This window comes from Deltaproteobacteria bacterium, assembly GCA_020845895.1.
Classification (GTDB): domain Bacteria; phylum Lernaellota; class Lernaellaia; order JACKCT01; family JACKCT01; genus JADLEX01.
In genome coordinates, this window is record JADLEX010000158.1 from 1 (window position 1) to 57,671 (window position 57,671).

Sequence of the window (57,671 nt, forward strand, 5' to 3'; positions counted from 1 at the left end):
CGCTCGACCGGCCACGGCGATGAAACGGATCGCCTCGGATCGTCGTCCGAGACGGTGACGACCAAGAAAATTGCGACTCCGGCGCATCGGGAGGATGCGTCCGAAATTTCAATCGCGGAATTTGGGCTGCGCGCCTTTCTGGACGACGGGCCTACGGCGGGCTAAGGTGCTGCCTCGCGTCGCCGGGCGTTTGCCAGGGCTCCGGCGACCCGTTCTCGGGGAGAAATGCCGATGCCTGCCGTTTTTCACGCACCACGCCGCCGGGTTCGATTCGCGATCGTTTTCGCGCTGGCGGTTTGCCTACTGTTCGCCGCGTCGCCGGACGCCGCGCGCGCCGCCGATCACAAGTTCGCGCTTGCGATGTTCCACTTCAACATCCAGTACGTCGCGGGCGGCCTGCGCGGGTTCCTGCCGCTCGGCCTCGACAACGTCATCCCGAGTTGGGAGATGACCGAGGCCGAGGTGGAGGACATGATCATCGTCGAGAGCTTCGAGCCCGTGCTCGATCTCTACCTCGACCACCCGGGTTGGGGCGTCGATCTCGAACTCCAGAGCTACTTCATCGAGGTGCTTGCCGAGCGCCACCCCGGCATCCTCGCCAAATTGATCGACTTGGTGGAGAGCGGGCAGGCGTCGGTGGTCAGCTTCCACTACTCCGACCAGCTCTTCATCGGCTATCCGCGCCGCGCGTGGGAGACGTCGGCCGAGCGCACCGCGCAGGTCTTCGCCGACGCGGGCGTCGCACTCTCGCCGACGGTGTTTTGCCAGGAAGGCCAGGCGGGCGTGGGCATGGCCGAGGCGATGTCGGATTTCGGCTACGACCTGATGGTGTGGCCGAAGAACCTGTGGATTTATCAGCACGGCGATTTCGCCTCCGAGCCCTATTACGATTTCGGCGGCCTCGACCTGATCGTGGGCGCCCAGGGCGTGAACTGGACGGACGGCGACGACACGCTGGAGATGACGTGGACGTTTCTCGGCGACGGCGAGCTGCTCGCCACCTGCGATTTCGACCCCTACTTCCCGCCGGTCTTCAAGGAAAACGCCGCGTGCATCGCGGAGTATGTCGATCAACTCACGGCGCTCGAGGCCGACGGCTGGGACATCGCGCGCGCGGACGAGTATGTCGCGCAGGCGAAGGATCTGGGCATCGCGCCCGCCGAAATGCCCGACCTGCTCGACGGCACCTGGCAGCCCGACTCCACCAACGGCCCTTTCCGCTGGCTGGGCGGCGGCGGCCTGTGGCGCATGGATGAGCGCGACAACCACGTGCGCACACTGTGCGAGATCGCCTTCCGCGAACTGCTGGCCGCGGAGGTCGCGGCGGATGAAGCCGGAATCGACGCGGAAGACGAGATCGGCGAGAGCTGGCGGCTGCTGAACCTCGGCATGGTGACCGACGCGACCGGCATCAACCCCTACAAGGGCGAGATCGGCTACGGCGTGGCGCACTGCGGCGAGGTCGCGCGGCGCGCGCGCACGGTCATCGAACGCGCGAAGATCGAGACCGGCATCACCACGGCGCGCATCGACACGGCGGCGGGCGAGATGGCGCAGGCCGATTTTCCGCCCGATTACGACGAGACGACCGCGCCGGCGGTCGAGGTGACGATCGACACCAAGCGCCGCGAGGCGGTGTCGCGCTGGTCGCTCGTTTCGAGCACGCCCGAGATCTACCAGCTCGAAATCGAGTTCGACGACGACGTGGGCCGCGAGGTGTCGGTGACGTTCGAGGGCACGGCGACGGATCTCGTTTTCACGCCCGCGCTCTCGACGGGCGGGCCGCTCACGTACGACCGCACGGCGTTCGTGTTCAACGAATGGCCGATGCCGCTCGCCGACGGATTCCTGAACCTCGGCGACGACTGGTACGTGGTGAAGGACATGGGGCTCACGCACGTCGCCGCGTTCATCAACACCGACAACGGTAACGCGCGCTTCGAGGACGACACGGCGACGCCGGGCTCGGCGTTCACGTGGCGGTTTTTCCTGATTCACGGAACGCAGGACGAGGCCGTCGCGTTCGCCACCGGGCTGAACGTTTCGCCCACGCTGTACCGATAAGGAGCCGGCCATGACGAAGAACATCTGGCGACGACTCGCGATGATGCTGCTTGCGCTCGTTCTGGTCGGCGGCTGCGGATGCGGCGACGACGATGACGATGACGACACCGCCGCTCCCACGGACGACGACACCGACGACGACGCCGATGACGACACCGATGACGACACCGCGGATGACGACACGGCGGATGATGACGACGATACGAATCCGCCATCGGTGACGACCGTGATGACGCTCGATCTCGAATACCGCAACAGCGCGCACTTCGTGATGACGCGGACGGGCGACAACCTGACGGCGACGCTGACGGCGGGCGCGGGCTTCGGCGACGAATGGTTGCCGGCGGGCGAGATGCAGATGGGCGCGGGGCGCGTGATGGCGTTTCCCGAATCGAAGTTCGAGATCCACACGGTGCACTTCGAGGGCGACCCGGTGGCGGGCTCGCCATGCGGCGACGCGCCCGTGACCTACGAACTGACGCTCACGGGTCAGACCGCAGCGCGCGAGCGCATCGGCGCGGTGGTGTGCTACTGCGGGCGCGACACGACCGCGCGCCCGGCGACGCTGCTGCGGATCAAGACGAAGTTTCCGGAGGACTGATCGGGCTCACGAACCCAACGAAGTTTCCGGATGAGAAGACTGATGGCTCACGAGCCCATCAGCATGACCATGATCGCCTTCTGCGAGTGCAGGCGGTTTTCCGCCTCGTCCCACACCTTGCTGGCGGCGGACTCGAAGACGTCGGGCGTAACCTCTTCGCCGCGATGCGCGGGCAGGCAGTGCAGGAAGATCGCGTCGGGCGCGGCCTTGGCCATCAGCGCCGTGTTGACCTGATACCCCGCGAATTTCTTGCGGCGTTCGTTCGTTTCTTTTTCCTGCCCCATGCTCGCCCACACGTCGGTGGTCACCACGTCGGCGCCGACGACCGCCTCGACCGGGTCGCGCGTGAGCAGGATGCGGTCCGCGTTCGAGCCCTTCACCCGCTGATAGATCTGCGAGTTGGGCTCGTATCCTTCCGGGCACGCGAGACGCAGCCGAAACCCGAATTTGTCCGCCGCGTTGAGCCACGAGTTGGCCATGTTGTTGCCGTCGCCGATCCACGCGACGGTGCGTTCGGCGATCGGGCCGACGTGTTCTTGCACGGTCATAATGTCGGCCATGATCTGGCACGGGTGCAGCAGATCGGACAGGCCGTTGATGACGGGCACGTCGCTGTACGCGGCGAATTCCTCGATGTTTTCCTGCGCGTAGGTGCGGATCATGACGCCGTGCACGTAACGCGAGATGACGCGCGCCGTGTCGCGGATCGGCTCGCCCCGGCCCATCTGGATGTGATCGGGCGACAGAAACAGCGCCTGCCCGCCGAGCTGAAAAATGCCGACCTCGAAACTCACGCGCGTGCGCGTGCTCGACTTCTCGAAAATCATCGCGAGGCTTTTGCCGTCGAGCAGTCGGTGCGGCGTGCCCGCGCGGTTCTTGGCCTTCAGGTCGGCGGCGAGGTGCAGGATCGATTCGAGCTCGGCGGCGGACCACTGGGCGAGCGACAGGAAATGGCGAACCGGTTTCACGAGATTTTCCCCTTCTTCGATGCCCCGCGCGCGCGGGATTTGGATCGTGCTGGCGATTTCGGCGCGTGCGCGGCGCGGGCCGCCTCGCGGTCCGTCGCGATGCGACGGTATCGCGAGCCCAGGTCCTCGCGCAGGATCGGCACGCCGCGCGTGGCGACCAGCGCGTCGTCGGGCACGTCCTTGGTGATCGTGGACGACGACGCCACGTGCGCGTGCCGGCCGATCTCCACCGGCGCGACGAGCACCGTGTTGGCCCCGATGTACGTGTCGCGACCGATCGTCGTGCGCACGGGCTCGGTGCGCCCCACCTTGCATGTCGTCACGCCCGCCCCGATGCGCACGTTGGCCTCGACCATCGCGTCGGCGAGGTGCGTGTGCGGCAGGATGCGCACGCCGATGCCGATCCGGCTGCGAAAGAGGCTGACGAAGGGGCCGATGGCCGAGCCCGAGCCGATGTGCGTATCGTCGCCGACGAAGCAGAACGGTTCGATACGGCACCCGGCGTCGAGGCGCGCCCGTTCGATCACGCAGTTCGCGCCGACGGCGACTTGATCGTCGATGCGCGCGCCGCGAATCTGCGAACCCCCGCCGATCACGCAGCCGCGGCCGATGCGCGTGCCGGGCGTGAGGTGCGTGTAAGGGTGCAGAACGGTGTCGGCGCCGATCTCGACGCCCAGGTCCACCGTGGTGCTCGCGGGGTCGAGCACGCTCACGCCGTTTTTCATCAGCCGTTCGAGCATCGAAAAACGCAGGGCGTCGGCGAGCTCCGCGAGTTGGGAGCGGTCGTTGACGCCCGTCACCTCGGTGGCGTCCTCGGCGAGAAACGCGCGGCAGCGTGCGCGCGAACGCACCGCGAGGCCGATGATGTCGGGCAGGTAATATTCCTTCTGCGCGTTGTCGGCGCGCACACGGGCGAGCAGCTTCCACAGCCGTGCCGCGCGTACGACGTAGATGCCCGCACTGACCTCGCGAAGGTCGCGCTGCGCGTCGCTTGCGTCTTTTTCCTCCACCACGCCCACCAGTTCGCCCGCGTCGTTTTTCAGCGCACGACCGTAGCCGGTGGGGTCGTCGGCGAGGAACGTGACGAGCGTGAGATCGGCCTTCGCCTTGCGGTGCGAAGCGATCACCGCGCCCATCGTTTCGGACGAGAGCAGCGGCACGTCGCCCGAGAGGATCAGCACGTCGCCGTCGAACTTCGCGAGCGCGCGGCGCGCGGCGAGCACGGCGTGGCCCGTGCCGAGCTGTTCGGTCTGCGTCGCGAAGGCGAGCGGCGCCTTGGGAAAGTCACCCTCCACGATGGCGCGCACGGCGTCGGCCTGATGCCCGACGACCACCGCGACGCGCTCGGGCCGCAGACGAAGCGCCTGCGCAATGACGTGGCTGATGAGCGAGCGACCGCACAGGGGATGGGCGACCTTGGCGAGGTCGCTTTTCATGCGCGTGCCCTTGCCCGCGGCAAGGATGATGACGGCGAGATTTTTCATCTTGGACCCCCGGCTCCCGCGCGGCGCGGGGCGGTCGTCATGTCGCCAGCGGCTTCTTGGTCATCTGGCGGAGCGTCGATTGGATCGCCTTGTGCTGCTTGATGATCTGCCGCATCGGGATCACCCGGCGCAGTTCTTCGAGCGTCGTGTATTCCTGCTCGACCTTGCGAATGCCGTCGAGCACGAGCGGCGTCATACCCTTGGCCATCGCCGACTGCTCGATGTCGTCGAGGTGCCGCTCCTCGTAGATCATGCGCTGCACCTCGTCGTCGATCATGAACAGCTCGAAGATGCCGATGCGGCCGCGGAATCCCGTGTGATTGCACTTGCGGCAGCCGCCGCCGTGATAGAACACGTCCGCGGTGAGCTGGTCGCGGAAAAGTTCGAGATCCTCGGCGTGCGGCTGCTGAACGGTCTTGCAGTCGGGGCAGATGCGCCGCACGAGCCGCTGCGAGAGCACGCCCAGCAGCGACGAGCCGATCAGGTTGTAGTCGAGGCCCAGCACGTGCAGGCGCGAGATCGCGCTCACCGAGTCGTTGGTGTGCAGCGTCGAGAGAATCAGATGGCCGGTCTGCGCGGCCTTGCACGCCACATCCGCCGTGTCCTCGTCGCGGATTTCGCCGATCAGCAGGATGTCCGGGTCGTGGCGCAAGAACGCCCGCGCCATGTCGGCGAAGTCGAATTTCGCGGAAATCTGTTTTTGGTTGACGCCCTCGAGGTTGTATTCGATCGGGTCCTCGGCGGAGAGGATCTTGTTGTGCGGCGTGTTGATTTCCTTGAGCGTGGCGTAAAGCGTCGTCGTCTTGCCCGAGCCCGTCGGCCCCGTCACCAGAATCATCCCCTGCGGGTTCGTGACCATCTGGCGATAGGCGCGAAGATCCTGATTCGTGAACCCCAGCAGTTCCAAACTCACCGGCGCCATCGACTTGTCGAGCACGCGCAGCACGATCTCCTCGCCGTAGGGGCCGGGGAGGATCGAGATGCGGAACGGCACGTCGTGATCCTGGCCGTTGAGCAGTGTGCGCAGCAGCACGCGCCCGTCCTGCGGACCGCGTTTTTCGGAGATGTCGAGGTCGGCCATGACCTTGAGGCGATTGATGACCTCCTCGATGTTGTCCTTGTGGATCGTCGTCTTCACCTTGTGCAGCAGGCCGTCCAGCTTGTAGCGGATCGTCACCTCGCGCCGCTCGTTTTCGATATGAACGTCGGTCGCGTTTTTGCGGATCGCGTCGAGCAGGAGGTTGTTGACGATCGGGATGATCGACGACTTGCTCTCCTCGACAAGCGACACCGGCTCCAGGTGGCGCATTCGTCCGGTGGGTTCGGGCGACTGCGCGATACGCACCCGCGTCGCCTCTCGCGCGGCGAGGTCCCCGGGCGTGGTGTCGAGTTCGAGCATCGTCTCGTCCTCGCCCTGCGGGCGGACGACATCCTGCGCGAGACTGGCCGGGTCCGGCGTGGCGAGCCCGTACGCCAGGTTGAGCGCGCGGGTCACGTCGTGCGGTTTGAGCGGAACCGAAACGATGCGCCGGTTGTTGAAGCGCCGCGAGATCGTGTCGATGGTGTCGAGGTTGCCGGGGTCGGCCATGCCCACGTGGATCGGCCCGCCGGAGCGCGTGTCCACGGTCCCCAGAATCACGCACGAACTGGAGATGCAGAAGATCTGGGGAAGGAGTTTGACGCTCTCCGGGTCGAGCTCGTGGTCGCCAAATTTTTCATAGGACATCATCGACATGTCAGATGGTTTCTCCCCGCAAAACGCGGCCCGGGTTGTCCGCCAGCCACGTCCGCACGGCGGCGGCGCCCCAGGCGCGCAGTTCCTTTATACCGCGCTCCCATGACGGGGCAACCCACTTCGGCCCATGCACGTCCCCCGCGACGCAGAAGATCGCCCCGTCATCGAGCAGTTCGCGCGCGGCGCGCTCGACCTTTCGCCCGTAAACGCCCGCCAAACTCCCGAGGTTGACCTGCAGCAAATAGCCCATGTCGGCCAGATCGCGGCCCCGGCGGGGCTTGTCGATCACGTCGCGGTAGCGTTCGACGTGCGCGAGCAGCGGCGAAAACCCCTTGACGCGAATGCGAAACGCCATGTCGGCCATGAAGGGCGGCAGGCCCATCATGGGGACCTCGACGAGCAGCGTCCGCCCGCCCGCGATGGCCTCGGGGCCCGTCGCCACGGCGCCCAGAAACACGTCGTCCGCGTAGTGCTCCGCCCCGTCGTGCAGGCGAATGGCAATTCCGGCCTCGTCCGCCGCCTGTTGCAGCGCTTCACGCCCCGCCCGCGCGGCGTCGGCCGGGAGCGTGTACACGCCCGCCATCTGGTGGCGCGAGAGCACAATGTCCGTGAATCCCTCGCCTTGGGCCGCACGCAGGCATTCGAGCGCGTCGGCCTCGGTCGCGACGCCGTCGTCCGCGCCGGGCAGCAAATGGCTGTGCAGGTCCACAAATCCGCTCATCAAATCCGCTCGTCAAGAATCGCATGACTTTAGCAGAATCCCGGTTGTCGGGCATCCTTCGGCGCGTGGAAACGATGTCAGGATTTGCGCTCGCCCAATTTCCCCGTGACGCCCGCGCCTGAATCCGGTAGCATTTCGCTGTCCGCGCGTCCTTCAAGCCGATATCTGTCGAACACTCGTCGCTCGGGGTCCGTCATGAAGGCGTCCGATTTCGACATCACCACGAAACTGCGTTTCAACACCGATACGGGCATCACCACGCTCGGCGATCAGCGCGTACTGATTCTCGATGCCGACGCGGTGGGTCTTCTGCGCCAGGACCTCATCGCCGAGATCGGCGTGGAGCGCGCGCGGCGCGTACTCCTGAAGTTCGGTTACCAGAACGGCTTCGCCGACTTCATGCAGATGAAGATCGCGCACCGCTACGAGAACGAAACGGAGCTGCTGGCGTCGGGGCCCGTGATCCACACGTGGGAGGGCATCGTGCACGCCGCGCCCACGGAACTGCGATTCGACCGCGAACGCGGCGAGTTTTTCTTCGCGGGGGTGTGGAGCAACTCGTTCGAGGCCGAACAGCACCTGCGCTACAATATCACCTCCCCTTCACCGGCATGCTGGACGTTGATGGGCTACGCCTCGGGCTGGTGCACGGCGTTTTTCGGCCGACCGCTGCTGGCCATCGAGCCGGTGTGCGTGGGGATGGGCCACAGCCATTGCGAGTGGAAGATCCAGCCGCCCACCGCCTGGGGCGACGAAGCGGCACCCTATCTCGACGCCCTTCGGGGGTTCTGGTCCGCGCGCACGGCGTGAGTTCGATGTCGCCGGGCGGGAAGCCGGATTCGTGGCGCGAAAAAGGCAAGTCCGCGAGGGGACTTGATTTTTTCCGTGGACGGGGTTAGATTTCGACGTTGATAGTTCCGTGAATAAGCTTTCCGCCGTCACAGGCGTGGGCGGAGTGCTGGATATCGCGGCCATAAGGAGGAATGCAGGATGACCCGTTTGAGCCTTTTTGCCCTAATCTTGGCGATGCTGTTCGCCATGCCGGTCGTTGCCCACGCGCAGGACGACGACACGGACGATGACACCGACGACGACACCGACGATGATGCCGATGACGACGCCGATGATGACGCCGATGATGATGCCGACGACGACGCGGATGACGACGCCGACGACGATGACGCCACGGGCGCCTTCGACGGAACGCTCGACTTCTCGTCGCCCGAAGCGCTGACCCCGGACTCGGAGATGAACTTTGAGTTCCGCGTCGAGAACACGACCCCGACCGAGGCCGATGGCGACCATTGGATCTACCTCGTCGAGATCTACATGCCGAGCCCGGATTACGCGGTAAACGGCGACCTGGCCGCTCCCGCCTGCATCCACGATGGCGAGTGGAGCGCCGAACTGCTGACCGAGACGGACAATCAGGGCATCCGCTGGATGCACTCGAACGTCGTGACCTCGGCCGCGTACGGCGACATCTACGAGGGCGAATACCTCGACTTCGCGTTCACCGCGACGGTCGATGCGGACGCCACCGACGGCTTCGACTTCCGTCTCGTCTCGCAGAATGACGACTTCGTCACCGGCACCGCCTACATCGGCGAGGAGCCCGGCGGCGACGACGACTCCGGCGACGACGACGCCTCGGGCGACGACGACGCCGGCGGCGACGACGACGATGACGACGACGACGGCTGCGGCTGCTAAGTCCGAATCGTAACTGACGCCAAATTGGACCCCCGGTCTTCGGACCGGGGGGTTTCGTCTGTTCGAGGTCCGAAAGAGTCGTGGGACCGAGATCGGACCGTCGCGCGCGCGTCACGAAGTCATATTGCGCCGATTCGCGATCTGGAATAGGAAGAGAGATGGTTTGATCGGTACGCCCGCAAAGGCGATATCGCGAAATTGGTCTTGGTCCCCGCGAGGATCGCGGGAACGGAATTCGCGGCTTCGTAAGGAGGATAAAGGATGACCCGGTTGCGCTTTGTTTCTTTGATGGTGGCGATGCTGCTGGCGATGCCGGTCGTGGCTCTTGCGCAGGACGACGACGCGCAGGATGACGACGCGGCGGACGATGACGCGGCGGACGACGACGCCGACGACGATGCGACGGACGACGATGCCACCGACGACGACGATTCGACCGGCGGCGGGTTCGACGGCACGCTCGATTTCTCCTCGCCCGACGCGCTCGCGCCGAACACGGAGTTCAATTTCGAGTTCCGCGTCGAGAACACCACGTCGGCCGAGGTCGAGGGCGATCACTGGATCTACCTCGTCGAGATCTACATGCCGAGCCCCGAATACGCCATCAACGGTGACCTCATGTCGCCGACGGCCATTCATGACGGCGAGTGGACCGCGGACCTGCTGGAAGACGTGACCGACAGCCCGGGCATCCGCTGGATGCACTCGAGCGTGGTGACGTCGGCCGCGTTCGGCGACATCCGCGAGGGCGAGTACCTCGACTTCGCGTTCAACGCGACCAGCGACGCCGAGGGCTCCGACGGCTTCGACTTCCGTCTCGTCACGCAGAACGACGATTTCGTCACCGGAACCGCCTACGTCGGCGAAGAGCCGGGCGAGGACGACGACACGACGGATGAGGGCGACGACGACGACGATGACGACGACGACGGCTGCGGCTGCTGACATCGTCGATTCCACTCCGCGACACACGAAACCCCGGTCTTCGGACCGGGGTTTTTTAACGCGTGGCCCGCGTTGACGGAGGATCGCGGCGGATCTAGGTTGCGCGCCGAGGGAATTCGATGATCGAACGCGTGGATTTTCTGGTGATCGGGTCGGGCATCGCGGGTCTGTCGTTCGCGCTCAAGGCGTCGAAATACGGCCGCGTGGCCGTTTTGTCGAAGCTGGGAGCCGACGAGACCGCGACGAAGTACGCGCAGGGCGGCATCGCGACGGTGTTCTCCGACGAGGACGACTTCGACCTGCACGTGCGCGACACGCTCGTCGCCGGCGCGGGGCTGTGTCGCGAGGACGTCGTGCGCCACGTCGTCGAGTCGGGACCAGCGCGCGTGCGCGAGTTGATCGACTGGGGCGTCGAGTTCACGCGCTCGTCGGGTCTCGCCGACGAGGAGTTCGACCTGCACCTCGAAGGCGGACACAGCCGCAAGCGCATCCTGCACGCCAAGGACATCACGGGGGCGGTGATCGAGCAGGCGCTGCTGGCACGCGTCGCCGAGCACCCCGACATCGCGTTTCACGAACACCACATGGCGATCGATCTCATCACGCGCAAGCGGCTCGGTCTCGCCGGCGACGGGGATCGGTGTTTCGGCGCGTACGTGCTCGACATCAAGTCGGGCGAGATCCGCGCGGTCGTCTCGCGCGCCACGCTGCTGGCCTCGGGCGGCTCGGGCAAGGTCTATCTCATCACCACGAATCCCGACATCGCCTCGGGCGACGGCGTGGCCATGGCCGCGCGCGCCGGCGCGGACATCGCGAATATGGAGTTCTTCCAGTTCCATCCCACGTGCCTGTTCCACCCGCACGCGGGAAATTTTCTCATCAGCGAGGCCGTGCGCGGCGCGGGGGCCGTGCTGGTGGATGCGAACGGCGTCGAGTTCATGCACAAGTACGACGAACGCCGATCGTTGGCCCCGCGCGACATCGTGGCCCGCGCCATCGATAACGAGATCAAGGTCAGCGGACGCGAGTGCGTGTACCTCGATTTCACGCGCGTCGGCGCGGACGAAATCCGATCGGGATTCCCGAACATCCACGAGCGTTGCGCGCGCTTCGGCATCGACATCACGCGCGACCTGATTCCCGTCGCGCCCGCGGCGCACTACCAGTGCGGCGGCGTGTGCACCGACCTGAACGGCGAGACGACCATCCCCGGCCTCTACGCCGTCGGCGAGGTCGCGAACACGGGGCTGCACGGCGCGAACCGGCTCGCGTCGAATTCGCTGCTCGAGGCCGTCGTGTTTTCGCACAACGCGGCCGTGCACGCGGCGGCCGGGTGCGCGGAAGCGCCCGCTGCCGACCGCATTCCCGATTGGGACCCGGGTCGGGCCATCGATTCCGACGAATCCATCGTCGTGACGCAGAACTGGGAAGAGATCCGGCGATTCATGCACAACTACGTCGGCATCGTGCGCACCAACCGCCGACTGCGCCGCGCGAAGTCGCGCATCGACTTTCTCAAGCGCGAGATCCACCAGTACTACTGGCACTTTTGCGTCACGAAGGACATTCTGGAGCTGCGCAACATCGCGGTCGTCGCCGATCTCATCATCATGTCCGCGGCGTCGCGGGCCGAATCGCGCGGCCTGCACTACAACACCGACCATCCGCACACGGACGACCGCCGTCCGCCGCAGGACACGATCATCCGCAACTATCCGTCTCTGGCCTGAGTCGCGATGAGGCGCGTCGTCGGCCTCGCGCTGTTCATGAGTGCGGCGTTCGTCGTCGCATGCGGCCCGCCGACGCCGCCCGTTCCGATTTCGTCGCCTCAGACGCCGACACCGGAGCCCGTGACGCCGACACCGGAGCCCGCGACGCCGAACGGCGCCATCGACGCGCCCGAGGGCATGTCAGCGATTCCCGCGGGTGCGTTCGTCATGGGCTGCGATCCCGACGACCCCGAGTGCGACGCCGACGAGAAACCGGCCCACCCGGTTCGATTGAGGGCGTTTTTCATCGATCGATACGAGGTCACCAACGCGCGGTACGACGCGTGCGTGGCCGCGGGCGTCTGCGCGCGTACGCCGATGCGCGACGATCCTCGATTCGCGGGGCCGGATCAGCCGGTGGTCGGCGTGCGTTGGAGCGACGCGAATGATTACTGCGCGTGGCGCGGCGCGCGTCTGCCGACCGAGGCCGAGTGGGAATACGCGGCGCGCGCCCAAACGCGCTGGTACCGCGAGGCGGGACTCGAGGCCGTCGCATGGTACAAGGAGATCACGGACCGGCCGCGCGATGTGGGCGGCAAACCCGCGAACCCGTGGGGGCTCTTCGACGTGCTCGGCAACGCGTGGGAGTGGACGTCGGATTCCTACGACGCCGCGTATTTCGCGGCATCTCCGACGGATGATCCGCGCGGGCCGTCGCCCGGCGAAACGCGCGTGTTGCGCGGCGGGAGCTGGTTCAACGGATCGACCAACACCCGCATCTCGACGCGCCACGGCGCGCCGCCGGGCGACGCGGCCAACATGCGCGGAGCGCGCTGCGCGCGCAACGGAGACTAGTCCCTGCGCGCGCAACGGAGACTAGTCGCCGCGCGGAGGCTGTGAATGGCAGGTGTTGAAAAGGTCGGGAGCGCTGTGAGATTGTCACCCTGAGCAAAGCGAACGGCCTGGTTGCGAATCGAATCCAGATCCTTCGCTTCGCTCAGGATGACATCGGGGACTCATGGAAGGATTCATCTGGATTCCGGAACTGCGTTTCGCGCTCGCGCTCGGGCTCGGCTTTCTGGTCGGCATGGAGCGCGAACGCAGCCGTCTGGGCAAGAAGCAGCACGCGCATCTCGGCGTGCGCACCTACTCGGTCATCAGCCTGTTCGGATTCGGTTGCGCGTGGCTGCACACCGTCGGCGCGTCGTGGGCGATTCCGGCGGGGCTTGTCGCGGTCGCCGCGCTGGTGATCTTCGAGTATTCGGTCAAGGCGCGCGAGGGCCTGACGGGGCTCACCAGCGAGACCGCGGGCCTACTGACCTTCGCCATCGGCGCGCTGACGGTGGTTGTCGATCCGTGGGTGCCCATCACTCTCGGCGTCGTGGCGACGATCCTGCTCTCCGAGAAGGCGGAGATCGAGCGCTTCATCGAACGGCTCGAACAGCGTGAACTGACCGCGATCCTGCGTTTCCTGCTCGTCTCGGCGATCATCTATCCCGCGCTGCCCAATCAGCCGTTCACGCGTTTCGCGGTGAATCCCGCGTCGGTGTGGAAGATCGTGATTCTCGTCTCGTCGGTGGGCTTCGCGGGCTATCTGCTGACGAAGCGCTACGGCGCGCGGATGGGCCTGTGGCTCTCGGGCGTGCTGGGCGGCGTGGTGTCGAGCACGGCGGTGGCCGTGGCCATGGGCCGCCTCGCGGCGCAGTCTCCGGCCAGGTCCCGAAACGCACTGGCCGCGTCGTTGCTCGCCGGCAGCGTGATGTATCCGCGCATCTTCGTTCTCGTCGTGGCGATCAACCCCGCCTTCGCCCGTCCGCTGGCGTGGCGCATGGCGTGGCTTTGCGCCGTCGGCATCGTTCTCGCGATCACGGTCCGTCCGCCGCGCGACGACGAGCGGAACCCCGATGTTTCTTCGCTGTCGAATCCCTTCGAAATCAAACCCGCGATGGCGTTCGCCGCGCTGTTCGTCGTGCTCACCGTCATCACGCGGGTGGTGAGCGAGCGATTCGGCGGCGCGGGCGTCGCGATCCTCGCGGCGGTGGTGGGCGTCGCAGATGTCGATCCCTTCCTGCTCTCCCTCGCCGGGCAAGCGTCGCCCGTCGGCGCCCCCGTCGTCACGGCCATGCTGATCGCGATGGCGAGCAACACGGTGGCCAAGGGCGCGTACTTCGCCTGGCTCGGGGCTCCAGCGCGTCGCGACGCGATCTGGCGTTACGCCGTCTGGGCGATGGCGCACGTGCCGGTCATCGCGTTTTCCGGTTGATCCCATGTCTCGATTTCGCCGCGGAATCCTCTTCGTCGTTCTGTGCGTGTCGTCCTTCACCGCCTGCGCAGGCGCTCCCGCGCCGTCGCCGCCCTATGACCGCGACGACCCCGACGGATTCGAGGAGTGGTGTTACGACGGGGACGGCGTGCGGGACATGGAGGACATCTGCCATTTCGGCGCGGAGCTGATGATCGGTCGGCCCTACGCGCGCTCGTGGGAGCGGCTCGTCACGGCGGTGTTTCCCGACGGCCTCTCCTACGCCGAGGACGACGGCTGGGACTCGCTGATCCGTGGGACGGACCTCGGTCTCAACGTCCGGGCGCGCGGCGAGACGTGGTGGTTTTTCGGGGACACGCACCCCGGCGTGCGTCTCGACGGGGAGCCGACCGGCGCGGCGTTCGGTCTGCCCGTCGGGATCGACGAAGACGGCGATCTGGCGCTCGACGCGGTGCTCGCGCGACCGGACGACCCCGAAGCATTTCTGTCCGTGACCGAGGAAGTCGCCGTGGACGGCAACGGTGACCCGACAGGGCTCTTCAATGACACGGAGTTCACCCGCTGGCAGCTCACCGGCGTCGAGTTTCCGTTTTTCGTGCCGGCCGGCGCGTTCGCCTCGCACGACGAATCCGCGATCTGGTACGTGTACGGCAAGTACGTCAACAATACCGAGTGCGACCAGTCGCATCTCGCGGTGCTCGATCTCGACACCGGCGGCTGGCGTTATATCGGCCCCATCGCCGAGCAGAAATTCATCCAGATCGCGGCGATGCCGATCCGGGCCTGGGACGGGTGGTGGGACGACGGACCGTGCGCGCCGCCCTTCGCGACGGACGACGAGCGCGGGTTCCTGCTCTTCGGCACCGGGCCCGCGATTCCGAACACCGTGAGCTTCGACGAAGCCGATCCGAAACACGGAGAATTCTGCGCGGCCGACGGCGAGGTCGGTTATCGCGAAAGCCGGCTCTATCTCGCGTACATCGACGAGGAGTCGCTCGACACGCCGGAGCCCGGTCGCGAGGCGTTCGCGTTCGTCGGCGCCCAGGACGACGGCGAGTGCTGGCGGCGCGGCGATCTGGACCGCGCGACGCCCGTGACGTCCGACCCCGGTCTCGGTGAGTTTTCGGTGCGACGGATCCCCGACACGGACTTTCTCGTGATGGCCGGCGGCGCGTCGGTCGACGCCGGAGCCGAGTGGGCGCGCACGCATCCCGCCTACTGGTCGCTGTATCGAGGGGCGATGTTCCTGCGCGTCGCGCACATTTCGCGCCCGTGGGTGTGGTCGCGGCCGCTGGGCGCGAACACGCTGGGATACGGGAACTACATCCCCGAGGACTCGATGGAGTTCTTCCCCGTGCGGCGCATCGACGGAACGGCGCGCGCGGCGAACGTGCTGCGTTTCGCGCGGGCGGTGTCGAGCTGGCCCGGCGTCGAGGCCGACCCCACCCTCGCGGAGTATGGTGTCAGCCTCGTATGGTCGGTCGTCGACCTGACGGACGTCCTGACGAGCGTGGATCCCGAATGATCGGCCGTCCCACGCGCCGGACTTGGGTTTACGTGGACCTTGTGTTATCCATGTCCGGTTCACCGCAGGAGTGGCCGTCATGAGCTCCGCCGACCGTCGCCAGAACCCGCGCATCCTCTATCACGTTCCGGTCGCCTTCGGCCCCGACGATCCCACGTCGGTCGGGTTCACGCGCAATCTGTCGCTCGGCGGCATGGAGATCGCGAGCCGTTTCGTCTTCGAGACGAATACCGCGCTGCGTCTCACCATCGAGTCGGACCCCGACGATCTGCGTACGGTGGGCACGGTGCGCTGGACGACGTCGCTCGGCCACCTCGACGATGCGGCCCGAGATTTCTACGAGCGGCACTACACGCGCAGCATGGGCATCCAGCTCCTCGACCCGCCGCCCGCGTGGCCGGAGTTGGTGCGCCAGGTGAGCGAGACTCCCGAAGGCCCGCGACGCACGCCGCGATTTCGCAAGGTCTATCGCGTCAATGTGCGCTCGATGAATCAGCTTCTGGAGATGTTTACCGACGACATCAGCCGCGGGGGGCTGTTCGTCCTCAGCGACAAGCCGCCCGCGCTGGGCGCGTTCGTCAGCGTCGAGGTGGTTGTTCCCGAGACGATGCGCGTGCTGCGCGCCGACGGGCGGGTTGTGCACCATCTCCCACGCGAACTGGCCGACGCGCTGGGCCGCAACGCGGGCTTCGGCGTCGAGTTCGTCGATTTCGCCGGCACCGACCGCGAGGTGCTCGAGGGCTACATCGACCACCTGATCGCCGGCGAGCGGTAGGGCGAAACCGGGGGCAGCGCGCCCCTCACACCACGATGACTTCCTCGTAGAGGCCGAAGACCTCGCGCAGCGTGTCGGCGATTTCGCCGAGCGTCGCGTACGCCTCGACCGAGGCGAGGATGTGCGGCATCACGTTGTCCGTGCCCTGCGCCGCCGCCTTGAGTCCCGCGAGCGCGCTTTTCACCGCGTCGTTGTCACGCCTCGCGCGCAGCGCGGCGAGCCGTTCGCGCTGTCCACGCTCGATCGACTCGTCGATGCGCAGCAGATTCGCGGGCGGTGCTTCGTCCTGCTGGAACTTGTTCACGCCGACGATCACGCGATCGCCGGTCTCGACCTCGAGCTGCCACGCATACGCGGCGTTCTGGATCTCGCGCTGCGGGAACCCCTGCATGATCGCCTCGACCATGCCGCCCATCTTGTCGATGCGTTCGATGTATGCCCACGCCTGCTTCTCGATCGCGTCGGTCATCGCCTCGACGTAGTAGCTGCCGGCCAGCGGGTCGACCGTGTCCGCCGCGCCCGATTCATACGCGATCACCTGCTGCGTGCGCAGGGCGATGGTAACCGACTCCGTGCTTGGCAGGGCAAGGGCTTCGTCGCGGCTGTTGGTGTGCAGGGACTGCGTGCCGCCCAGCACCCCCGCGAGCGCCTGGAGCGTGACGCGCACGATGTTGTTGTCGGGCTGCTGCGCGGTGAGCATCGATCCGGCGGTCTGCGTGTGGAAACGCAGCATCTGCGCGCGGGGATTGGTGGAGCCGAAGCGCTCCTTCATGATCTTCGCCCAGATGCGTCGCGCGGCGCGGAACTTGGCGACTTCTTCGAGCAGGTTGTTGTGCGCGTTGAAAAAGAACGAGAGCCTCCCGCCGAACTCATCGACGGTCATCCCCTGTTTCACCGCCGCGTCGACATACGCGATGCCGTCGGCCAGCGTAAACGCCACTTCCTGCGCGGCGGTGCAGCCCGCCTCGCGGATGTGGTAGCCCGAAATCGAGATGGTGTTCCACTTCGGCACGTGATCCTGGCACCACGCGAAGATGTCGGTGATGACGCGCATCGACTGCGCGGGCGGATAGATGTACGTGCCGCGCGCCATGTATTCCTTCAGCAGGTCGTTCTGGATCGTGCCCTCGACGACCTTCGGGTCCACGCCTTGCTTCTTCGCGACGGCCACGTAGAAGGCGAGCAGGATGCCCGCCGTCGAGTTGATCGTCATCGACGTGCTGACCTTGTCGAGGGGCACGCCGGCCATGAGCGTTTCCATATCTTCCAGCGACGAGATCGCGACGCCGACTTTGCCGACCTCGCCGTGGGCCATCGGGTGATCGGAGTCGTAGCCCATCTGCGTGGGAAGGTCGAAGGCGACCGAGAGACCCGTCTGCCCCTGCGAGAGCAGGTAGAGGTATCGCTCGTTCGTCGATTTCGCGTCGCCGAATCCCGAGTACTGGCGCATGGTCCAGAACCGGCCGCGATACATCGTCGGCTGCACGCCGCGCGTGAAGGGGTAGTCGCCCGGGAATCCGAGCTGGTCGCCGTAGTCCCACCCGTCGCCCAGGTGCTCGGGCGTGTAGAGGCGGTCCACGGCGAAGTCGCTCGTCGATTTGAAGTTCTTGCGCCGCTCCGGATTCTTTTCGAGCCCCTTGGCGACCTTCTGGTCCCATCGGGCGCGGGCCTCGGCGACTTTGGCCTTGTCCATCGGATTCCTCCGTCACGGGTATAGAAAAAAGCGGGATTCCCCTTCGCGCGGCCGGAGCGATCTTAGCGAAAATGCCCATGCGTGGGTAGGGGAAAGGGCGATTCGGACCGCTCGCTCCACGGTGCTCCGCGATCGCATCGCGCGCGCATCGGCGAAACGAAATATCCGATGTCCACATCAAATTATCTTGATTTTTTGTAATCATCATTGCAAGATTTTGTCGCGTCGAAATCACCGCTCCGTTTTTCGGCGAAACGCGGGTTCGTGCGGGTTTTCCATCGGGAGGGAGTGCCTCATGGCGACACACGTGGCGTCGGGGGAGCGCATGCCGCTCACCCAAGTGTATCAGATGGTGCGGGGGATGATCGAAGTCGGCAAGTCCGATGACGCGATCGTCGCGGAGCTCGGCGCGCAGGGCATGGCGCACGATCAGGCGGCGACCATCGTCCATTCGGTTCACAGTCAGGTCGGGGGATCGGTGTCGTCACGGCCGATCACGGCCCAGGGTTCGGGCAACATCCTGCTCGCGGCGATGCTGGGCGCGGGCGCGGCGGTGATCTCCGGCATCGTCTGGGGTCTCATCGCCATCACCACGCAGCACGAGATCGGCTTCGTGGCGTGGGGTGTCGGTCTCCTGTGCGGACTCGCGGTCTTCTACGGATCGGGGCGGGAAGGCGGCGCGGCGCTGCAGGCGGTGGCCGTGATCGCGAGCCTCGCCGGCATCGCGATCGGCAAGTACATCGGCTTCGTCGCCGCTCTCAAGGCGCTCGTGACCGAAGAGGTCGGGCCCGAAGTCGCCGTGCAGGTGACGTACTTCTCGTCGAAGGTCTTCGCCTCGCTCGTCGAAAATCTCGGCGGGGTCTTCGGCCTGTACGATCTTCTGTGGATCGCGCTCGCGGTTTCGACGGCGTTCAAGCTCAACGCGAAGAGACCCTAGGCCGCGGCGGCGCTATCGCACCTGCTCCGGCGCGTTTTCGGCGACAAAGGTGCGCAGATTGATCGTTTTGCCGAGCAGCAGCATCGTGTCGCCCGCGCGCAGCGGCTGGCCCGGCGGCGGCGTGATCTGCGTCTCGACGACGACGCCCTCGGCCGTGCGCAGTTTGATGCCGATTACGTAGATCTCGTACTGGTTGCGCAGGCGAAGATCGACGAGCGACTTCCCGTTCCACGCGGCGGGTACGGGAAATTCGATGATCTCGGCGTCGGCGGACAGCGGGATATTGTCGACCAGGTTGGGCCGCGTGATGCGCCGAAAGAGGTGATCGGCGGTGTCGCGCTCGGGAAACACGACGATGTGCGCGCCGAGTTCGGCGAGCGCCTCGGCTTTTTCCTCGGTGTCGGCCTGCGCGATGATCTGCTCGACATTGCTGTGCTTCTTGAGCTGATTGACGAGCAGCACGGCGACGTCGAAGGAGCGTCGCATCGCGGCGATGGCGGTCTGCACGTTGAAGAACCCGAGCCGGAACATCACGTCCCAGTCGGTCACGTTGGCGCATACGGCGCGCGTGACGTGGGGCGAGACGCGCTTGACGAGGTTTTCGTCCTGGTCGCACGCGAGCACCGAATATCCGGCCTCGTAGAGCGACTGCGCCATTCGGTAGCCGAATCGCGAGAGGCCGAAAACCGCGAAAGATTTGTTGCCGTTCGACATGGATCCTCATTTCGCCGCGAACGCGCGCCGCGCGCCGTCAGCCCGTCAGCACTTCCTCTTCCGGATACACATACGCCCACTCGGGCTTTTCGCCGATGATCGACGACGCCAGCACGAGCGGTCCGACGCGCCCGACAAACATCATGAGAATGAGCACGCAATGCCCCGAGGGCGTGAAATACGGCGTCAGGCCCGTGGAGAGACCGACCGTCCCGATCGCGCTGATGACTTCGAACAGGTGCCCGAGAAAATACCCCCGGCTCTCGGCGTGGGGAATCGCCGCGAACTCGGTCAATTGCAGGAGCAGCACGCCGGTGAACGCGATCGACGCCTGAAGCGCGGCCACGGCGAGCGCCTTCGACACCTGCGCGTGGGGGATGCTGCGTCCCCCGACTTCGACGCGTGGGCGGTTGTTGATCCACGAACGCACGAGATTGACGATGATCACCGCGGTGGTGGTTTTTACGCCGCCGCCGGTCGAGGCGGGCGACGCGCCGATGAACATGAGGAAGATGACGAGCAGGAGCGTTGCGTTGGTGAGCTGGCCCGTGTCCACGGTGTTGAACCCGGCGGTGCGCGATGTGACCGAGAGAAATGTCGCCGAGAGGATCTTCTCGTGCCAGGGCATCTGGAATGCCGGGCCGTACCACTCCATGACCAGGATGATCGCCGCGCCGCCGAAAATCAGCACCGCCGTGGTAGAAAGGACGATGCGGGAGTGCAACGACAGGTTCCATCGTTTGCCGCGGCGATGGCGCGTCAGTATCCAGCCGCCGATTTCGACGGCGACCACGTAGCCGATACCGCCCAGCACAATCAGCGCCATGATCGTCGCGTTGACCAGCCAGTCGCCCCGATACGAGATGAGATTGTCGGACAGCAATCCGAAGCCCGCGTTGCAGAACGCGGACACCGAGTGGAAGACGGCCATCCAAAGGGCGTTGTCCACGTCGTGGTCCCACACGAAGCGTGTGAACAGCAGCGCGGCGCCCACGGCTTCGGCCGCCGCGGTGAACGCCACGATCCGCTTCAGAAACATGCCCGGCGAAACCTGTGCCACGTCGCCCATCGTGTCGCGCATGATGAGCCCGCCGTGGAGTGTCACGCGGCCGCGCAGAAACAGCAGAATCCAGTTCGAAAGCGTGAGAACGCCGAGGCCGCCGATCTGGATGAGCAGGAGCAGCAGGACCTGACCGACGCCCGAGAGTTCGCGGCCGATGTCGATGATCGAAAGCCCCGTCACGCACACGGCGCTGGTCGCGGTGAAGGCCGCGATGAGCCACGGCGGGCGCGTCATCAGGTCGGTGAACCCGAAAAAACGAAGCCCGATCGTGCCCAGGAGGATCGCCGCGGCGAATGTGATGACGACCTGAAGAGCCGGACGATATCGCACGGACGATGGACTCCCAATGGCTGAAAAAACCGGTTAACCCCTAACCCGACCCGGGCGCGGCGTCAATGCAAATGGTCGCCCGAGATCCCGCGGAAAGAGCAAGTGAGACTGACCAAAATTGAATGTCGGTCATCACAATGGTGATATTCCATACAAATTTCTTCGACAACCCCATGATTCCAAGCCGAACAGAGACCGCGGAATACCGGCTCGAACCGCAATTTCCTGCCGATCGGCTGTTCGGGAGTGGAGGATAAAACCAAAATGGCGATCCGGTCAGAAAAGGCTGTACTCGCGGAATGAAACCATGCTAGGATTCCTATCGAGCAATGCAGGGGCGCATGGTCGGGCCGCCCGTCGTCGGGGGTGCTTGTCTGTGCCCGACGCACGAAATTCGGGACGGAGCGGAGAGAGCGATGAAGTTCTTCTCTCGTGCATTGGCCGTGGCCTTGGTCCTGGCGGCGGCATTCGTACCTCTCGGATGCGATTGTGGATGCGGGGACGACGACGACGACGGCGGCAAGGCGAAAGCCCCCGACGACGACACGGACGACGACACCGACGACGATACATCCGACGACGACCTCGATGACGACGACACCAGCGGTGCGCCGGTCACCACGGCGGATCCCGAGGGCGATATCTACGGCGACTCGGTGACCGTGACGCTGACCGCGGTCGACGACACGACGACGAATCCCACCATCTTTTACACCACGGACGGATCGCTGCCGTTGGTGGGAGCGCCCGACACGCAGTCCGGTCTCAGCCCGCTCGAACTCACGCCTTTCACGGAAAACACGACGCTTCAGTTCTTCGCGGTGGATGAAGACGACATCCAGGAGGATGTGAACACCGAAGAATACGTGATCGACACCGAAGCGCCGGAGACGACCGCGGACGAGCCCGGAGGGTTCTACAACATCGCCGTCGACGTGGTTCTCACATCGACGGACGACACGGACGACGCGCCGACGATTTACTACCGCACCGACGGCGGCGATCCGGCCATCGGAGATCCCGACACCGAGGTCGGCGACAGTTCCGTGGACCTGGGCTCGCAATTCGACAACTTCACGCTGAAATTTTTCGCGGTGGACGAATTCGGCCACGAAGAGGACATGAAGACCGAGGAGTACGTGTTCGATCTCAACGCGCCGAATACCGTGGCGGTTCCGCCCGGCGGCGTGTTCGCCGCGCCCATCGACATCACGCTCACGTCCACCGACAACGACGACCCGGTGCCGACGATCTACTACCGCACCGACGGCGGCGCGCCGGGCATCGGCAATCCCGACACGCTGTCGGGCAACAGCCCGGTGACCATCGAGGATGTGGGCGCCAACACCACGCTCCGGTTCTTCGCGGTGGACGATTCCGACAACCAGGAGTTCCTCAAGGAAGAGATCTACATCTTCGATTTCGACGCGCCGGTCTGCGACGCCACTCCCGTCGAGGGTGTTTACAACGGGCCTTACCCGCCCCAGTCGATCGGTCCGCTGGAAGTGACGCTCGATTGCCCCGACAACCTCGCCGAGCCCGCGACCATCTACTACACCGTCAACGGCACGCCGCCCGTCATCGGCGATCCCGGCACCTACTCGGCCGAATCGCCCGTCACGATCGAATTGCCGCGCACGACCGACGTGCGTTTTTTCGCCGTCGATCAGGCGGGGCACCAGACCGCCGAAGAGACGCGCAGCTACGAGATCCTATACTGGGACGACTTCGAGCCATGGCTGACCGGCATGGCGCCCGGTTACCCCTGGTACAGCTTCACCGATCCGTGGAGCTGCACAATCCCGACGATCGAAACCATCACCACGGTGCCCGGCGGCAAGGTCGTGCGCATGGTGGACATCAATTTCGCCTGCCCCGAGGGCGACAGCTACGCGAGTCTGCTGGTGGACGGCGCCTTCCCGTGGCCCGACCAGATCGGGTTCCAATTCGACATGCGTCTGCGAGCCGGTCAGGTCGGCGGCTTCGGCAGCTACTATTACGAAGACCCGAACCAGCCCTGGCGAACCATCGTGTACTTCCGCGAAGGCAACATCGAGGCCTTCGACATGGCGCAAAACGGCGGCGCCGGCGACTGGGTCACCTGCCAAACGGGATTCACGATCAACGACTGGTACGCGATCGACGTGCGCGTCGACCGGTCCAACGAGTCGTATTCGGTCTTCATCAACGGCGCGCTCTCGGCCTGTTCGGATCTCCAGACCTTCCACGACGGGCTCGGCGACCCGAGCGACATGAGCGGCGCGAAGTTCGTGACCGAGGGTTCGTCCAACGGCACCTTCGAGGCGAACAACTTCCGTATCTACGACACGACGTTGTAAGATCGCTTGTCGCCCATCCGAATCGGGGGACCGGCGTGCGTCGGTCCCCCGGTCGTTTGGACCCTGCGCGGACGGAGGCGATCATGCGCGTGTCGGATCTGTTCATCCATCCCATCAAAAGCTGCCGGGGCATTCGCGTGGAGCGGATGACTTTCGGTCCCTTCGGTCCCACGAACGACCGCGCGTGGATGGTCGTGACCCCCGGCGGCGACATGATCGCGCAGGCCAGGCATCCGCGCCTGTGCCTCGTCAATACGGCGCTCGACAAAGACGGCGCGCTGACGGTCGGCGAGGATGCCCTGGGCACGCTGCGCATCGCGCCGGAGGCCGCGGGCAAGGTGCGGCGCAAGGCGCGAATCCGCCTGGACCGCGTGGACGCGATCGACGAAGGCGCGGCGGCGGCCCAGTGGTTCACCGAGCTGCTCGGCGAACCCGCGCGGCTCGTGCGGGTCGATCCCACGGGATCGCGCATGTCCAGCCGTGTGACGCGCGCGCCCGTCGCGTTTGCCGATCTGGGCTCCGTGCTCGTTGTGTCGTCGGCGTCGCTGGGCGATCTCAACGCCCGACTCGAAACGCCGCTCCCGATGGACCGCTTCCGCCCGAACATCGTGGTCGAGGGTTGCGCCCCCTATGCCGAGGATGACTGGAAAAAGATCCGGATCGGCGACGTGACCCTGCGGGGCATGATCCGGTGCGCGCGGTGCGTCGTGACGACGACGAATCAGGAGACCGCCGAACGGGCCGACGAGCCGCTGCGTACGCTGGCGTCGTATCGCAAGCCCGCGCTGCGCGGGGGGCCGGTTTTCGGGAAGTATTTCGCTTACGCGGACGGCGATGCGGTGTGCACGGGGGACGACGTCCGCATCTGAGGCTGTGCGAATCGGCGAATTTCCCATCTCCTTGTCGAACATCCGCTTTCGGGTGTAACCCTGCGTTTCCTCTCCGCGCGTGGGTACGCGGGGGCGCGAACGCATGGGCAATCGCATCGTCGGAGGCAAATACGAGCTGCTTCGCCGCTTGGGGCGAGGCGGCATGGCCGAGGTGTATCTCGGGCGCATGGCCGGCGCGGCGCGGTTCCAGAAGACCTTCGCCGTCAAGCTCGTCCTTCCGCACCTGATCGAGAGCCCCAACGACGTGGCGCTCTTCGTGGACGAGGCGAAGCTCGTCGCCCAGCTCACGCACTCGAACATCGTGCAGGTCTTCGACTTCGGCGTGGACGGCGAGGATATTTTTCTCGTCATGGAGTACGTCGAGGGCTGCACGCTTCGGGCGCTTCTCACCGCCTGCGCGAATCGCGGGCGGACCGCGCCGCTCGACATCGCCCTGTTCGTCATGTCGCAAGTCTGCAGGGGACTCGACTACGCGCACCGCAAGCGCGACGACGAGGGACGTCCTCTCGCGCTCATCCATCGCGATCTCGACCCCAACAACGTGCTGATTTCGGACGAGGGCGAGGTCAAGATCAGCGACTTCGGGATCGCGCGCTCGGCCACGCAGGCGCACCACAGCGACTCGGGCGCGTTGCGCGGCAAGGTGTTCTACATGCCGCCCGAGGCGATCGCGGCCCGGCCGGTGGACCAGCGGGCCGACCAGTTCATCCTGGGCGCGGTGTTCTACGAGGTGCTCACCGGCAAGAAGGCGTTCGCCACGGAACCGGTTCCCTGGGGCGTGTTCGAGAAGATCCGCAAAGGCGAGTACGAGCCCGTCCGCACGGCCAATCCGTCGGTGCCCGCCGAGGTCGAAACGGTGGTGGACCGCCTGCTCGCCGTGCAGCCCGAACGCAGGTTCGCCAATTCCGGCGACATGCTCGCGCAGATCGAGATGCTGCGCCGCATTCATGGCGGCGGGGCCGACGCCACAGTGCTCGGAGATTTCCTCCGCCGCGTGGTGCGCGAGGGGGGGACCTGGATGGGCACGCCCGCGCCGGGACTCGCGCCTCCCGCCGGGGCGGGCCGATCGACGACCTGGTCGACGGATTTCGACACCTCGCCGGGGATCGCGTCCCGCGAATCGATGCCGGCCGCCGGGATTCCAGTCCCGGATTTCGCCGGACTCGAAACGGCGCCCCCGGGTATTTCCACACAGCCCTTCGGCAATTCCTCACGGCCCTCGGGTCTTTCCACTCATTCCCGCGCGCCCATCGTCGCCCCCGGTGCGGCGGGTCCCGACGACGCGGTCCGCCTCGATCCGATGGATCTCGCGCGGCTTTCCGATCTTTTGGTGGAGTCGCCCATCGAGGAAACCGGCACCGCCGACGGCGAGGTGCGCGACGGCGTCATCGCCGCGATCTGTTATCGGATCGCCGAGTCCGGCGCCGCATCGGAGGCGCGATCCGACGACCTTCACGCGCACATGCGGCGCGTGATCGAGCGCGTCCTGCACGGACGCGGCGCGGCGACGACGCCATGGTCCGAATCGCGTCTCATCGCCGTGTGGGGTCTCGCCTCGAACATCGAGGACGCCGCCGCGCGGGCCGTCGCGTGTTCGCTCGAACTCGTCGAGGTGGCGCGGCATCTGTCGGGCATCTCGCACTCGCCCGGCGCGCTGGAGCTGCGTGTGGGCATCGGCGCCGGTCAGGCGGTGTGCGAATGGCGTTCGGACCGGCACGTCGTCGTCGAGGGCGAACCGATCGAGGCCACCCGCGCGATGTGCGCGCTGGCCGACGCGAACGAGATCGTCGTCTCCGCGCGCGTTCACGAAGCCTGCCGCGACCGCTTTCGCTGGGCGACGCCCGCGCAGGATCGCGCCGGCGATCTGTTCGTGCCCGCCGGGCATGCCCCCTGGGCGCTGGCGTCCGTCGCCGGAGCAAAGGGGGCGGCGGCGCCGCCGCTGGTCGGCCGCGATGACGAACTCGCATTGCTGCGCGCGGCGTGGGACCTCATTCGCGCCCGCACCGACCGCAATCGACGCGGCGGCGCGGTGCACCACATTCTGGAAGTCGGCGGCGAGGCGGGTTCCGGCAAGACCCGTCTCGTCGAGGAGTTCATCGCCGCCATCGCCGAGGATCCCCCGCTCGTTCTGCGTGCCTTCGCGCATGCCCACGATCCGCGGCCCTTCGCGGCGTGGACGACGCTGCTCGCGGGATTTCTCGGGGTGCCGGAGGACGACGACGATGGCTGGAAAGTCGCCCTGCTCGCCGTCGCGAACGACGTCGCCGACACGCGCTCACGAACGGCGTTCGAGGAATCGGTGCCGATTCTCGCGTCGCTTGCCGCCGCGACGCGTCTCTACACCACGTTGACCTGGCCGGCCGAGGAAGCCGACGAGACCGAGTGGTTCATCGCGCTGCGTAACTTCGTGCGTGCGCTGGCGTGGTCGCATCGGCCTCTGCTGCTCGTCTTCGAGGACATGCAGTGGCTCGACGCCGCGTCGCGCCGGGCGCTCGAGTTCGTGCTGCAAAACTGCGACGTGAGGCAGGGAATTTTCGTCGTCGGACTCGAACGGGGCGGCGACGACGCGCCCGGTCACGGACCGAATCCGCACGCGCACTACGCCACGAGGGAGCGCATCCGGCTCACCCCGCTCGGCGAAGAGTCGGCGCGCGACCTGCTTCGCGCCCTGCTCCCCGGCCTCGAGGATCGCACCGAGTCGCCCGTCGACGCGCGGCGCGGCGATCCCGGCACGGTGCGCGAGGAAACGCGCGGTTTCCTGTCGCGTTACGACCTGACCTGGCGGCGTGTGCGCGCGGGGATTCTGGAGAGGTCCGGCGGCAATCCGTATCTGTTGCTCGAACTCATCCGCGCGATCCGCGAAAACGGCGATCTCGTCTGCGAAAACGGGCGATGGCGATTCACGAGTCCGCAGGTGGGGCTGGCCCTGCCCGCGACGGCCATCGATCTGGCCCTCGCCCGCGTCGATCGCCTCGGCCCCGAGCCCAAGCGCGCGCTGCACATCGCCGCCGTGCTCGGCGCGTCCTTCGTCGCCGACGCGTTCGCGCACGTCGCGACGAAAATCGGGCACGTGGGCGACCCCCGGGCGATCCTCGGCGATCTGGAAGCCCGCGGCCTGCTCGTGCGCGAGGATCCCGGGCGATACGACCGATACCGCTTTCGCGAGATCATCGTGCGCGAAACCGTTTATCAGGCGGTGCTCGCCCCGGTACGCGCGCGCGTGCATCGCATCGCCGCCGAGTACCTGGAAACGCGCCCCGAGCGCCGCGATATCTTCGTCGAGAGCGTCGTCGCGTCGCACTGGGCGGCGTGCGGCCGGTTGGAACGCGCGATCACGTGGGGTTGCGAGGCGCTGCGAACGCTGCGTCGGCACGGACAGCACGAGGAGTGCGTGGAGTGGACCGACCGCGTCCTCGCGTGGATCGGCGAATGCCCCCCGTCGGGCGGGATCGAGGCGCGCCAGCTCGAAATGCTCGAGGCGCGCGAGGCGAGCCTCGGCCTGCTCGGCCGCACCGCGCAGCGCGAGCAGACGCTCGAGCAGATCCTCGCCCTGCTCGGCGATCGGCCCGCGCACCGCGTGAAGCGCGGCATCGCGTTCGAGCGCCTCGCCGTGGTGCGCCGGATTCAGGGGCGGATCCCCGAGGCGATCGCGTACCTGCACGACGCCCTCGAAATTCTGCGCGAATGCGGCCAGCGGCGTTACGAGGGCAAGGCGGAGAACGGGCTCGCCGTGGTGTACGGAGAGCTGGGCCGGCCGGCGGAAGAGATGGAACACTACCGCGCGGCGCAGGCGCTCTTCGAGGAGATCGACGAAAAGCGCGAGCTGGGGCGCGTTCACAACAACATCGGGATGCACCACCTCGACTCGGGCCGCGTCCCCGAGGCGATCGCGAGCATCGAGACCGCGATCCGGCTGTTCCGGCAGATCCATTACCGCCGCGAGGAGGCGTACGCGGTCAAAAACCTCGGTCTCGCCCATCGTCAGTTCGGGGATATCGACCGGGCCGAGGGGTACTTCCGCCGCGCGCTGGCGCTCGCGCGCGAGGTGGGCGACCTGCACGGCGAGGGCCGTGCGCACAACAACATCGGGATGGTCGAATACGACCGCGGTCGTCTCGACGAGGCGCGCGACGCGTTCCTCCCGGCCATGGAGATTCACGACGAGGTCGAGGACGCCGTCGGCGGCGCGATCGTGCAGCTCAACCTCGGCCTGTGCGACCAGTACGCGAATCGGCTCGAATCGGCGCTCGCGCACATCGACGCCGCCGTCGCGCGATTCGGCGGCGCGGACGCGAAACGGTATTCGGCCGTCGCCCAATCCTATCGCGGGCAGCAGTTGTTCGAGCTGGGCAGGATCGACGAGGCGCGCTCGGAACTCCTCGCGGCCGCGGACATTCTCGCCGAGGCGGGCGAGCGCGAGCACCTTGCGTTCACGCACTGCCGCCTCGCGGCGATGCGGATCGCGGCGGAAGAGTTGGACCGCGCGGGGGAGTCCCTCGCCCAGGTCGAGCACCTGCTCGCCTCGGGGGATCTCCCGCTCGTTCGGCTGGTGTATCATGCCGTGATCGGGCGCGCGGCGCTGGCGGCGGGAGGCCCGGACGACCCCGAGACCGTCGCCGCCGCCGTCCGCGAATACCGCCGCGTCCTCGACCTGCTGGAAAAACAAAGGATCGGACCGCGAAACGAATACTCGGCGGAATTCACGAGGCTGCGCATCGATCTCGCGTCGCGCGGGGTGGGCGAATCCCGATTGCCGCTGCCGGCGCATTGGGACACCGCGCCGCGCATGAGCGCGCCGACGATGCTGGAAACCTGGAATTGAAATGAACCTGTGTGTTTCGGAGAGGACGCCATGACCGACGAACCGGGCTCGCGATCGCACTGGATCGCGACCATCGAGGATCTGCGCGCGCAGCTTAACGCCGCGAGGTCTTCGACCAACTGGCGCGAGCGCACCGACGTCTTTTTGTCCGTCGTCGCCGACGCCGCCGCCATGCTGCTGGGCCGACGAGATGTGAACGAACTGCTCGCGGCCATGCTCGACCACGCCTGCCTGCTGATGGGCGCCGCGCACGCCTACTACGGCGCAAAGGAAGGCGACGACGGCATCCGCGTGCTCGTCGGCAAGGGCATCATGGAAACCGTCGTGGGCATGCGTCTCCCATATCAGGGCGTCAGCGGCGCGGCCATCTTGTCGGGCCGCGCGGAATGCGTGCACGACTACGAAACCTGGGAGGGGCGCAGCCAGGACACGGGCGATGTCGTGGTGCGCAGCGCGATCGCCGTGCCGCTGCTCGCCAACGGCCAGTTCGTGACGGGCGTGCTCACGCTCTTCCACTGCGGCGACGAGGAAGGACGATTCGGCGACGACGACGAACGCCTGCTCGCCGGGTTCGCTCAGCTCGCGTCGGTCGCGCTCGACAACGCGCGCCTGTTCGAGACGCTGCAGGTCGAGCTGCATCGCAAGGACGCCGCCGAAAAGGGGATGCGGGAGTCGGAACGGCGGTTCGCGGAGGTGATCGATTTTCTGCCCGAAGCCATGCTCGCCGTGGACCGCAAGGGACGCGTCATCGCGTGGAACCGCGCGATGGCCGAACTCACCGGCGTCGGGTCTTCCGCCGTGATGGGGCGCGGCGAATACGCCAGCTCCGTGCCGTTTTACGGGGTGCGCCGGCCCATGCCGATCGACCTCGCGCTGCGCAGCACCGACGACGCGGGCGAGGAAATGGAAAATGTCGTGCGCGACGGCGAGTCGATCGTCACCGAGATCCACTTTCCGAACCTGCGTCCCGGCGGCGCGTATCTGGCGATCCGCGCGCGGCCGACGCGCGACCCGGGCGGTCGCATCAACGGCGCGGTGCAGACGATCCGCGACGTCACCGCGCGGCGACGCATGGAGATCGCCGTGCGCGAGAGCCGCGAGCGGCTGATGTCGCATCAGTCCACGCTCATGGACCTGACGAAGCTCGTCGCCACGCGCTTCGACGACCTCGACGCGCTCTTTCGCGAGGTGTCGGCGATATCCGCGGCAACGCTCGGCGTTCGGCGCATGGGCATCCGGTTTTTCAACGAGGAGAGGAATTCGCTCGTTTGCCGCGAGCGGTACGACGCCGCGACGGGCAGGCACACGTCCGGCGAGGAGTTCGCGCAGGCAAGACACCCGACTTATTTCCGCCACCTGCTGGAAGACCGCCTCATCACCGCGCACGACGCACTGGCCGACCCGCGCACGCGCGAGTTTGCCGCCGACTATTTTCCGCGCTACGGAATCGCCTCGACGATGGATTGCCCGATCCGCGGCGGCGGAAAGCTGCTGGGCGTGGTGTGCCACGAGCACGTCGGGGCTCCGCGCCGGTGGACCGTGGAGGAGGAGAGCTTCGCGGCCTCGGTCGGCGACCTCATCGCGCTCGCCCTCGAGTCATGGACGCGCCGGAAGGTCGAGCGCGAGTTGCAGGCCAGCATCCGGTTCGAGGACCTCATCATCGGCATCACGACGCGCTTTTGCGGCGCGGCGAGCGCCGATGTTGATGCCGCGATCGAGATCGCGCTCGGGGAGATCGGCGAGTTCGCGGTCGTGGACCGGGCTTATCTCTTCGACTTCGCGGACGGCGGTCGGCGATTTTCGAACACGCACGAATGGTGCGCCCCGGACGTGACCCCGCATATCGCCGATCTGCAGAACCTGGCGTCGGACGACTTCGCCTATCTCGTCCGCCGCATCCACGCGGGGGAGGTCTTCCATGTCCCGGTGGTGGCGGAGCTCCCTCCCGAGGCGGCCAACGAACGCCTCGAATTCGAGCGTGAGGGCATTCGCTCGATCCTGTGCATCCCGATCAGGACACTCGACGACGTGACGGGATTCATGGGATTCGATTCGGTGCGCGAGCCGCTCACGTGGACCGACCACCAGATCCGGCTGCTGAAGACGGTCGCGTCGCTGATCGCCGTGGTGCGCGAACGCGCCCGCGCCGCATCGCCCGGCTAACCGGACCTCCGCCCGACGAGGATGCACTCGACGCCGAGCAGCGAGGCGGTGCGTTCCACGCGGACTCCGAAACCGTCGAGTTCGCGCGCGAGCGCGTCGATATCCGGCGCGGCCATGTCGTCCGGCATCGTCACGCGCAGCGGCGTCCAGGCGCGCAGCGCCGCGATCATCCGCCAGGTGAGGCCGCGCGCGTCGGGCACGTGCACGACGAATACGCCGCCGGGGGCGAGCACGCGGGCGCACTCGGCGAGCGCGCCGCGCCCCGACGCCATCGCGACCATCCACGTGGCGACGACCGCGTCGAACGCGCCGTCGGCGAACGGCATCGCCCGCGCGTCGGCGCACACGGCGTTCGCACCGCGCCCGGCCAAAAAGCGGACCTTGGCTTCGTTCAGATCGAGGGCCGTCACGCCCGGATAGGTCGCGGCGAAGACCGACGAGCCCGATCCCGCGATCAGAATTTTCTCACACCCGTCCACGGCCTCGCGGATCGTCGCGTAGCGTTTTGCCAATAGCGCGCGGCGCACGGGATTGAGGCTCGATGCGCCGCGAAACTCGCAGTCCGCGGCGTCGGGCCCGTGGCGGCGGCGCCAGTGACGCGCGAACGTGCGCAGATACGAGATGCCGAACGCGAAGACGCGCGCGTTGCTCGATCCCGCCACGCGCGGGCGGTAGTAGAACGGAACCTCGCGGATACGCCGCCCGGCGTTGTGCATGCGGATCAGCAAATCCTGAAGCAGGCTGAAGTCCGCGCCGGTCAGGTCGCCGAGCGGCACCGCGTCGCGGCGATAGAGGCGGAATCCGCTGCTCTGGTCGCGCACGGGGAACGCGAGGGTGATCGAAAAGAATGCGTTGAGCACCTTCGAGAGCAGATAGCGGTCAAACGGCATCTCGGCGAATCCGCCGGGCACGTAGCGGCTCGCGATGACGAGGTCCGCGCCGTCGCGCTCGCGCCACAGCCGCGGAATGAACTCGGGCGGATGTGACAGGTCCGCGTCCATCGTCAGCACGAACTCGCCGTGCGCCGTCTCGAATCCGTCCACGATCGCGCCGCCGTAACCGGGCCGTACCTGGGTGACGACGCGTGCGCCCGCCTCGGCCGCAATTTGCCCCGTGCCGTCGGCGCTGCCCGCGTCGACCACGACCACCTCGAAGCGCGCGCCCATGCGCTCGCACACGCGCGTCGTCTCGCGCACCGCGGCGGCGATATTGCCCGCCTCATTTCGGGTCGGGATCACGACGGACAGTTCGATCGATTCGGCATTCACGGCAGCAACTCTCCAGATCGCGGCGACATTAGCCACAACATCCCCGCGCGGGCAAGGCGACGTGTGGCGCAAGACGTCCGAATTGTGGCGCGGGCGCCCCCGCCCGCGATGAAGCCGCTCGGACCCGGCCGAGGGCGGCCGGGCCACACGTCAGTTTTCGCGCGGCACGCACACCACATACGCCCCGGCGCGCCCGGCGGGGGCGTAGTTTTCGGCCACCGCGCGCAGGAATTCGTCCGAAAACCGCTCGCGCGTGACAACCGATGGCGCGCTCGGCGGACTTTCCAGCACGATGAGCGCATACCGCCGGTCGCGAACGCGTTCGAGCCAGGGCCGCTCGTCAAAAAGCCCGCGCGCGAAGAGTTTGTGCGCGAGATAAGGATTGACGAGATCGGGCGCATCGGTTCCCGCGACAAGGGCGTAGCCGGAGTTTTCGAGGATCGCCGGACCGGGCCTCGCGCGCAGCGCCTCGACCAGCATGCGGTCGGCGGCGTCGCTCGCCGGAACGTTGCGCGTAGGGCTGACCGAGGGAATCGACGCGATCAAGAGCAACGCGAACGCCGCGGCGGCGACCATCGCGCCGCGCGACGCGCCTCCGCCCCGTGCGCGGTCGAGTCCCACCGCGACGCCCGCCGCGCACGCGGCGTGAAACTCGAACATGTAAAGGTGACTCGAACCTTCCTTGCCGAGCGCGACGAGGCTCGCGGCGGTCACCGCCGCGTAGATCGCGAGCGGTGCGACGCGCCCGTCTTCGGTGCGCGCGGCGAGCGCGAGAGCGAATCCCGCGAGGGCGAGCAGGTGCGGCGCGGTGTCGAGGCGGATGTAGCCGCCGGCGTAATACGCGAGGCGTCCCCACGCGAAAGGCGTGACGGAAAATCCGAGGATGTTTTGCAGGAACACGCCGCTCGCCCATTCGCACGCCGCGATCGCGACGCCGAGCCCCGCCGCGTACATCGCGCCGAACACGAGCGCGCGGCGACGTTCACACACCACCCACCAGAGACCGAGCGCAAGCGGACCCGCGATCGCCGTTTGTTTCGTCATCCACGCCGCGACGCCGAGCAGCGCCGCGAGCGCGAGCCTTCGGCGCGACGGCGATTCGACGGCCCCGACGACGAGAGCGGCGAGGGAGAGCGCCGAGGCGAGGGCATCGACGCGCACCAGCGCTCCCAGCCGCGCGGTTTCGGGCACGATCAGGAACACGGCGGCGGCGATCCACACCGCGCGCGCGTTCGCGGATCGGCGGGCGAGCATCGCGGCCAGGACGGCGATCGCGATGACCGCCGCGAGGCTCACCAGGCGTCCCGCGAGAAAGGGATGCGCGGCGCTGTCGGCGAGGCGCAGAATCCCCGCGTAGAGCGGCGGATAGTTGAAAATAGGCAGCAGCGGCCCGTGCGGTTCGACATAAAGCGGCTGCCCCGCGGTCCAAAGCCGCGCGGCCCACACGCACCCGCCCTCGAAATTTTCGAGCGGATACGGCCACAACGCGAGCCGGGCGAGCGTGACGAGCGAAAGCGTCGCGGCGCCCATCGCCGCGATCGCCGTCGCCCGCAACGCGTGTGCGTCCCGCGGGCGTTCCGGATCGGAGCCTGCGGAGGGGGCATCGGCGGACATGGCGGCCTCGGGTCGCGGGAATCTCGGGAGACTCGTTACTAACACAAGACGAGAGGGGGAACATCCGCCACGAAATATGATGGGGAACATCCGCGCCGGACGTGCGTGGGCCCAAAATAGACGCTCGCGGACGCGCCGCGCGGGCACGGTCGGGATCGGTGCGCTTTGCCCTCTTGAACGCGCATCGGGCTTTGCCTACTGTGACCTGTTCCGATCACGCGGGGTTCACAAGGGGGAGAAGAGCGAGTGTTGAGCGCGCGCACGGACATTCTGCTGGCGATGTGCCCGCCCTACGGGCCGGAGATGCCGCCGCTGTCGCTGGCGTCGCTGGTCGAGTCGGCGCGCGCGAACGGATTTACCGCGAATGTGCTCGACTTGAATATCGACGTCTTTCGCGCGGCGGTCGATCCCGGTGAATGGGAGATGGACCACAAGGAACAATGGGTCTGGCCGACGAAATTCCCGGATCTGTGGAAACGCCACGCCCCCGCGCTCGAGGCCGGCATCGCGACCCTCATCGAGGCCGATGCGCGCGTGTACGGTTTCTCGTGCCACTCCGACAATCGCCTGACCACGCAGGACGTGATCCGCGCGCTGCGCCGAGCGCGACCCAACGCGATCGTTATCGTCGGCGGCATGGGCGTGTACTCCGACACGTCGCGACGCTCGTTTCAGAGCGGTCTCGTCGACGCGTTCGTGATCGGCCCCGAGGGCGAGGCGACGCTGGTGGAGTTCCTGCGCGCGGTGCGCGACGGACGGCCCTTCGACGAGGTTCCCGGCCTCGTGCTCTGGCGCGACGGCGCGCTGCGCGAAACGGCGGCGCGCGATGTGGCGAACCTCGCCGAGTTCCCGTTCCCTTCGTTCGCCGACTTCGACCTCAACGCCTACACCACGCCGAATCTGCCCGTCGTCACCAGCCGCGGCTGCAAAAGCCACTGCCTGTTTTGCAACGACCGCGTGCTGATGGGCAAGTTCCGCGGGCGCTCGGCCGAGTCGGTGTTCGACGAAATCCGCCACCACGTCGAGGTGCTCGGTATCCGCGATTTTTCGTTCAACGACCTGCAGCTCAACTACAACGTCACCGAGATCGACCGGCTGTGCACGCTCGTCAACGGGCACTTCGGCCCGGCGTCGGGCGCGATCCGGTGGAACGCAAACATCATCGTCTCCGACGCGTTCCTCCCCTCGATCCTGCAAAACATGCACGCGGCGGGCTGCCACACGCTCACACTCGGTCTCGAAAGCGGATCGGCGCGGGTCGTCAAACGCATGGCCAAGGGCTTCAAGCTCGACACCGCGCGTCGCCTGATGCGCGACATCAAGGACGCGGGCATCACGCTGTGGATCAACCTCGTCGTGGGTTTCCCCGGCGAGACGGACGAAACCGTGCGCGAATCCATCGCCTTCGTCCAGGAGCACGTCGGCGTCATCGACGAGGTGTGCGTGTGCAACACGTGCAACCTGCTCGAATACTCGACGCTCCATGACCATCGCGACAAGTTCGGCATCGCGCCCGCGAGCGACCCGCAGTGGGACGAGGTTTCGTGGCGCACGCTCGACGGCGCCAACACCTTCGAGCAGCGCATGGTATGGCTCGGCTGGATGGTCGACATGCTGCGCGCGAACAACGTGCCGATCCGCCAGACGAACTACCACTTCGAGGGCGAGGACCGCCTGCACGCCGCGCGCCGCATCGACGTGGTGCTCGCCATCGCCCCGCCCGCCGGTACGGACTCGCCGCCCTACGAACTCGTCAGTTCCTCGGCGTACCTGCGCGAGCGCGCGGGCATCGAGGCGACGTGCGTCGATCTGAACATCGAGGCGTTTCGCGCCGCGAGCGACGATCACCGCGCCTGGTGGCAGCCCGGCGTGCGCGAGACCTGGGCCGACCCCGAGCGGCTCGGCGAGATCATGCCGTCGCTCGGTCTGAACGCCGAGACGATGGCCGACCGACTGCTCGCGCCGGGAACGGGGATCGTCGCGCTCTACGTGCACCGCGCGAACGCGATGGTCACGCGCGTGGTGATCGAAGCCCTCAAACGCAAGTCACCCGGCGTGCGCGTCGCGCTCTTCGGACCGACCACGTCGATCGCCGCCGAGCGCAATCTGTTCCCCGACGCACTGTGCGAATTCATGGTGGCGGGCGAGGTCGAGGCGTCGCTCGCCGATCTCGTTTCGCGCCTCGTTCACAACGCGGATCTCGGCACGCTGCGCGGCGTGCGTTTCGCGAAACCGGGCGGCGAGCGCCACTTCATGCCGCGCGAGCCCATCAAGCCGCTCGCCGACCTGCCCTCGCCCGATTACCGCGAACTGCGGCCCGAGATGTACGGACCGGTGCTGGGCGTTCGCATGAGCCGCGGGTGCGTGCATCGGTGCGCATTTTGCGCGGAGCAGCCCGCCGAAGGGCCGGCGCGGCGGCGCAACCCGGCGCGGGTATTCGCCGAGATCGAAGGCGCGTTCCGCGACCACGGCGCGCGCGAATTCGAATTCACCGACCTCATCCTCAACAACGGCGATCCCAAGCCGCTCTTCGAGCTGTGCGACCTGCTGGCGGCGGCGAAACTGCCGATCGCGCTCGGCGCGTCGTTTGCGCCCGACGAACGCAGCACGCGCGAACTGTTCGACAAGATGAAGGCGGCGGGATTTCGGCGCGTGCGGTTCGGCGTCGAGAATTTCGCCGACAACGTGCTGCGTCTGATGAACAAGACCTACACGGCGCAGGTGGCGCTGAAGAATCTGCGCGACGCGCACGAAGCCGGCCTCGAGACGCACGTGAGCGTCATGATCGGTTTCCCCGGCGAAACCTACGAGGATTTCTACACGAACCTCGCATGGATGCGGAAAATCGAGCCTTGGTGCGATTACGTGGACACGGTGACGGCGTGCGAGGTGCTGCCGCACGCGAAGATCGAACGCGCGCCCGCGAAGTATCAGGTGCTGTTGCCGCCCAAGGATCACGCGCGATCCTGGTCGTACATGGGCTACAACAACGAGAACTACCGCGAGACGCGCCTGAAAGAGATGGCGGTCTGGATCGGCGGGCTCGATTTCAAATTCAACTACGACTGGTTCGTATCGCCCGGCAGCAAGTTCCGTCGCGACGAGGGGCGCATCCGCGAGCGTATCGCCAAGCGCGTGGGCCGCGACATCGAGTGCGTGATCGTGAACATGCCGCCGTGGGGCTTCACGAATCCTCCCGTGGGCCCGGCGGTGCTGGCGACGTATCTGGACAGCCGCGGGCACCCCACGAAGGTGCTCGACTACAACGCGCGCTGGTACAACGAAGCGCCCGAGAACCAGAAGCTGCTGTGGCACGTCGAGAACAAGAATTTCTGGTCGAACGACGAGACGTGGGAGGTCCTCGCGTGGGGCCTCGCCGACAAGATCGAAAAGGCAGCGGATGAAATCCTGGCCGCGGATCCGAAGCTCATCGGCTTTTCCGTCGTCGATCCCAAGGAGCGCGTCACCGTCGCCGTGATCGACGCCGTGCGCCGAAAAAACCCCGACGTGAAGATCCTGCTCGGCGGGCCGGCGATCTTCACGCCCGATTACCGCACCATCTTTTTCGAGCGTGCGGGCCGGTGGATCGACGGCTACGTGGTCGGCGAGGGCGAGGAGACGCTACTCGACTGCGTGCGCGCGGTGAACGCGGGCGAGCCCCTGCGCGGCATCCCCGGCGTCATCACGCTCGACACCGAGGGGAAGCAGGAACTCGTGCCGCGCGGACCGATCCGCGATCTCGACTCGGTGCCCTTTCCCAGCTACGCGCATTTCAACATGCGCGAGTATCACGGCAATTCGCTGGTGCTCGAATGGTCGCGCGGCTGCATCGCAAGCTGCCTGTACTGCAAGGGCAAGGATCTCGCGGGCAAGTATCGCAGCCGATCGGCGAAGCACATCTTCGACGAATTGAAGCACCACGTCGAAGTGCTCGGGTTCGCCAGCTTCACCGTGTCGGACAACATCCTCAACGGCCGTCCCAAGGTGCTTCACGAACTGTGCGACTTGATCATCGAGTCGAAGCTGCCCGTGCGCTGGAACGCCGAGGCAGCCCCGATGAAAAACCTGACGCCGGAACTGTTACGCAAGCTGCGCGCGGCGGGATGCTTCGAATTGCAGCTCGGCCTCGAGGTCGGCTCCGACCGCGTGCTCAAATACATGAACAAAGAAAAACTCTTCACCGTCGAGTCGGCGGGACAAGTGTTCCGCGACGCCAAGGCGGCCGGGATCAAGACGTGCATGTTCTGCATCGTCGGCTTCCCGGGCGAAACCGAAGAAGACTTCCAGATGACGCTCGAGATGATCGAGCGCAACGCGCCCTACATCGATCAGATCAAGTCGATCAACGCGTGCGTCATCATCACCGGCACCGACCTGCACGTGCAGGCGGGGCGCATGGGCATGACGCTGCCGCGCGACGACTACCACTACCTGTGGACCGACGGGAACGGTCTTTCGATCGAGGAGCGCAACGACCGCATCCGACGCGTGCTCGCGCTCGTGCAGCGGCTGGGCAAGGAGTGTTTGGAAACGAACTTGACCGAGGGCAAGCAGCTCGATCTCGCGAAGGCGGTGCGCGCGGGGGGCCTCGGGCCCGAGCAACGCTTCGCGCGGCTGCTCGAACTCGCGAACAACCTGGGCAGCTTCGACCCCGGCGATTACGGCGATGGATCGTCGATCAAGGTGCCGACGCTCGCCGAGGACTTCGGCCGATCGGACGCGTACCAACCCGGCGCGGCGCGGCCCACGGCCGCCGAGATCATGGACCGCACCTACGACCGCGCAAGCTTCGCCGCCGCCGAGCGCGACGCGGCGATCGCGGCCTCGGGTTCGTCGGCGTGCCTGCCGGGCGCGGGCGCGGGTATCGCGTCGTCGCGCGCCGTTGCCGAAAAGCCGGGCGACAACGGCCGCGCGAACGGCAACGGACATGCCCACGAAAACGGCAATGGACACTCCCACGAGGAACCCCGCGCCGTCACGCGCGAATTCGTCGAGGAGCGGTTGCATTTGTCGGGCGTGATGTCGGGCGAGCGGGTCTATTGCGGCCCGCGCATCCTGGAAATCGACCTGACGAATCGCTGCAACCTCAACTGCGTGGGCTGCTGGAATCACGGCTTCGAGATGGGCGACGCGCGCTGGACCGGCGAGATGTTCAAACGCACGCTGCCGACCGCGCGCGTGCTCGAGACCATCGACGAGGCGGCGGCGACCGGCGCGAAGATGGTGCAGCTCTCGGGCGCGGGCGATCCGCTGCTGCACCCGGATTTTCTGAAGGTGCTCGAACGCGTGAAGTCGCGCGGTCTGAAATGCACCGTCATCACCAACGGCACGATGCTGACCGAGAAGGTCATGCGCCGCATGGTGGAACTGGGCCTCGACAACCTGACCGTGAGCGTGTGGGCGGGCAACGAGGAGACGTATACGGCCACGCACCCGGGCACCAAACCGAAGACGATCGGCAAGATCCGCGACGCGCTGCGTGAACTGCACGCGATCAAGAAGCGCCTGGGCAAGACGCGCCCGCACGTGAAAATCTACAACGTCATCAACCACGCGAACGCGGGCGGCATCGACGACATGATCACGTTCGCGCTGCAAAGCCTCGTCGATCACGTCGAGTTCACGCCCATCGACATCGTGCCCGGCCGATCCGATCATCTGGGCCTCACCGCGCAGGACCGCGACCGGATCAAGACGCAGCTCGACGGCCTGACGCGCCGCGACGACTACCTCGAGCTCGATCCCACGCAGGCGCCGCGCTCGGCGGGCGCGGGCGGCGAGGGCAAAGAGTTCGCGCGGTTCGTGAAGTACCAGATTTTGCCGCACGATTTCCGCTACGAGCTCGACGACATCTCGCGCTTCGACGTGCTGTGCGAACGCAAGGCGTGGCGGCTCGACATCACCGAGGACAACGTCGAGCACAACGCGCTGTTTTTCAAATACCCCGAGCACGAGTGCCGCGCGTGCCCCGAGCGGCCGCGCTGCTCCATCGACAAGGACCGCCACCACATCAAAGTCGAGTTCCTGTCGGTGCTGGGTTTCGGCGCGTTCTACCGGCGCATCACGAGCGCCGAGGCGCAGTCGGGACATTACGACGCCGGAGCGGTGCGCGACCTGCCGTGCAACATCGGCTGGACCTACGCGCGCGTCGGCACCGACGGCAAGGTCGCCCCGTGTTGCAAGGGCACGAAGATGCCGATGGGAAGCATTCAGGGCGAAGACCTGCGCGCGATCTGGACCAAGCCCGCGTACGTCGAGTTTCGCCGCAACGCGATTTCGAAGCCCAAGGACGATCCCTACTTCGCGCCCATCGCCTGCATGAAGGCGTGCGACAATTTGGGCATGATCCACAAAACCGCTCGCGAACTCGCGGAGCTCGCCCCCGACGAGCGCGAAGCGGTGGCGAAGCCGGCGGAACGCGGGTTTCGGGAAATGTAACGCTCGGTCGCAGCGCCCGAACCTGACCGATCCCCTTTTCCCGCGTTTCGTTTTCGAGTTTGATACGCCCTCTTTTTCGATGAACCCGGGGTCGCGCACATGATGCGTTTCGTCAGACAAAAACCGTTCGCCGCGCTCGTGGCTTTTTGCGTCGTCGCGGCCGGGGCGTGGTTCGTTTACCGTTCGCTTTTCGCCGCGAGTCCGGGCGCGGGCGGCCCGCGCGGGTTCGGCCCCGCGCCGGTCGTGGTCGCCGAGGCCAAAACCGGGGAGTGGGTGGACGAGCTCGAGGCCGTGGGAACCGCGCGCTCGCGCGAGTCGGTCGCCATCACCGCCAAGGTCACCGAGACCGTGCGTCGCCTGCACTTCGACGACGGCGAGCAGGTGAAGGCCGGGGCGATTCTCGCCGAGCTCACGCGCGCCGAGGAATCGGCGCAGCTTTCGGAGGCGCTCGCCGGGCTCGAGGATGCGACGAAGGAGTATCAGCGCATTTCCAAGCTCGACTCGGCGGATCTTGTCGCCAAGACCGAGGTGCAGACGCAGACCGCGCGCTACAAAGCGGCCGACGCGCGCGTGCGCGCCATCGAGGCGCGCCTCTCGGACCGGCTGATCCGCGCGCCGTTCGCCGGGGTCGTGGGTCTGCGCAACGTGAGCCCGGGGCAACTCGTCGCGCCGGGTACGGTGGTGGCCACACTCGACGACATCAGCCGCATCAAGCTCGACTTCCAGGTGCCCGAGGTCTACATCGCCGTCGCGCGGCCGGGCCTCGACGTCATCGCGCGCTCCGAGGCGTATCGCGACCGGGAGTTTCACGGCGTCATCACGGGCATGGACACGCGCGTCGACCCCGCGACGCGAGCCTTCGCGGTGCGCGCCGAGATCCCCAACGACGACGGCGCGCTGCGCCCGGGCATGCTGCTCGCGGTCAAGATCATTCGCGAGCGCCGGCGCGCGCTCATCGTGCCCGAAGGCGCGATCGTGCAGACGCAGGACCGGCACATGGTCTTCGTCGCGACGCCCGAAAACAAGGCCGAGCAGCGGGTCGTCAAGATCGGCGCGCGCAAACCCGGCTTCGTGGAAATCACCGAGGGCCTCGTCGAGGGCGAGCAGGCGGTCGTCGAGGGCGCGATGAAATCGCGGCCCGGCGGCGACGTGGCGATTGTCGGCCGCGTGGACGCCCTGACCGGGGCGGCGCTGCCCATGCCGGACGCGGTCACGCCGTCCGCGCCGGACGCGGCGAAGGCGAAATAATCCATGTTTCTTTCCGACGTGTCCGTCCGCCGTCCGGTCCTCGCGATCGTCGTCAATCTGCTGCTCGTGATCTTCGGGGTGCTGTCGTACCTGACGCTGCCGCTGCGCGAACTGCCCGACATCGATCCGCCCGTCGTGTCGATCTCGACCATCTACACCGGCGCGTCGGCCGATATCGTCGAGGCCCGCATCACGCAGCCCGTCGAGGATCAGGTCAGCGGCATCGAGGGCATCCGCACGATCGAGTCGGTGAGCCGCGACGGCGAGTCTCAGGTCTCGATCGAGTTCAACATCGACCGCGACATCGACGCCGCGGCCAACGATGTGCGTGACCGCGTGGGTCGCATCGTGGACAACCTGCCCGAGGAGGCGAACGCCCCCGAGATCTTCAAGGTCGACGCGAACAACGACGTGATGATGTGGCTGAACTTCCAGAGTTCCACGATGGACAACCTGGAGCTCACGGACTACGCCGAGCGCTATCTCGTCGATCGCTTCTCGGTGGTGGACGGCGTGGCCCGCGTCATGGTCGGCGGCGCGCGGCGATATTCGATGCGCGTGTGGCTGCACGCCGACGCGCTCGCGGCGCGCGGCCTGACCGTGAGTGACGTCGAAGGCGCGCTGCTGCGCGAAAACGTGGAGCTGCCCGCCGGGCGCATCGAGTCGGTCGACCGCGAGTTCACGGTGCGCGTCGCGCGCTCGTATCGCGCGCCCGACGACTTCCGCGGCCTTGCCCTCAAGCGCGGCGAAGGCGGCTACATCGTGCGGCTCGGCGAGGTGGCCGACGTCGAATTCACGGCCGAGGACGAGCGCAGCGTGCTGCGCGGCAACGGTGAGTCGATGGTCGGCATCGGCATCATCCAGCAGTCCACGGCGAACGCCATTGCGGTTGCCGACGGCGTGCGCGAAGTGGCGATACAGGTCGGGACGCAGCTTCCCGAGGGCACGATCCTCGCGCCGAGCTACGATACGTCGGTCTTTATCCGCGCGGCGATCCGCGAGGTGTACGTGTCGTTTTTCATCGCGGTGGTGCTGGTCATCGCGGTGATCTATCTGTTCCTCGGCAACCTGCGCGCCACGTTGATCCCGGCGGTGGCGGTACCGGTCTCGCTGACGGCGGCGCTGATCGTGCTGTCCGTGCTCGGCTACTCGATCAACCTGTTCACGCTGCTCGCGCTGATCCTCGCGATCGGCATGGTCGTCGACGACGCCATCGTCGTGCTCGAAAACATTCACCGGCGCATGGAACTGGGCGAGCCCGCGATGCTCGCGGCGTTTCGCGGCACGCGGCAGGTGGGCTTCGCCGTCGTCGCGACGACCGCCGTGCTTTTCGCGGTCTTCATTCCCATCGCGTTTCTCACGGGCAACATCGGGCGTCTGTTCGTGGAGTTCGCCTTCGCCATGTCGGCCGCCATCGGCTTTTCCGGGCTCGTCGCGCTCACCATCACGCCGGTCATGGCGTCGCGGCTCCTGAAGCCGAACACACAGGGCAACTGGCTCACGCGGCGCATCGACCGCGACTTCGAGCGGCTCCAGCGCGCCTACCGCCGGCTGCTGGAGGGCGCGCTGCGCCGCCGCGGCCTCGTGCTGCTCGCTGGCGCGTCCACACTCGGTCTCATCGCGTGGTTCATGACGGTGATTCCCAGCGAGCTCGCACCGACCGAGGATCGCGGCGCGTTCATCGTGGTGGCCAAGGCGCCCGAGGGCGCGAGCTTCGACTACTCCATGCGCATGATGACGAAGGTGGAAAACATCCTTCTGCCGCTGCTGGAAAGCGGCGAGGTGACGCGCGTGCTCACCCGCGTTCCCGGCGGATTCGGCAGCACCGCCGTCGTCAATTCCGGCTTCGGCGTCGTGGTGATGAGCCTGTGGGAAGACCGCGCGCGCACCACGCAGGAGGTGATGGCCGAGATCACGCCGAAGCTCGGCGCGCTCACCGAGGGCCTCGCCTTTCCCGCGATGCGTCAGGGTCTCGTGCGTCGCGGCGGCTTCCAGCCCGTGCAGTTTGTCGTCGGCGGCAGCACGTATGACGAGATCGCGCGCTATCGCGACATTCTGCTCGACGCCGCGCGGCAAAACCCCGGCCTCTCGGGCGTCGATGCCGACTACAAGGAAACCAAGCCGCAACTGCTGGTCGATATCGATCGCGACCGCGCGGCGGATCTGGGCGTATCGCTCGGCGACGTGGGGCGCACGCTCGAAACGCTGCTCGGCACGCGACGCGTAACGACGATGATCGAGCGCGGCGAGGAGTACAATGTCATCCTCGCGGCGCGCGACGAGGACCGCGCCTCGCCCGCCGACATCTTCAACAACTACGTGCGCTCTCTCACCACGGGCAAGCTGATCCCGCTCTCCAACCTCGTGCGCGTGCGCGAACTGGCCGGCGCGGGCGAGCTCAACCGCTTCAACCGCTTCCGCGCCGTCACGATCTCGGCGAACCTGAATCCCGGCTACACGCTGGGCGAGGCGCTCGCGTTTTTCGAGGGCGTCGCGCGCGACAAACTCCCCACCACGGCGGCGATCGACTACAAGGGCGAATCGCGCGAGTTCAAGGAGTCGAGCCGCTCGCTGTATTTCGTCTTCGCGCTCGCGCTCGTCGTCGTCTTCCTCGTGCTCGCGGCCCAGTTCGAGAGCTTCGTGCATCCCTTCGTCATCATGCTGACCGTGCCGCTGGCCGTCGCGGGGGCGCTGGGCGGCCTGTGGATCGCGGGGAGCACGCTCAACATCTACAGCCAGATCGGCATCGTCATGCTGATCGGCCTCGCGGCGAAAAACGGCATCCTCATCGTCGAGTTCGCCAACCAGCTTCGCGACGAGGGGGCCGAGTTCACCGAGGCGCTGCTTCGCGCGTCGGCGCTGCGTCTGCGACCGATTCTCATGACGGCGCTTTCGACGGCCGTGGGCGCGGTGCCGCTCGTGATCGCGCAAGGTGCGGGCGCGGGCAGCCGCAAGACCATCGGCGTCGTCGTGTTTTTCGGCATCATGTTCGCGAGCGCGCTGACGCTCGTCGTCATCCCGGTGCTCTACGATCTGCTCGCGCGCAACACCGGCTCGCCCGGAGAAGCCGCCGCCCGCCTCGCGAAACTCCACGAGGAAACCCCCGACAACGTGGGGTGAGGGCTCTACGGCACGACATTTTCGGATATGCTTTGCGTGGCACTCCGGCGTCGCATGGCGTGCTCGGACATCGGGCCGCCGCTCGAGTCCGTGTGTCGGTTCCCTCCGTCAGGATCGAACTATGAAGAAAGAACTCGCGCGCACCGGTGGCCGTTCGGCGAAGAAAGAAATGTCGTCCAGGATCCTTCACGATCTGCGTTCGATGATCGAGTCGGCTCGGCAGCGCGCCGCGGCGGCGGTCAACGCCGAAATGGTTCTGCTCTACTGGTCGATGGGCGAACGAATCAAACGCGAACTCATCGGCGAAGGACGCGCCGCATACGGCGAGCAGATTGTCTCGACGCTGTCGAAGCAATTGTCAGCGGAATATGGACGCGGATTTTCGCGTCGGAACCTGTTCCACATGGTCAAATTCGCGGAGACGTTTCCGGACCGGCAAATAGTGCACGCACTGAGTGCACAATTGTCCTGGACCCACTTCCGGCAGATCATCTATCTCGACGATCCTCTGAAACGGGATTTCTACGCGGAGCTGTGCCGAGTCGAACGTTGGAGTACCCGCACGCTGGAGGAAAAAATCAACCGCCTGCTCTTCGAGCGCACGGCCGTCGCGAAGAAGCCGGACGATTTGATCCGCCGCGAGTTGGCGGAGCTGCGGGAGGCGGATCGCATGACTCCCGACATGGTGTTTCGCGACCCGTACGTCCTCGACTTTCTCGACCTGAAGGAGACATACAGCGAGAAAGAGCTGGAAGCGGCGATCCTGCGGGAACTCGAAGCGTTCATCCTGGAGCTTGGCATCGGTTTTTCGTTCGTCGCGCGGCAGAAGCGCATCACCGTCGACCGGGAGGACTATTACATCGACCTGCTGTTCTTCCATCGGAAAATGCGTCGGCTCGTCGCCATCGATCTCAAGCTGGACCGATTCAAGGCGGCCTACAAAGGCCAGATGGAACTCTACCTGCGGTGGTTGGAAAAGTACGAGACGCAGGACGGCGAGGACACTCCCCTCGGGCTGATCCTATGCGCTGGCAAGTCGAGCGAACACGTGGAGTTACTGCAGCTGGAAAAATCCGGAATTCGCGTGGCCGAGTACCTCACCGATCTGCCGCCGCGCGATCTGCTGGAGAAGAAGCTGCATGAGGCCATCCATCTCGCGCGCGAGCGGATGTCGAGGCCGTCGCCAGTCGAGGACCGATAGTTCGCGAACCGTCCGTTCCCTTTTCACGTCGTCGCGTCGGATCTAATCTCACGTCCATTCGGGATGAATCCCGTGCGTCCGGTCGCGGATGAAATTCCAATGGCGGGGGAATCCATGCGGTGGGGAAAACGCGCGCGCGTCGTGGTTTTGGTGTGCGTGTTGGCGGCAGCGGTCGCCGGGTGCGAGTTGTGGGCGCTCGCGAAATACAAGTGGCAACCCGTGGAGCCCGCGCGCTCGGGCGAGTTCACGATCGAGGGCGTGCGAGAGCCGATCACCATCGTCTTCGACCGTTTCGACATCCCGCACATTGACGCGAAGAACGACGCCGACCTGTTTTTCGCGATGGGCTACCTGCACGGTCGCGAGCGCCTCTTTCAGATGACCGTCATGCGCGCGCTGGCCTCGGGCCGGCTGTGCGAGCTGTTCGGCAATCAAAAGATCGTCGAGGGACCCGAAACGGACGCGGTTTTCCCCGATCTGCTCACAACGGACAAGTGGTTTCGGATCGCGGGGTTGCGCCGCCACGCGGAGCGTGCCGCGACGCAGCTATCGGGCGACGACCTCGCGACCGCGAATGCGTACGTGGCGGGCGTGAACGCCGCCGCCGCGCGCGAGCCGCTGCCGATCGAATTCACCCTGCTCGGCGTCGCTCCGGAGCCGTGGACGCTCGAAGATGTCTGGACCGTCGCACGTCTTCAGGCGTGGGCGCTGCAAACCAACATGGCGCAGGAGCTGATGCGCCTGTTGATGGCGGCGGAGCTGGGCGAGGAGGTCGCGCGCGAAACGTATCCGCTGCACGACTCGCCGGGGCCGCACATCATCGAGCGGACCGACCGCGACTATCGCGAGGAGTCGAAGACCTGGGCCGCTTCGCCCGCCGCGAAAGCCACGACCCAACCCGTCGCCGTGCCTCTGGCGAGTTCCTATCGAGATGCCGCCCTCGCCGCAGCGCAGATCGAAACCGGCGTGCGATCCGCGTGGGGTATGGCGCTGCCGGCCGCATCGAATAGCTGGACGCTCGGCCCGTCGCGCACGAAAAGCGGCGGCGCGCTCGCCGCGAACGACCCGCACCTGCAACACACGGCGCCCGCGACCTTCTACCTCGTGCATCAGCGCACGGGCGACCTCGACGCGATCGGCGCGACCATTCCCGGCGTGCCCTTCATCGTGCTCGGGCGCAATCGCGAAGTGGCGTGGACCGCGACGACGACCTTCGCCGACATGCAGGATTTGTATCTGGAAAAAGTCGATCCCACGGAGGCGCGGAACTACATCACGCCTACGGGAGCCGCGCCCTTCGTCATCGAGAACCAGACGATCCGCGTGAAGCGCGACGAGGGTGTGGGATTCGACGAAATCCCGCTCGCGATCCGGCGCACGCGCCACGGTCCCGTCATCTCCGACGCGGCGGCAAATCTGCCCAAGGACGCCGAGCACGTCATCGCGCTGCGCTCCACCATGGACGACGCCGGTGCGATGGGCGATGTGCTCGCGATGAAGAGCCTCGCCCGCGCGCGCAACGTGACCGAGTTTCGCGCCGCCTACACGCACATCGAGGTACCGGTTCAGAACTGGATGGCGGCGGACCGACATGGCGCGATCAGCTACTTTCCCGCGGGGCGCGTGCCGATCCGCGAGGGCTGGGACGGCACGAGCCCGGTGCCCGGCTGGACAGACGAATACGAGTGGCGCGGCTGGATTCCGGTCGATCGCCTGCCGCAGATCGAGAATCCCGCGTCGGGGCGCATCGTCACGGCCAACAACAAGGTCGTGCCGATCGGCGATTATCCGTGGCCGTTCAGTAACGATCCCATGCCCGCGTATCGCGCCGCGCGCATCGTGGAGATGATCGACGCCGCGCCCAAACACGACGCGACCGACGTGGCGCGGATGCAGATCGACACCTACGTGAAACAGGGGGAGCGGCTGCGTCCCTCGCTCGTCGCCGCGCTCATGAACGACAAATGGAACGAGCGCGAAGCGGCGGCGCTCGCGCGGCTGCGCGACTGGAATCTGCGCGCCGACGTGGACGAGGTCGGCGCGGCCGTGTTCTTCGCGACGTATCGGCAGGCGTGGCGCATGGCGCTCGCAGACGATCTTTCGCCCGCGGTGTTCGACCTCGTCACGCAGGCCCTCTACGCCTACGGATTCTTCGACCGGCTTTGGGACGAGTTCCCGAACGCGCGCGTCTTCGACGTGAAATCGACGCCGCAAAAAGAGACGCGCGACGACATTCTGCGCGCGGCGTTTCGCGCGGCGGTGGCGGAACTCGCCGAGGCGTTCGGCGACGACGTGAACGCGTGGACGTGGGGCCGCATGCACCAGCTCACCTTCGAGCACCCGATGGGCAGCGCCGCACCGCTAACGTCGCTCGTCAACGTCGGCCCGCGCCCGATTGCCGGCGCGCTCGACGCGGTTTTCGCCGAGGCCGGGCTCTTCCTCGGCAAGGGTAAGATCAAGGTGAATTACGGCCCCGTGTTTCGCATGGTGCACGATTTCGGCGATCCCGACGCGGGCGGCATGGTGCTCGACCTCGGTCAGTCGGGCCGCCCGGGCACGTCCACCTACGCGAACGGCGTGGAACCGTGGAGCCGCGGCGAACTGTGGCCCGTGTCGATGGATGGGGCGAAATACAACGAAGGCGCGCTGGGAACGTTGACGATCGGGCCGAAATGACGTCGAAACTCAGTCCAGAAACCGCTCCATCGCCTCGGGCGTGAAGACGCGGAACGCGCACGTGTCGCACGGACCGTCCTTGTGCGGCAGTCCGTACAGGCGCGCGCGGGCGTTCTGCGCCGCGGGGGCGTTCCACAAGGTCGCGCCGTCCTGCCGGTCGAGGTAACCCAGCTCGATGCGATGCGTGCCGCCCGCGAACATCGCCGAGCAGCAGCCGAACGCCGCGCCGTCGTGGCGGATCATCATCAACTCCAGCGGCTGCTCGCACTCGTGCACGCCAGAGGTGGGCGGCAGACGCAACGATACCCCCGTCGCGACGGCGCGTTCGCGCGCACGGTGGAACGCGGCGATGAGTTCGCCCTCGGGCAGCGCGAGCGCGGAGTTGCCCGCATGGGCGCGCGTATAGAGCTTCTCGTGCATCACGTACACGTCGGCCACGTCGTGCGCGGCCGCGAGATCGACGATGGCCGCGAGTTGGTGCGCGTTGCGCCGCGTGAGCGTCACGTTGAATGCCGCGAGCGAGTCGGGCGCGGCGGCGCGCAGCAGATCGACGCGCGCGAGCAGATCCGCCAGCGCCACGCCGCGCGTCTCGCGCAGATGCTCGTCGGTCGCCGCGTCGAGCGAAAACAGCACGCGGCCGACGCGGAGCTCACCCAACGTCGCCACGCGGCGCTCGTCCAGAAACGACGAATTCGTGATGATCTCGGTGAAGCATCCCTCGTCCGCCGCGAGACGCAAAATCGCGTCGATGTGGCGGCCCAGCAGCGGCTCGCCGTAGCCGCCGATCAACACGCGCTCGGCGGCGCGCAGCAGCGGGCGCAGATTCGGGAACGCGGCGGGGTCGAAATCGCCCGCGCGATTCGTGCGCGGATTGTAGTAATTGCGCGCGCAGCTCGCGCACTCCAGGTTGCAGCGGTTCGTCGCCTCGATCTGCACCTGCAGCGGCAGACTCGCGAGACGCACGCGCCGTTCCTTTCGCTCGCGGTCGCGCAGGTCGCAATTTTTGCGCTTCACCGCGCCCTGGGATTCGGGCGCGTCGGTAATGGCTTCGGCGGTGTTCATGTCATGTCGAGTTTATCGAGGGTGAACACGCACGGGCTGTAAGCCAACCCCGCCCCGTGCTCGCGTTCCTGATCGATCGTGATGATGAACTGGTAATCGCGTGTGTCGTAGGGGGCTTTCGCGACCCAGCTCGGGTACTCGTCGGGCCACAGGCCGACGTTGGCGTAGTAGTCGCCGCCGAGCAGGTTGAGCGATGCGAAGCGCATCTCGATGTCGTACACGCCGTCGATGTGGCGGTAGTGCTGCTGCAACCGATAATTGTTCACGCCGCCCACCAGCAGGCCGTCGTTGCGGAAAAACTGGACGCGCAGGCACGGGTCCGGCAGAGCGCCCTTGGTGCGAAATCGCATCTTGCACACCATCACGTCGCCGGGGCGAAAGTGCGTGCGCGCGTGGCCGAGCGCGTCGAGAAAACGGATGTCGAGGATCTCGGCGCCGCCGACCTTTTCGACGGGCGGCTGGAGCACCGGGTCCTTGACGATCGGCGCTTCGATACGCGCGAACCGGCGCTCGCAGTCCTCGACGTAGGCCTTGATGATGTCCTCGGTGCGGCCGACCATCGCGGCCTTGCCGTCTTCGAGCAGCACGAGCCGGTCGCAAAACGTCGCCACGTCCGAGAGGTTGTGGCTCGTGATGACGATGGTTTTACCGCCGTCGCGAAAATCGCGGATCGCCTTGATGCACTTGCGCTGAAACAGAAAATCGCCGACGGCGAGGATCTCGTCCACCACGAGCACGTCGAAGGGAATGTGGATCGCGACGGAAAACCCGAGACGGATCTGCATGCCGGTCGAGTACGTCTTGAAGGGGTGCTCGATGCGATCGCCGAGGCCGGAGAATTCGACGATGCGCGGCATCAGATCGCGCGCCTCGGTCGGCGACAGGCCGTGCAGCGAGCACTTGGAGAGCACGTTTTCGACGCCCGAGAAATCGCCGTTGAACCCCGTGCCCGGATCGAGGATGTAGCTGACGCGCCCCTCGACGCGCACCTCGCCCGACGTGGGGTGCGTAGTGCCGGCCAGCACCTTCAGCAGCGTGCTCTTGCCCGAGCCGTTGTCGCCGATGACGCCCAGGCACTCGCCGGACGCGACGGAAAGGCTCACGCCGGCCAGCGCCCGCTTGGAGTCGTGGTACGACTTCTGCCCGAGCACGAGCACTTCCTTGAGCCGCTGCCCGCGCCGCGAATAGATCTGGTAGTCCTTGACGAGATTCTGGACTTCGATAACCGCCATCACGCCCGTTTCGATCAGGTTCGCGCCAGCATAGCGGACGGGCGCGCGCGCCCGCTAGGGGGTTGCGAAAGGAGGCGTTCCGATCGCTCTTGAAGGTACAATATATAAGTTGTAGGATGCGGGCATGAGGGTGAGGGATCTGATCCGCGAACTCGAGCAACGGGGCTGGCACCTCGACCGCATCAAAGGTTCGCATCACGTCCTTCGCCATGAGCAATCCACCCGACCGGTCGTCGTGCCGGTGCACGGCAGCGAGATCTCGAACTTCAAGGCGCAATTGATTTTGAAACAGGCGGCGGATGCCTTGAAGGGAAGATGAGTGCGATGTGAGGACCGCCGCGGCGGGACCGCGAGGAGCGAGCGATGAACGACATCACAGGATACTGGGCCGTTCTCTACGAGGACCCGGAAGACGGGACCATCGTCGTCGAATTTCCCGACCACCCGACGGTCATCACATACGGAAACGATCGCGAAGACGCGATCGAAATGGGCCGGGAAGCTCTGAACGCGGCGCTCGAATCCGACTACGATCGCCACGTATCGCTGCCGGTACCGTGCAATAAGCCTCGCGCGAAGAAGGGTCAGGAGTTCGTGTTCATCTCGCTCGAACCCGAGGTGCGCACGGCCTTTCTCGTCCGCGGATGGCGCGAGGCGAGTGGCCTCAGCCAGTCTCAAATGGCGAAACGGATGGGCATTTCCACGCAGGCATACCAGCGTATGGAGCGCCCGGGGCGGTCCAACCTGACCGTTGCCACGCTCGATCGGATCGCGCACGCCGTCGGAAAGCGACTCGTCCTGCACGCCGAGTAGGCGGTTCGCCTTCGATCAGGGATTGACGCCCGCGGCCCGCGCATCCAGCACGCGCAGTCCGCCGAGAAACGCGACGATGCTGTGCTGGTTGAAATCGACCCGCACCGTGTTGTCCACAAGGCCGCCGCGGATGCCGCCGCGCGCCTTCTCCGGATTCTTTACGAAGTAGGAATTCTCCGGCCCGTACTGGTTGTTCATGATGAACCGGCACGCGGCCAGCACGTTGTCGCCGATCGCCCCGGCGCGCGCGTCGCCCAGCGCGTGGGCGAGATCGAAGGCCGCGGCCATCGCCTCGGTTCGCGCGGCGGCCGGGGTCGCGCGCGGCGGCGTGCTGTTGTCGTAGCCGCCCCAGTAGTCGCGATAGTCCTCGGTCTCGGGGTCCTGGGCCGTGTACTGATGCTTCAGATGATACTCCGCCATGGCGAAAACGGCGCGCGCCCAGCGCGGTTCGCCGGGCTCGATGCGCGCGAGCCGCGACAGCGCCTGAATGCACCAGTGATCGGGCACGCCCGACTGCTCGAACTCCGCGATCTGCCGCGTCGCCGCGCGCTTCGCCGATTCGAGCCGGCGCGCTTCGCCCGTCCATTCGTAATAACGCACCAGCGCCAGCAGGCTCTCGCCCGGGAAATACAGCGGCGGCTTGCTCGGTTTCCAGCCCGCGAGCTTCATTTCATACGTCGTGTAGTACGTGCCGTCGTCCATCTGCATAAGCACCAGAAAATCGGCGAGCCGCCGCGCGATGTCGCGCTCCGCGTCGGTCACAATGCCGCGCGGCTTTTCGCAAAGCGCCAGCAGACCGAGCGAACTCGCGCCCAGAATCGACAGCCCGTTCTGACGCACCGAGAGTGCATCCGCCGCGAAGAGCGGCGCACGCGTGATCGACCACATGTAGCTCGCCGATCGCTCCGCCGCGTCGAGGCGGCGCGCGTCGGGCAGCATGTTGTGCGCGGCGTAGAGCCCGTAGGCCGCCGCCGCGTGGCGCACCACGCCGTAATGCAGCGGAAAATTTTCGGCGTCGCGGACGGGATAGTAGAGATAGGTGAACTTGCCTTCGTCGCTTGTCGTGCGCACCACCCAGTCCGTCGCCTCGGCGGTGGCGAGCGCGAGCTCGTCGCGCGTGGGCGGGCCGTCTTTCGGCGCGAGACTGCGATAAAGCGCGCGCGGCTCGGCGTTCATCGCGTCCTGAATGAACGACGCCGTGCGGAACGTGTACAGGTTCGCGTGCTGCCAGCCGTCTGCGCCGCGCCCGGCCGCACGGCCCAGCAGGGCCATCTGCTTTTCGAGACGACGGCGCTTGCGTCCCTCGCCTTCGCCCACGTCCCAGTCGTTCACGATGATGTCCCACGGCGGCTGCACCACCAGCTCGCCGTCCTTTTGCAGGATCAGCCCGTCGAGCCCCGTTTCGATGTCGAGCTTTTTCGCCTCGCTCCTGGTCTTCAACGTGCGCAGCGATGTGAGCAGGTCGATCTTCACGTGCGCTTGGTCGGCGACCGCGCGCAGTCTCGCGGCGTCGGGGTGCGTGCGCAGGCGCGAAACTGCCTGTGCCCACGCCTCCGGCGCGTCGTCGAGTTCGCTTTGCACGAAAATCGGATCCAGCGGCGGCGCGAAGACGGAGAGAAAGACGATCGTGCGTCCCGCGAGCGGCGCGGGCGGGCGATCGGCCACGGCGGCGGGATCGCGCAGCGCGGCGCGCACGGCCTCGGCCATGGCGCGGCGGTTGGCGTCGGACAGGCCGAAACGCGTTTTGATACGCTCGATGCGCGGCAGATCGGTGATGTCCGCCGCGGGCCACGGATGCCACCACCATGACAACGCGAACGCGATGACGGCGAGAACGGAGAGAATCGCGCGGCGCTTTGTCATGGTCGGGCGTTCGGTCATGGTCCGGCGATCTTAGGGACGGGTGCGCGCGGCGCAAGGGGCTGAGGTGTCGAAGCAGTGGCGAGCCATCGGTACGGTGCGTATACTGTCGACGATCCCGCTTTCAAACGTGGAGAGCGCTAGATGCTCAAGAGGCTTCAGCTTGTCGGCGTCGGGCCCGCGCCCCGGATGCAGGTCGAATTCGGCGATCGACTCAATCTTCTCACCGGCGACAACGGGCTGGGCAAGTCCTTTCTGCTTGATGCCGCGTGGTGGGCGCTGACCCGAAACTGGGCGGGAAATGCCGCGCGACCGCGTGACGAGGCCCCCACGGCCTCGATAGCCGTGAGAGTCAAAGCCAGAACAAACGCTGTTGAAACCAAGTGGGTGTTTCGACACCCACAGCAATCGTGGGTGAAATCCCAAGGACGACCGGTCATGCCGGGAGTCGTTGTGTACGCCCGCGTGGATGGGGGATTTTCCGTTTGGGATCCGACGCGTCACTATTGGCGGATAGCGCCATCCGTCGGCGTGGATGACCCCGATCGACTCCCCGCACTTCACTTCGAATCCTCGGCTTTGTGGAACGGACTCGAAAAAAACGGACGAAGGACTTGCGAGGGACTCATTCGCGATTGGGTGCTCTGGCAGACGTCCAACGATTCGAGTTTGTTCGACAATTTGAAACAGGTGCTTCGCGCACTGTCATCCCCCGAGGAACCGATCGAACCGGATCAGCCGGTACGGGTCTCCCTCGATGATGGCTTTGACACGCCGACCATTCGCACGAGCTACGACCGTCGGGTTCCATTGACGCACGCGTCGGCGGCCGTTCGAAGAGTCTGTGGACTTGCGTATCTGCTCGTATGGGCCTGGCGCGAACACATCAAGGGCTCAAAGGTTCTTCGAAAGAGACCGGAGAATCGACTCGTTCTGCTAATTGACGAACCGGAGACGCACCTGCATCCCAAATGGCAACGAGCAATCATCCCGGCGGTCTTCCGCGCCGCGAAAGCCATGATGCAGCTCGAGCAGGTGAAGATCCAACTGATCGCGGCCACGCATTCTCCGCTCGTTTTGGCGTCCGTCGAACCCGAGTTCGATCCCAAAACGGATTCGCTGATCGACCTTCAGATCGTTCCCCCGAAGAACGGCGGATTCGCGAAAGTCGAAGCCAATACCGTCGAGTGGCAACGGCGCGGCGACGTGACCGCTTGGCTGACAAGCGAAATCTTCGAACTGCGTCAGGCGCGCTCCCGCGAAGCGGAAGAGGCCATCGAGCAGGCGTCCAAATTGCTGTCGGCGTCGCCTCCGGATTCGAAAGCTCTGAAAGAACTCGACCGACGTCTGCGAAAACTACTCGGAGAACTGGATTCGTTCTGGATCGGGTGGCGATACGCGGGAGAGAAGGGCGGCTGGTTGAAGCGAAACGGCTCCGTGAAATGATTCCCGTACGTCGCCGACCCGAGCCGGCGTCGTTCGACGCAATGGTGCGCCAACCGGGCTCGGCGTGGTTGCGAAGCGTGGGTATCAGCCCCACCGATTGGAAGCCGGGATCAAGGATCTGGCGCAAGTGCCTGGACGACCTGCACCGCGAGTATGCGGGAGTCTGCGCGTATCTGTGCATCTTCATCGAGCCGGTGACCGGCGCGAAATCCGTGGACCACTTTGTCCCCAAATCGATCGATCCGAACCTCGCCTTTGAGTGGTCAAATTATCGACTCGCATGCATGACGATGAACGGTCGCAAGAGCAAACGCTCTGTTCCGCTCGATCCGTTCCGCTTGCGTCGCGAGACGTTTCACCTGGAACTCGTCACGGGGCGGATTTATCCGAACCCCGACCGATCCATGATCCTTCGGAGAAAGGCGCAGGCCATGATCGACCTGCTCGGCCTGGATGACGGAGAATGTCGAGCCATCCGTGCAGCGTGGTGGAACCGCTACATCTTGTGCTTTTCATGTCCTAGCGGTTCCACGTATCTTCGAGACAGTGCCCCATTCGTCTATTCCGAGGCTAAACGTCAGGGAATGCTGTAACTCAGCGCCTCACACCTTCTTTCGCGTCCACGCGCCGAGCGAAAACACGAACGCGAGCACGACGCCCTTGGCGATGGTGGAGATGGAGATCGCCCACCACACGCCGTCGACGCCGATCATCGGCTCCAGCCACGCAGCCAACGGCGCACGGGCGAGCGTGAGCGGAATGACGATCGCCATCGGCACCCAGGTGTAGCCCGCGCCGGAGAACACGCCGATCAGCACGAGTTCGCACGCCATGAAGATCTGGGACCAGCCCACGATGCGCAGATAGCCCGACGACGCCTCGATCACCGCGGGGTCGCTCGCGAACACCGACGCCACGACATGCGGTGCGAAGATCAGCGCGGCGGCGTAGATCGACGCGGGAATCGCCAGCAGGCCCAGCGCCGTCCATCCCGCGGCCATGGCGCGGCGCGGATTTTTCGCGCCGAGGTTCTGCCCGACGATGGGCCGGATCGTCGCGCCCATGCCCATCGAGCCGAAAAAGATGAGCCCTTCCACCGTGTGGCCGATGCGCAGCGCCGCGACGTTTTCGGTGCCGTGCGCCGTGGTGTAGCGCGTCAGGAACATGTACACGAGCGGAAACAGCACGCCCTCCACCGCCTGCGGCAGGCCGATCACGCAGATGCGCCCGAATACGTTCCAGTCGGGCCATGGGCGACCATGCGCGCGCACGGTGAAACCGTGGGGCTTGGGCCACAACAAAATCGTCAGCGCGACGGCGACGTAGGCGACGCGCGACGCGGCGAACGCGATGCCCGCGCCCTCGGTGCCGAGTTTCGGCGCGCCGAGATTTCCGAACATGAAGACCCAGTCGAAGACAAAGGTGACGACGAGCGCGAGCACCATGAGCTGCATGGGACGCACCGTGTCGCCGGTCGCAAAAAAGATCTGGCCCGACGTGAGAAACAGGAACGCGAACGGCGCGGACGCAAGCACCCAGCGCAGGTACGACCACCCCACCGCGTGCACCTCGGGCGTGACCTTCATGAGGCGCGCGAAAATGTCGGGCGCGAAGTGCCACGTCACCGCGCCGTACACGATCGAAACGAGCACGGTGAGCAACAGGCTCTGATACGCGGTGCGCTCGGCCTCGTGGATGTCGTGCTCGCCGATACGCCGCGACACGATGGCGGCGGTGCCCATCGACACGAGGTTCGCGAAACCGAAGACCATCCACATGAGGAACGCGCCGGTGGAGAGGCCCGCCAGCGCGACGTCGCCCAGCCGCCCGGCGAACGCGGTGTCCACGAAGTTGAAGCCCCAGATCAGATACATCATGCCCATCGCCGGGGCGGCGAGGTGCGTGATGAGCCGCCACGGGGGCTCGACCCCGGTGATGCGTTTGGTATGGGCGATGAGTTTTTTCATGCGGCGGCGGAGTCTAGCAGCGGTGGGGAAACGGCGAAATGGCGGGGTCGAATTGCGCGGACGGTGTTTCGTGAACACCTGCGCGGCGGACGGGGGAACGAAATCGGCGTGACAAGGACCACTATTGAGACCATAATTGAGACTGAATAGAAACTCCGGAGTGCCCCCATGCGTTCGCTACGACTCAATGAGGATGTGGTTCCGGCGAAGGACTTCAAAGCCCGGCTCTCGGCGTGGCTCGCGCATGTGTCGAAGACTCGCCGCCCTCTCCT

38 protein-coding genes (1 of these 38 running past the window's edge) are annotated in these 57,671 nt (G+C 66.3%); 25 read left to right on the plus strand and 13 right to left on the minus strand.

The genetic code is table 11. The features are described 5' to 3' along the window. Window positions 1-231 precede the first annotated feature (231 nt). On the plus strand, window positions 232-2,064 hold the full coding sequence (locus tag IT350_20400; protein ID MCC6160425.1) for a hypothetical protein: 1,833 nt from the start codon (window positions 232-234) through the stop codon (window positions 2,062-2,064). A 10-nt stretch (window positions 2,065-2,074) separates the two neighbouring features. Beyond that, the gene (locus IT350_20405; protein MCC6160426.1) at window positions 2,075-2,665 is read left to right on the plus strand and encodes a hypothetical protein; all 591 of its coding nucleotides are present in this window, start codon (window positions 2,075-2,077) and stop codon (window positions 2,663-2,665) included. Window positions 2,666-2,712: 47 nt separating this feature from the next. On the opposite strand, the gene argF is transcribed toward IT350_20405, so the two are convergent. The 4 genes from argF to IT350_20425 are packed head-to-tail and all read right to left on the minus strand — an operon-like array spanning window position 2,713 to window position 7,573. Continuing rightward, entirely contained in the window at window positions 2,713-3,633 is a 921-nt protein-coding gene (argF, locus tag IT350_20410) for an ornithine carbamoyltransferase (GenBank protein ID MCC6160427.1), read from the minus strand. Then, window positions 3,630-5,117, minus strand: coding sequence for a bifunctional UDP-N-acetylglucosamine diphosphorylase/glucosamine-1-phosphate N-acetyltransferase GlmU (gene glmU / locus IT350_20415; protein ID MCC6160428.1), 1,488 nt, complete (start codon window positions 5,115-5,117; stop codon window positions 3,630-3,632). Before glmU ends, argF begins: the two co-directional genes overlap by 4 nt. Window positions 5,118-5,154: 37 nt before the next feature. Then, a complete protein-coding gene (locus IT350_20420; protein ID MCC6160429.1) occupies window positions 5,155-6,852 on the minus strand; it encodes a type II/IV secretion system protein in 1,698 nt (565 codons plus the stop codon). A gap of 1 nt (window position 6,853) precedes the next feature. Further along, window positions 6,854-7,573 carry a protein tyrosine phosphatase gene (locus IT350_20425; protein ID MCC6160430.1) on the minus strand — a complete coding sequence of 240 codons (720 nt, stop codon included), beginning with the start codon at window positions 7,571-7,573 and terminating at the stop codon, window positions 6,854-6,856. A 195-nt stretch (window positions 7,574-7,768) separates the two neighbouring features. On the opposite strand from IT350_20425, the gene IT350_20430 reads away from it, so the two are divergent. The 8 genes from IT350_20430 (at window position 7,769) to IT350_20465 (ending at window position 16,503) form a co-directional block, all read left to right on the plus strand. After that, window positions 7,769-8,383: a XylR N-terminal domain-containing protein gene (locus IT350_20430; GenBank protein MCC6160431.1), complete on the plus strand. Its 615-nt coding sequence runs from the start codon at window positions 7,769-7,771 to the stop codon at window positions 8,381-8,383. A gap of 180 nt (window positions 8,384-8,563) precedes the next feature. Then, window positions 8,564-9,286: a hypothetical protein gene (locus IT350_20435; protein ID MCC6160432.1), complete on the plus strand. Its 723-nt coding sequence runs from the start codon at window positions 8,564-8,566 to the stop codon at window positions 9,284-9,286. Window positions 9,287-9,547: 261 nt separating this feature from the next. Next, window positions 9,548-10,231: a hypothetical protein gene (locus IT350_20440; GenBank protein MCC6160433.1), complete on the plus strand. Its 684-nt coding sequence runs from the start codon at window positions 9,548-9,550 to the stop codon at window positions 10,229-10,231. A 119-nt stretch (window positions 10,232-10,350) separates the two neighbouring features. Further along, window positions 10,351-11,961: an L-aspartate oxidase gene (nadB, locus tag IT350_20445; protein MCC6160434.1), complete on the plus strand. Its 1,611-nt coding sequence runs from the start codon at window positions 10,351-10,353 to the stop codon at window positions 11,959-11,961. A gap of 6 nt (window positions 11,962-11,967) precedes the next feature. Beyond that, window positions 11,968-12,795: an SUMF1/EgtB/PvdO family nonheme iron enzyme gene (locus IT350_20450; protein MCC6160435.1), complete on the plus strand. Its 828-nt coding sequence runs from the start codon at window positions 11,968-11,970 to the stop codon at window positions 12,793-12,795. Between the two features lie 163 nt (window positions 12,796-12,958). Further along, window positions 12,959-14,203, plus strand: a complete 1,245-nt coding sequence (locus tag IT350_20455; GenBank protein MCC6160436.1) for an MgtC/SapB family protein — start codon at window positions 12,959-12,961, stop codon at window positions 14,201-14,203. Window positions 14,204-14,207: 4 nt separating this feature from the next. Further along, window positions 14,208-15,728 (plus strand): hypothetical protein, encoded by a 1,521-nt coding sequence (locus IT350_20460; protein MCC6160437.1) that lies wholly within the window; start codon window positions 14,208-14,210, stop codon window positions 15,726-15,728. A gap of 79 nt (window positions 15,729-15,807) precedes the next feature. Beyond that, entirely contained in the window at window positions 15,808-16,503 is a 696-nt protein-coding gene (locus IT350_20465; protein MCC6160438.1) for a PilZ domain-containing protein, read from the plus strand. Window positions 16,504-16,528: 25 nt separating this feature from the next. Here IT350_20465 and IT350_20470 read toward each other — a convergent pair whose 3' ends face one another. Next, entirely contained in the window at window positions 16,529-18,196 is a 1,668-nt protein-coding gene (locus IT350_20470; protein MCC6160439.1) for a methylmalonyl-CoA mutase family protein, read from the minus strand. A 295-nt stretch (window positions 18,197-18,491) separates the two neighbouring features. On the opposite strand from IT350_20470, the gene IT350_20475 reads away from it, so the two are divergent. Continuing rightward, window positions 18,492-19,133, plus strand: a complete 642-nt coding sequence (locus tag IT350_20475) for a hypothetical protein (GenBank protein ID MCC6160440.1) — start codon at window positions 18,492-18,494, stop codon at window positions 19,131-19,133. 12 nt (window positions 19,134-19,145) lie between these two features. Here IT350_20475 and IT350_20480 read toward each other — a convergent pair whose 3' ends face one another. Both IT350_20480 and IT350_20485 read right to left on the minus strand, forming a co-directional pair. Next, window positions 19,146-19,847, minus strand: a complete 702-nt coding sequence (locus IT350_20480) for a TrkA family potassium uptake protein (GenBank protein MCC6160441.1) — start codon at window positions 19,845-19,847, stop codon at window positions 19,146-19,148. 37 nt (window positions 19,848-19,884) lie between these two features. After that, window positions 19,885-21,240: a hypothetical protein gene (locus IT350_20485; protein MCC6160442.1), complete on the minus strand. Its 1,356-nt coding sequence runs from the start codon at window positions 21,238-21,240 to the stop codon at window positions 19,885-19,887. 416 nt (window positions 21,241-21,656) lie between these two features. Between IT350_20485 and IT350_20490 the strand changes: the two genes are divergently transcribed. The 4 genes from IT350_20490 (at window position 21,657) to IT350_20505 (ending at window position 31,454) form a co-directional block, all read left to right on the plus strand. Further along, complete coding sequence (locus IT350_20490) at window positions 21,657-23,579, plus strand: chitobiase/beta-hexosaminidase C-terminal domain-containing protein (GenBank protein MCC6160443.1); 1,923 nt, start codon at window positions 21,657-21,659, stop codon at window positions 23,577-23,579. A gap of 83 nt (window positions 23,580-23,662) precedes the next feature. Further along, complete coding sequence (locus IT350_20495; GenBank protein MCC6160444.1) at window positions 23,663-24,448, plus strand: MOSC domain-containing protein; 786 nt, start codon at window positions 23,663-23,665, stop codon at window positions 24,446-24,448. A 103-nt stretch (window positions 24,449-24,551) separates the two neighbouring features. Next, the gene (locus IT350_20500) at window positions 24,552-29,291 is read left to right on the plus strand and encodes a protein kinase (protein MCC6160445.1); all 4,740 of its coding nucleotides are present in this window, start codon (window positions 24,552-24,554) and stop codon (window positions 29,289-29,291) included. A 30-nt stretch (window positions 29,292-29,321) separates the two neighbouring features. Continuing rightward, window positions 29,322-31,454, plus strand: coding sequence for a GAF domain-containing protein (locus IT350_20505; GenBank protein MCC6160446.1), 2,133 nt, complete (start codon window positions 29,322-29,324; stop codon window positions 31,452-31,454). Here IT350_20505 and IT350_20510 read toward each other — a convergent pair. Then, window positions 31,451-32,722: a glycosyltransferase gene (locus IT350_20510; GenBank protein MCC6160447.1), complete on the minus strand. Its 1,272-nt coding sequence runs from the start codon at window positions 32,720-32,722 to the stop codon at window positions 31,451-31,453. The two genes, IT350_20505 and IT350_20510, sit on opposite strands and share 4 nt — an antisense overlap. Window positions 32,723-32,872: 150 nt before the next feature. Next, entirely contained in the window at window positions 32,873-34,336 is a 1,464-nt protein-coding gene (locus IT350_20515) for a glycosyltransferase family 39 protein (GenBank protein MCC6160448.1), read from the minus strand. Between the two features lie 249 nt (window positions 34,337-34,585). Here IT350_20515 and IT350_20520 point away from each other — a divergent pair, with 249 nt between their 5' ends. From IT350_20520 to IT350_20540, 5 genes are all read left to right on the plus strand, one after another. Beyond that, window positions 34,586-40,774, plus strand: coding sequence for a radical SAM protein (locus IT350_20520; GenBank protein MCC6160449.1), 6,189 nt, complete (start codon window positions 34,586-34,588; stop codon window positions 40,772-40,774). A gap of 102 nt (window positions 40,775-40,876) precedes the next feature. Next, window positions 40,877-42,022 carry an efflux RND transporter periplasmic adaptor subunit gene (locus tag IT350_20525; protein MCC6160450.1) on the plus strand — a complete coding sequence of 382 codons (1,146 nt, stop codon included), beginning with the start codon at window positions 40,877-40,879 and terminating at the stop codon, window positions 42,020-42,022. A 3-nt stretch (window positions 42,023-42,025) separates the two neighbouring features. After that, complete coding sequence (locus IT350_20530) at window positions 42,026-45,142, plus strand: efflux RND transporter permease subunit (GenBank protein ID MCC6160451.1); 3,117 nt, start codon at window positions 42,026-42,028, stop codon at window positions 45,140-45,142. Window positions 45,143-45,263: 121 nt separating this feature from the next. After that, the gene (locus IT350_20535; GenBank protein ID MCC6160452.1) at window positions 45,264-46,343 is read left to right on the plus strand and encodes a DUF1016 family protein; all 1,080 of its coding nucleotides are present in this window, start codon (window positions 45,264-45,266) and stop codon (window positions 46,341-46,343) included. A 114-nt stretch (window positions 46,344-46,457) separates the two neighbouring features. Beyond that, complete coding sequence (locus IT350_20540; protein ID MCC6160453.1) at window positions 46,458-49,019, plus strand: penicillin acylase family protein; 2,562 nt, start codon at window positions 46,458-46,460, stop codon at window positions 49,017-49,019. Window positions 49,020-49,028: 9 nt separating this feature from the next. On the opposite strand, the gene IT350_20545 is transcribed toward IT350_20540, so the two are convergent. Together IT350_20545 and IT350_20550 are read right to left on the minus strand one after the other, a co-directional pair. After that, window positions 49,029-50,081 (minus strand): radical SAM protein, encoded by a 1,053-nt coding sequence (locus IT350_20545; GenBank protein MCC6160454.1) that lies wholly within the window; start codon window positions 50,079-50,081, stop codon window positions 49,029-49,031. Next, window positions 50,078-51,313, minus strand: a complete 1,236-nt coding sequence (locus IT350_20550; GenBank protein ID MCC6160455.1) for an ABC transporter ATP-binding protein — start codon at window positions 51,311-51,313, stop codon at window positions 50,078-50,080. The genes IT350_20545 and IT350_20550 overlap by 4 nt, the downstream gene beginning before the upstream one ends. Before the next feature lie 130 nt (window positions 51,314-51,443). Between IT350_20550 and IT350_20555 the strand changes: the two genes are divergently transcribed. Both IT350_20555 and IT350_20560 read left to right on the plus strand, forming a co-directional pair. Next, complete coding sequence (locus IT350_20555) at window positions 51,444-51,632, plus strand: type II toxin-antitoxin system HicA family toxin (GenBank protein MCC6160456.1); 189 nt, start codon at window positions 51,444-51,446, stop codon at window positions 51,630-51,632. A gap of 44 nt (window positions 51,633-51,676) precedes the next feature. Beyond that, the gene (locus IT350_20560) at window positions 51,677-52,126 is read left to right on the plus strand and encodes a type II toxin-antitoxin system HicB family antitoxin (GenBank protein MCC6160457.1); all 450 of its coding nucleotides are present in this window, start codon (window positions 51,677-51,679) and stop codon (window positions 52,124-52,126) included. Between the two features lie 15 nt (window positions 52,127-52,141). On the opposite strand, the gene IT350_20565 is transcribed toward IT350_20560, so the two are convergent. Then, entirely contained in the window at window positions 52,142-53,989 is a 1,848-nt protein-coding gene (locus IT350_20565; GenBank protein ID MCC6160458.1) for a hypothetical protein, read from the minus strand. Window positions 53,990-54,130: 141 nt separating this feature from the next. Between IT350_20565 and IT350_20570 the strand changes: the two genes are divergently transcribed. Beyond that, window positions 54,131-55,432: an AAA family ATPase gene (locus tag IT350_20570; protein ID MCC6160459.1), complete on the plus strand. Its 1,302-nt coding sequence runs from the start codon at window positions 54,131-54,133 to the stop codon at window positions 55,430-55,432. Beyond that, window positions 55,429-56,025: a hypothetical protein gene (locus IT350_20575; protein MCC6160460.1), complete on the plus strand. Its 597-nt coding sequence runs from the start codon at window positions 55,429-55,431 to the stop codon at window positions 56,023-56,025. Before IT350_20570 ends, IT350_20575 begins: the two co-directional genes overlap by 4 nt. A 9-nt stretch (window positions 56,026-56,034) precedes the next feature. Here IT350_20575 and IT350_20580 read toward each other — a convergent pair whose 3' ends face one another. Continuing rightward, complete coding sequence (locus IT350_20580; GenBank protein ID MCC6160461.1) at window positions 56,035-57,399, minus strand: MATE family efflux transporter; 1,365 nt, start codon at window positions 57,397-57,399, stop codon at window positions 56,035-56,037. A gap of 168 nt (window positions 57,400-57,567) precedes the next feature. On the opposite strand from IT350_20580, the gene IT350_20585 reads away from it, so the two are divergent. Continuing rightward, window positions 57,568-57,671 carry the 5' end (the start) of a type II toxin-antitoxin system Phd/YefM family antitoxin gene (locus IT350_20585; protein ID MCC6160462.1) on the plus strand. 187 nt of this gene lie beyond the right edge of the window, so 104 of the gene's 291 nt are visible here — the first part of the coding sequence; the start codon lies at window positions 57,568-57,570; its stop codon lies beyond the right edge, outside the window.

Excerpts from the sequence above, each read along its gene's own strand:
- IT350_20400 (MCC6160425.1), top strand. The coding sequence starts at position 232 with ATGCCTGCCGTTTTTCACGCACCACGCCGCCGGGTTCGATTCGCGATC.
- IT350_20405 (MCC6160426.1), top strand. The coding sequence starts at position 2,075 with ATGACGAAGAACATCTGGCGACGACTCGCGATGATGCTGCTTGCGCTC.
- glmU (MCC6160428.1), bottom strand. The coding sequence starts at position 5,117 with ATGAAAAATCTCGCCGTCATCATCCTTGCCGCGGGCAAGGGCACGCGC.
- IT350_20420 (MCC6160429.1), bottom strand. The coding sequence starts at position 6,852 with ATGTCGATGATGTCCTATGAAAAATTTGGCGACCACGAGCTCGACCCG.
- IT350_20425 (MCC6160430.1), bottom strand. The coding sequence starts at position 7,573 with ATGAGCGGATTTGTGGACCTGCACAGCCATTTGCTGCCCGGCGCGGAC.
- IT350_20430 (MCC6160431.1), top strand. The coding sequence starts at position 7,769 with ATGAAGGCGTCCGATTTCGACATCACCACGAAACTGCGTTTCAACACC.
- IT350_20435 (MCC6160432.1), top strand. The coding sequence starts at position 8,564 with ATGACCCGTTTGAGCCTTTTTGCCCTAATCTTGGCGATGCTGTTCGCC.
- IT350_20440 (MCC6160433.1), top strand. The coding sequence starts at position 9,548 with ATGACCCGGTTGCGCTTTGTTTCTTTGATGGTGGCGATGCTGCTGGCG.
- nadB (MCC6160434.1), top strand. The coding sequence starts at position 10,351 with ATGATCGAACGCGTGGATTTTCTGGTGATCGGGTCGGGCATCGCGGGT.
- IT350_20450 (MCC6160435.1), top strand. The coding sequence starts at position 11,968 with ATGAGGCGCGTCGTCGGCCTCGCGCTGTTCATGAGTGCGGCGTTCGTC.
- IT350_20455 (MCC6160436.1), top strand. The coding sequence starts at position 12,959 with ATGGAAGGATTCATCTGGATTCCGGAACTGCGTTTCGCGCTCGCGCTC.
- IT350_20460 (MCC6160437.1), top strand. The coding sequence starts at position 14,208 with ATGTCTCGATTTCGCCGCGGAATCCTCTTCGTCGTTCTGTGCGTGTCG.
- IT350_20465 (MCC6160438.1), top strand. The coding sequence starts at position 15,808 with ATGAGCTCCGCCGACCGTCGCCAGAACCCGCGCATCCTCTATCACGTT.
- IT350_20470 (MCC6160439.1), bottom strand. The coding sequence starts at position 18,196 with ATGGACAAGGCCAAAGTCGCCGAGGCCCGCGCCCGATGGGACCAGAAG.
- IT350_20475 (MCC6160440.1), top strand. The coding sequence starts at position 18,492 with ATGGCGACACACGTGGCGTCGGGGGAGCGCATGCCGCTCACCCAAGTG.
- IT350_20480 (MCC6160441.1), bottom strand. The coding sequence starts at position 19,847 with ATGTCGAACGGCAACAAATCTTTCGCGGTTTTCGGCCTCTCGCGATTC.
- IT350_20490 (MCC6160443.1), top strand. The coding sequence starts at position 21,657 with ATGAAGTTCTTCTCTCGTGCATTGGCCGTGGCCTTGGTCCTGGCGGCG.
- IT350_20495 (MCC6160444.1), top strand. The coding sequence starts at position 23,663 with ATGCGCGTGTCGGATCTGTTCATCCATCCCATCAAAAGCTGCCGGGGC.
- IT350_20500 (MCC6160445.1), top strand. The coding sequence starts at position 24,552 with ATGGGCAATCGCATCGTCGGAGGCAAATACGAGCTGCTTCGCCGCTTG.
- IT350_20505 (MCC6160446.1), top strand. The coding sequence starts at position 29,322 with ATGACCGACGAACCGGGCTCGCGATCGCACTGGATCGCGACCATCGAG.
- IT350_20515 (MCC6160448.1), bottom strand. The coding sequence starts at position 34,336 with ATGTCCGCCGATGCCCCCTCCGCAGGCTCCGATCCGGAACGCCCGCGG.
- IT350_20525 (MCC6160450.1), top strand. The coding sequence starts at position 40,877 with ATGCGTTTCGTCAGACAAAAACCGTTCGCCGCGCTCGTGGCTTTTTGC.
- IT350_20530 (MCC6160451.1), top strand. The coding sequence starts at position 42,026 with ATGTTTCTTTCCGACGTGTCCGTCCGCCGTCCGGTCCTCGCGATCGTC.
- IT350_20535 (MCC6160452.1), top strand. The coding sequence starts at position 45,264 with ATGAAGAAAGAACTCGCGCGCACCGGTGGCCGTTCGGCGAAGAAAGAA.
- IT350_20540 (MCC6160453.1), top strand. The coding sequence starts at position 46,458 with ATGCGGTGGGGAAAACGCGCGCGCGTCGTGGTTTTGGTGTGCGTGTTG.
- IT350_20545 (MCC6160454.1), bottom strand. The coding sequence starts at position 50,081 with ATGAACACCGCCGAAGCCATTACCGACGCGCCCGAATCCCAGGGCGCG.
- IT350_20550 (MCC6160455.1), bottom strand. The coding sequence starts at position 51,313 with ATGGCGGTTATCGAAGTCCAGAATCTCGTCAAGGACTACCAGATCTAT.
- IT350_20560 (MCC6160457.1), top strand. The coding sequence starts at position 51,677 with ATGAACGACATCACAGGATACTGGGCCGTTCTCTACGAGGACCCGGAA.
- IT350_20565 (MCC6160458.1), bottom strand. The coding sequence starts at position 53,989 with ATGACAAAGCGCCGCGCGATTCTCTCCGTTCTCGCCGTCATCGCGTTC.
- IT350_20570 (MCC6160459.1), top strand. The coding sequence starts at position 54,131 with ATGCTCAAGAGGCTTCAGCTTGTCGGCGTCGGGCCCGCGCCCCGGATG.
- IT350_20575 (MCC6160460.1), top strand. The coding sequence starts at position 55,429 with ATGATTCCCGTACGTCGCCGACCCGAGCCGGCGTCGTTCGACGCAATG.
- IT350_20580 (MCC6160461.1), bottom strand. The coding sequence starts at position 57,399 with ATGAAAAAACTCATCGCCCATACCAAACGCATCACCGGGGTCGAGCCC.